This is a genomic window from Salinirubellus salinus, from assembly GCF_025231485.1.
GTDB lineage: Archaea > Halobacteriota > Halobacteria > Halobacteriales > Haloarculaceae > Salinirubellus > Salinirubellus salinus.
On the sequence record NZ_CP104003.1, the window covers coordinates 1,583,622 to 1,638,686 of the forward strand.

The following is a 55,065-nucleotide window of genomic DNA, read 5'->3' on the forward strand; positions in this document are numbered from 1 at the left end:
GGTCTCCGGTTCGACGTGGCAGCCCTCGTCCTGCTGGCGTCCCTCGCGGCGACCCGCCCACGGCACGAGTGGCTCCCGCAGAGCCGGCGTGACCTCGCCGGCATCGCCGTCGCCGGGGCGTTCCTCATCGCGCTGAACAACGGCCTCCTGTTCGTCGGGCAGGGGCCGACCACGCCCGCGGCGGCGTCGGTGATGTACGGCCTGAATCCCATCCTCGCGCCGGTGTTCGCGTGGGCGCTGCTGGGCCAGCGACTCTCGAAGGTGGGCGCGCTCGGCATCGGCGTCGCCCTCGCTGGCGTCGTGATAATCGTCCAGCCCTCCCCCGAGGCGTTCGCGGGCGGTGACGAGGTCGTGGGACAGCTGCTCGTCCTCGGCGCGGCCGCCGCGGTGGCGCTCGGGAGCGTCTCGCTCCGTCGCGTCGAACCCAGCCTGAACAGCCTCCCCGTCACCGCGTGGGCGATGGCGCTCGGCGCGGTCCTCCTCCACGGGGCGAGCGCGGCGATGGGTGAGGCGACCGGGCCGTTGCTGGCGGTGGACACGCTGACCGTCCTCAGCGTCCTCTCCATCGCTCTCCCCTCGACCGCGCTCGCCTACCCCATCTACTTCGGTCTCATCCGCCGCGTGGGACCGGTCCGGGCGAACCTCGTCGCCTACGCGATGCCGGTGTTCGCGGCCTTGACCGGATTCGTGCTCCTCCGTTCGCCCATCGACGCGACCACCGTCGTCGGCTTCTTCGTCGTCTTCGCCGGGTTCGCGCTGGTCGAACGGCGCGTCATCCGCGAGGAGCTCAAGCAGGTGTTCGAGACGGAGTCCGGACCCGCCTCGACGGTCGCCGACGGCGGAGGCGACGACCATTCGGACGCGCCTTGTGACGACTGACGGGGTCGCCGTCGTGACAACCGGCGTCGACTGACGAGGTCGCCGTCGTGACAACCGGCGTCGACTGACGAGGTCGCCGTCGTGACAACCGGCGTCGACTGACGAGGTCGCCGTCGTGACAACCGGCGACGACCGAGCGGAGAGCGTGAGAAGGTCGCGGTCCGTCTGCGTCTACCGGTTCCGGCCGAGCTCGTCGTGGCTGGTGACCCAGTCCGACGCCGAGATGGCCGAGGCCAGCGAGAGCTCGCCGGCGAGCACCGTCGCCGCGGCGATCTCCGCGAACTTCATGACGTTGCCGCCGCCCGCGCAGTCGAGCATCTCGAGACACTCGCGCTGGGTCGGCAGGTTCGTCCCGCCCCCGTACGTGGCGACGATGAGCGAGGGGATGGTGACCGAGACGTGCAGGGAGTTGTCGTTGAGCAGCGTCGTGTTGACCATCGCCGCGGAGGACTCCGCGACGTTCGCCTCGTCCTGCCCGGTGGCGATGAACAGCGACGCCAGCCCGTTCGCCGGGTGCGCGCCGTTGGTGTTCGCGCCAGAGAAGAACGACCCGAGCGTGGCCACCTGCGCGTGGTGGTGGATGCTGGACGGTTCGACGCCGAGGTGGTGCAGCATCGTCTCCTCCGAGAGCGTGACCTCGGCGGTGACGCGCTTGCCACGCGTCTGCAGGTCGTTGATTTTGGAGGCCTTCTTGTCCGTGGCGAAGTTACCCTCGAGGTAGAAGTTCTCGACGTAGCCGTCATACTCGGAGAGGATCCAGTTACACGCGGCGAACGTCGCCTTGCCGACCATGTTCTGCCCGGCGGCGTCGCCGGTGGTGAAGTCGAAGCGGAAGTGCGCGTGGTTGTTGGTGAGGTAGTCCTCGATGCGGACGAGCTTCCCGGTCGAGGTGGTCGCCTCGGCCTTCTCCTTGATGGTATCGAAGTGCTCGAACACCCAGTCACGGAAGTCACGGGCGTTGCGGGCGTCCTCGAAGACGAACACCGGCGCCCGGTTCATGTTGTCGTCGACGACCGTGGTCTTCGCGCCGCCCGAGAGGTTGATGGCCTTCATCCCACGGCTGTAGGAGGCCACGAGGGTGCCCTCGGTGGTCGCCAGCGGGATAGGGTACTCGCCCTGTGCGTGCTCGCCGTCGACCTTCACCGGGCCGGCGACGCCGATGGGCATCTGTGCGACGCCGACGAAGTTCTCGACGTTCCCCTCGGTGACCTCGGGGTCGATGGAGTACGAGCCGACGTGTTCCAGCGTCGCGCCCGTCTCCTCCTCGATGTACTCGTGGCGCATCCTGATGGCGTCCTCGGAGTAGTTGTTCTCGCTGTCCCGCGGGATGCCACCGACCATCTCCTCGCTGCGGATGGTGTCGGTCACGTCGAGGGTCAGGTCGCCGAACGGGGCCGCGGTGAAGTCGATCTCGATGTTGTGTTTCCCCTTCGTCACCGTCACGTCGTCCATCACGACGGTGACCGTACGGCCGACGGGGAAGTTGATGTAGCTCTCCTCGTCGACGTCGTCGAGTTCGTAGACCTTCTCGTCGGCCGTGACGAGGCGGATGTCCTCGACAGGGACACGCTCGCCATCGACGACGACGCGCGAGACGCCCGTCACCTTCGCGTCCTGGAGGCGATTCTTTATCTCGAACTGCGCCCCACCGTCGCTGTCTTTCAGGCTCCCGTAGGTGTAGAGCCGCTGTAAGATACGGTCCGGGATGTCCAGGGAGATGAAACCGCCGGAGCCCACGAGGTTCGCGTAGATTCGCTTCAGCACGCCGCTGTCCGGTGTCGGAATGACCATCGCTCTGTCCGGTACACCGACCACCGACGAATAAAGGTTGTGTAGGGGGAGTACGGGGGTTGAAAGGCTCCTGTCCGGCGTTCACATGGGGCTGGTCCGCTCAGTCGTCACGGCGTCGCAGGCGGCCTCGCACGAACGGGTCGGCCGGGAACACCCCGATGTCCACCCGCTCTACCTCCACCACCTCGAATGCGTCGTGTGCGGTGAACAGGCCCGCGGTGTCGCGGGTGACGTGACAGCCGCCGGCGAACCGCTTCCACACCGGTTCGACGAGCGCCTGTGCCCACGCCGTCCGTCCGTGGTCACGGACGTGTTCGAGGAAGCGGAACTCACCACCCGGCTTCAGGACGCGAGCCACCTCGTCGAGTGCCGCCTCCGGCTCCGGGATGGTACAGAAGACGATACCGGCGACGACGGCGTCCATGCTCCCGTCCTCGTAGGGGAGCGCTTCGGCGCCGGTCTGACGGAGGTCGACGTCGAGGCCGACTCTCGCGGCCCGACGGCGTGCCCGCCTGAGCATGTGTGAGTCCGGTTCGATAGCGTGCAGGCGGATATGCTCGCACCCGGCGAAGTACGGGAAGTTCGCGCCCGTCCCGCTCCCGAGGTCCAGCACCTCGCCCGAGACATCCGTGAGGTACTCGCGGTGCGGCGGGAACAGGCGCCGCTCGGCGGCCTGCATGAACGGGTCGTACATCCGGGCGAACACGCGGTCGTAGACCCCCAGCAGGGCCATCAGAGCGCACCTCGGGCCGCCATCTCGCGGAGTTCGGCCGCTCGTTCGCGGATGGCCTCGCGTTCCTCGTCCTCCTTCTTGTCCCAGTGTGAGTAGACCAGCCCCATCCGGCCCGTCGAGCGCAGGCGCTCCTCGTTGCGACCCAGGAACTCCCAGTAGAGCGTGTTGAACGGGCAGGCACCCTCGCCCGTCGTCTTGGTCTTGTAGTACCGGCAGTCGGCGCAGTGGTCGCTCATCCTGTCGACGTAGTTCGCCGACGAGGCATAGGGTTTCGTGGCGAACACGCCCATCCCGAACGACCCCATCTCGACGACGTTCGGCGTCGTCACCCAGTGGTAGGCGTCGACGTAGGCCGCGTGGAACCACTCGTTCAGCTGCTGCGGCTCCACCCCGTAGATCAGCGCGAAGTTCGAGAGTACCATCAGCCGCTCGATGTGGTGGCTGTACCCCCGCTTCCGGACGCCGTCGACGACCGTCGACAGGCAGTTCATCTCCGTCTCGCCCGTCCAGAACGCCTTGGGCAGGTCCTCGCTCGCGTCGAGCTGGTTCGCCTCGGCGAGGTCCGGCATCGACACCCGGTAGACCTGTCGCAAGAACTCGCGCCACCCCAGTACCTGCCGCACGAACCCCTCCAGCGAGTTCAGCGGGACGTCGGGGTCCTCGTGGGCGGCCTCGACGACCGTCTCGACGACCTCGCCCGGGTGCAGGAGGCCGAGGTTGATGGCCGCCCCCAGCAGCGCGTGGTTCATCGCCCACTCCTCGCCCACCATCGCGTCCTGGTAGGGGCCGAACTCGACGAGCCGGTGCTCGCAGAAGTGGTCGAGCGCCTCGAGCGCCTGCTCACGGGTCACCGGCCAGAAGAACGGTTCGGGGTCTGCCCACGCGCCCCCGAGCGGGTCCGTGTCGTAGCTCCCGTCGAACGTCTCGGCGACCCACTCGGCCACCGCTTCGGTGGTCCCGTCCGGCTCGAACCGTGGCGGGTCGGGCGCCTCGTAGTCGCTGCCGGGGAACTGCTGGTTCTCGTCGTCGTAGTTCCACTCGCCGCCGAGCGGTTCCCCGTCGACCATCAGGTAGCCCGTCTCGCGGCGCATCATCCGGTAGAAGTGCTCCTGTCGGTACGGCGGGTCGCCGGCCCACTCGTCGAACCGGTCGTTCGAGCAGAGGTAGAGGTCGTTCTCGACCACGTCGAGCGTGCCGCCACGCGCTTCGACCAGCCCGCGGAGCGAGTCGGCCGCCCCGTGGGAGGCCGGTTCCATCGCGACCAGCTCGTCGTCCGGGTGCTCGTCGAAGTACGCGTCCAGTCCCTCGCCGAACGTCTCGGCCTCGTAGTAGGCCACCTCCCGGCCCCGCTCGCGGAGTTCGTCGCGGAAGTGCCGCATCGCCGAGAACAGCATCGTCAGTTTGTGCGGGTGGTAGGCGTGCCGGCGGGCGAACGCGCGCGCCTCTATCAGGAGGACCCGCTCGTCCTCGCGTCGCGCAAGTGGCCCGTGGGTGTGCGAGAGCTGGTCGCCGAGGACCCAGACGGTCATACGCACTGTACGTCCGCGGGGCGTATCAAGCCCCCCGCGCCGGCGGGCGTGGCCGGTTCCTCACCGGACAGCCGTTCGGACGCGAGCGGCGGCCTACTCGTCGTTTGGACGGGGTTGTCAGAAGCCATCTTAGGGTCGGTTGGGGAGGGAGACGTACACATGGCACAGCGAGACGACCTCGCGGAGGCGACGCGGCGGACGGTGCTGAAGACGACGGCGGCGGCGCTGGGCGTCGGTGCCGCGACCGGCACCGCGAGCGCCCACGAGTGGAACACCACGCAGTCGGGAGACGGCAACCCTAACCGGAAGCCCGAGCAGGTGGGGAGGTCGACGGGCAACGTCGAGGACGTGGGCTACCACAGCGTCGGTGGTCGGGGGTCGGAATCGGGGCGAAACGGACAGGCCCGGACCCCCCACTACGGGGCGTTCACCGAGATCCGGACGCACGGCGACTACGCCTACGTCGGGATGTTCTCCTCGCGAGGCGACAGCGAGGGCCGCGGGATGGCCATCGTCGACATCGGGGACTACAACCGGGCCGAGAGCGAGGCCGAGGTCGAGGACGCCGAGATGCGCGTCGTCTCCTTCTTCCGGAACACGAACGCCGCGACGGCGATGATGGACCTGAAGGTGTCCGACGACGGCGAGTTCGTCTTCCTCGGCACCCAGCCCATCACGGCGCTGTTCGACGAGACGCCCACCTCGCCGGGCTACGACCTGAACGACAGCAGTACCTCGGGACCGAACACCGGGGGCGTGCTCGCCGTCGACGTCTCGGACCCGTTCGACCCGACGCTCGTCGACGCGGCGGAGACGTTCACCACGGGTATCCACAACCTCTTCCACCACCGCATCGGCGGCTCTGAGTACGTCTTCGCCTGCAAGGACATCGAACTCGACGGCACGGCCGGGGTCTACGTCTTCGAGTTCGACCGTAGGGCGAGCCAGCTCTCGCTCGTGAACCGCTGGACCGCGACCGGCGGCAACAACGCACGGGGCGAACTCACGCCGACGGGCGGGATGGACTTCTACTGTCACGACGTCGAGGTGCAGAACGACCCCCGCACGGGCCGGCCCACCGTCTACGTCGCCTACTGGAACGCCGGCGTCCGGGTGCTCGACGCGACGGACCCGACGGCGATGGAAGAGATCGGTCACTTCCCGATGCGGCAGGCCCACTTCGTCACGCCCGCCCCGGCCCTCGTCGACGGCAAGCGCGTCCTCGTCGCCAGCCACGAGGAACCCGGGAGCGACACCGACGGTTCGACCTCGGGTGAGCCGGTCGAGGGCAAGACCAACCCCTACAGCACCGGGACGGTGTTCGTCGCGGACGCCGACGGTATCTACGACCACGTCCTCGACACCGGTGAGAAGACGGGGGAGCCGACCGTCACCGAGATCGGCGAACTCGACAACTGGACGTGGCAGGACGCCGCGGAGCTGGCCGGGACGGACGACGTCGAGTTCGCCAACTTCGAACTCTCGCCGCACAACTCCGAGATAGCGGAGCACGCCGACGGGTCGTTCTGGGTCCACCAGGCCCACTACCACGGCGGGATCCGCTTCCTGCAGATCCAACCCGGGAGCGACGACGGCGTGACGGGACCCTCGGGCGAGCGCGACGTGAGCGGCGTCGACTGGACCCTGTCCGACGAGGGCTGGACGCGACCGGACTACGGCGTCCCCGACGAGTCCACCATGCAGGGACTCAGCGGCGTGACCCCGAACGTCTGGGGCGCGGTGGAGTCGAACGGGGTCACCTTCGGCTCCGACATCAACCAGGGCGTCCTCGCGGCCCGGAACACGGACGTCCCGCTGGGTGGCGGCCCGGCCGTCGTCGAGGTCGTCGCCGCCGACGACGGGTTCGCGTTCACCGGCGGCGGGACGGACCAGATCGACCTCGAACTCGCGCACCTCGCGCGCTACGACTCGGTCGAGGTGCGCGACCGACTCGCCCCCGGGTGGCGCGTGGTCGGCGGCGACGGCCACTCCACGACCGTCGCCGGCGGGTCGACGTTCGTCGAGTTCGACGCCGAGGTGAGCGAGGGCGACAGCCGCACCTACTTCGCCGAGGCACCGAGCGAGAGCGGGTCCTCGCAGTTCGGTCCCGTCGAGGTCAGCACCGACGGCGGCGACACGTGGCAGGCCGTCCCCGGCACCGTCCGGTCGAACTACGTGGCGGGTACGGGCGTCGCGCTCGGGACGGCCGCCGGTGCCGTCGGCCTCCTCGGCAGCCAGCGCGAACGACTCCGCGAGCGAGTCTCACGGTGGCTCGGACGCGAGGAGTGACCCACGAATCGGCGGAACGGCCCGTACCGGCACCGTTCGCCGGTACGATATCCGTCCCCACGTTCACACGACTCGCGCCTCACTTTTGACCCTGCACACCCTAGTATCAGGTCGGACATGACCGACAAAATCGACCGACGCAAGTTCCTCGCCGCGGCCGGCGCGACGGCCGCCACGGTGGGGCTGGCCGGCTGTTCGAGCGGTGGCAACGGCAACGGCGACGGCGACGGCGGCGGCGACGAGACCCCGGAGCCGACCGACAGCCCGACGCCGACCGCCAGCGGTGGTGGCGGTGGCGGGGCCGAGGTCTCGGACGAACAACAGTCCCGCGTCGACGAGTTCGTCACCTCGGACAACTACGACGGGACCATCGTCGACGCCACGGGCCAGGACGAGGTCGTGGTCGACGTCGGCGCGGAAGGCAACGGCGGCGCGTTCGCGTTCGACCCGCCGGCGGTCGCCATCTCGGCCGGCACCACCGTCTCGTTCCAGTGGACCGGCGAGGGCGGCCTCCACAACGTCGTGTCGGTCGAGGACTCGGACTTCGACTTCGACAGCGGCGACCCGAAGGAGACCGGCGACCCGTTCGAGCAGTCGTTCGACGACACCGGCGTCGGCCTCTACCAGTGTGAGCCCCACGCCAGTCTGAACATGTTCGGCGCCGTCGTCGTCCTCGAGTAGGACTCGGCGCGCGAACTGACCGACTTTTTGCCGGGCGGCCCCTACCGCATCACTGTGGAGAACGTCACGGACCGGACGAGCAACCCGTTCGGGATGCGGATACCGGGCGGCGCGGTGTACGGCTACGGCGACGTGAACGCGGACTTCCACGTCGTCGGCGACGGTCCCCTGTGCCACGGTGGACTCACGACGGGCGTGCCGTTCACGGACTCCGTCGCCGGCGTCCGCCTCCAGCGTGTCCTCGCGGCCGTCGGCCTCGCCGCGGAACCGTACGCCGAGCGTCCGCGCCTGTCGAACGCCTACCTCTCGTACCTCCACCCGACCGTCGACGCGAGCGCGGTGGCCGGCGACCCCGAGCGGTTCCTCGACGCCGAGTTGCGGGCCATCAACGCCCACATCCTCCTCGTCGTGGGAGACCGCCCACTCGAGTACGCGCTCCGGGAGCACACGAGCCGGTGGAACGACCTGCCACACGACGCGAGCGCCCTGCACGCCACGGAGGTCCGGGGCCGCGGCTTCCTCGTCGTCCCCGTCGCCGACCCGGACGAGTGGACCGCGAGCGACGAGCGGACGCTCACCGAGACGCTGTCGCGGCTGCTGGACTCGGACTACCGGCAGACGAAGGGTGTGGCGACGACCGTAGGGTGAGGCCGGACTGGCAGGCGGACTCGACCGTGGGGTGAGGGCTGTCGCGGGGCGTGACGGTGTACCCCGTACCGCGATTCGCCGGGCCGTTCGGCTCGATAGAGACGAGTACGGCACCGACGGGCTGCTCGACTCGACACCCCACGACAACGGAGACGGACGGGCCTACGCTGCGTCCTCCACGAGCGGCGAGGGGCCGAGGATCTCGAGGTCGTACGTCTCGAGGTACCGGCCCAGCCGCTCCTGCATCTCCTCGGTCGGTGGGTCGGCCGGGGGCGCGCCGTAGCCCTCGATGTCGAGGCCGATGTCGGCGAAGAACTGTTCCTTGCCGCCCTCGCGAACGTCCAGCCAGCGAGAGCCGTCCTCGTCGACGCGGAAGGCGTGCGGGACGCCGTGTGGGGCGAACACGGTGTCGCCCGGTCCCGCGACCAGGTCCTCGCCGTCGACGTGGAAGGTCACCTGCCCCTCGACGACGTAGAACAGTTCGTCGTCCGAGTGGTGGACGTGGAGCGGGGTCGCCATGCCCGCGTTCGCGCGCTGCTCGACGAGGCCGAACGAGCCGTTGGTCTCGGCGGCCGTCGCCTTCAGGATGGCGAGCCCGTTGAAGATGTTGTAGGTCTCGCCCTCGTCGGCGTGGCGGATCATCGGCTTCGCGGTCTGTGTCTTCGACATGACGCCGTTCTGGATGAGCGGGGCAGAGCAAAGCCGTAATTCACCGGTTTCGGACGTTCCGCCCGCCGAGTGGTGGGCGTCGAGTCGGCTCAGGTCCGGTCGACGAACTCGACGATGTGCTCGGCGATGGCCTCACCGGCGTCCTCCTGCAGGAAGTGCATCGCCCCTTCGACCCAGACGTCCGGCTGGTCGCTGGCCGTCGGGATGAGGTCACGGAGCGGGTCCCGGTTCCCGCGGGTGATTGGGTCCGAGTCGGCGAACAGGACGAAGGCGGGCTTCTCCCACTCCTGTAGCTCCTTCGCCGCGCGCTGGGTGTGCTCGGCGCCGTCGCCGCCGCCCTTCCGCGGGACCATGTCGGGGAACTCGCGGGCGCCAGCCTTCGCCGCCTCGGTGTGGAAGGGCGCCTCGTAGGCTGCCAGTTCCGCGTCCGAGAGCTCCGTCGCGGTGGCGTTCTGGATGAGCATCCCGATGGGGAGTTCCTCGACCCGTTCGACGAACGAGCGGAACTCCTCCCACGCCTCGGGCATCTCCTGTCGGCCGGAGGGGACGCCGGTGTTCATCGGGACGAGGCGGGCGAACCGCTCCTCGTTGGCGGTGGCGTACGGGAGTCCGAGGATGCCACCCCAGTCCTGACAGACGAGGGTGACGTTCGAGAGGTCGAGCTGCTCGACGAACGAGTCGAGCGCCCGGTAGTGCAGCTCGTAGTCGTACGCCTCGCGGGAGTCGTACTTGTCCGAGCGGCCGAACCCGAGGAGGTCGGGGACGACGACGCGGCCACGCTCGCTGAGACCGGGGATCATCTTCCGGTAGAGGAACCCCCACGTCGGCTCGCCGTGGAGACAGAGGAACGTCTCGTCGCCCGCCCCCTCGCCCTCGACGTCCACGTAGGCCATCTGCGGCGTCTCGTCGCGGCCCACGTCCACCTCGAGGAACTGGGGGTCGTAGTCGTAGTCCGGCACGTCGGCGAATCGCTCCTCGGGGGTGGTGAGCAGTGACATCCGTGGCGGTCAGTCCGCCGGGGGCCTGAAAACTGTTTGGCCCTCGTACACCACTGCTTTACGATGGTAGGCCCTACACGGCTGACGTTTCCACGGGTAACGACTTTACCCCCCACCCCGTACGGCTTCCCATGCGAACCGAGTTCGTCCTGCGTGGGACGCTGGCCGACGCCGTCGACGCCGGTGCCGAGGCCGTCTCGCTCGAACGCGACGTCGCCGGCGAGACGGTGGGCGCCGCCGTCGAGACGCTGACCGACGCCTATCCGGCGCTCGAACCACTCGTCCTGGACTCGAAGGGGAGACTCCGGGCACACCTCGCGCTCCGGCGCGACGGCGAAGACGTCCGGGACGGAGCGTGGCTGGCGACGCCGCTGGCTGCCGGCGAGCGACTGGAACTGGAACCTGGCACGAAGGGGGGCTGTTGATGCGGGTCGACGAGTACGACCCACGCCTGCCGTTCGCGATGGGCCACGTCACCCTCGGGAACTTCGCGTTCGAGGGGCTGAACAACTGCTACGTCCTCGGGCTGGAACCGGACGCGACGACCACGCTGGTGGACACCGGCGACGCCTACCCCGCCACCGAGGCGGAACTCCGTGACGGCCTCGCCGACCTCGGTCTCGAGTTCGCGGACGTCGAGCGCGTCTTCCTCACCCACTGGCACGAGGACCACACCGGCCTCGCCGGCACGGTACAGGAAGAGAGCGGCGCGAGCGTCCACGTCCACGAGGCAGACGCCCCGCTCGTGTCGGGCGACGAGGACGCGCGAGCCGCGATGCGCGAGCGGATGGAGAGCATGCTCGCCCGCTGGGGGATGCCCGATGCCTCGCGCGAGGAACTGCTGGGGTTCATGGACGGCACAGAGGCCAGCGGCGACCCGCCCGAGGTGACGCCGTTCGCCGGCGGCGAGCGATTCGACCTCGGGTCGGTCACGCTCGAACCGGTCCCTCTACCCGGTCACGCCGCTGGCCTCTCCGGCTTCACCCTCGAGAGCGACCGGGGGACGGAACTGTTCAGCGGCGACGCACTCCTGCCGTACTACACCCCGAACGTGGGCGGCGCCGACGTGCGCGTCGAGGGGGCGCTGGCGGCCTACCTCGAGACCCTGACCGGCATCGTCGAGGCCGACTACGCACGGGCGTGGCCCGGCCACCGCGGCGCCATCGTCGACCCGGCCGGTCGCGCCGCCGACATCGTCGCCCACCACCGCCACCGGACCGAGCGCGTCGTGGACGTCCTCCGTGACGGGCCGGCCGACCCGTGGACCGTCTCCGCGGAACTGTTCGGCGACCTCTCCTCGATACACATCCTGCACGGCCCGGGGGAGTCGCACGCCCACCTCGAACACCTCGAGTCGGCGGGCGTCGTCGCCGGCAGCGGCACGCCACGCGAGTACGAACTGGTCGAGCCCGAGCCGGATCTCGACGCGCTCTTCCCGGACGTGGGCTACGCGCCCGAGGAACTGGTCGCCGACGACTGACGACCGGCGGAAGCGATTCGGTGGAGGACGAGAGAGGAACGAGCCGAGCGGAGGGAGCGGGGCCGACCGCGGTCAGTCGCTGACGGCGTTCTGCAGCCGGACGAGCAGTTCGACGCGGAGGTACTGGCTGGCGGTGAACAGCGCGACGCTCCCGACGAACGCCAGCGTGGCGACGCTGTTGACCGAGAGCCACTCGACACCCGTGGCGGCGAACGGGCTCCGTCCCATCGTCTGGACGTAGGCCTCCACGAGTTCGACCCCGCCGAGACCGATGGAGGTGAACAGGAGCGTGAGGAGGATACCCATCCCGCCGGTACCGATACCGAGCAGTGAGGCCACCTCTTCGACGTTCAGCAGGGTGTCGGCCTGCCGCTCGGTCATCCGTCCCTCGAGCCTGACCCGGAGGACGCCCACGGTCGTCAGCACGATGCCGCCGACCAGCACGACGGTCCCGCCGACGAGGCCGAGCACGACCACCTTCGGCGCGCCCGTGACCGGGAGGAGTGCCCGCACGTCGGCGGGGAACACCGCCATCAGCGGGAGGAGGAGCGCCAGCCCGAACAGGAGGACGCTCTGCCACCTGAGTTTGGTGTGGATCGGCTGCTTGAACAGGCCGTGACGCGTCGCTCGGAGCCGGTCGTAGTGTGATTCACCCAGCAGGGCGGCCGTCACGGAGTCGGGATAATCGTCGTCTCTCATCTACGGGTCACGCTCGTGGTCCACCCTTCGATTACGAATTTCCGGACAAATACCTTCTGTTGGATACAGCATCTGCGTGGTCGCTCCGACCCTCGGCGGATGCCCGGCGGGACGTGTCCAGTCGGTCTGGTGACGGGGATCGGCGGTCCGCTGTCGCTGGACGGAGCACGGGCGTGACGGGAGTGAGCCGAGCGCCGCGAGGCGAACTACGTCACGCCTGCGAACGAGCGTAGCGAGAGAGCGGGCGTGACGGGATTCGAACCCGCGATCGAGAGGTTAGGAACCTCTCGCCCTGTCCACTAGGCCACACGCCCTGCCGGTGGTACGCCGAACCGTGAAAAACCGTTTTCGCTCCGTCTGGTCTCCGGGAGGGTCCTCGACGGCGCGGCCGCCGGCCATCGACGGGTGACGCCTCGGCAGGCGAGTGCCCTCGCTCGAGGGGACAGATAACGGGAGAGAAGCCGGCGGTGGCCGTCCGTTCAGTTGCTCTTCTCGGTCTCGGCGTCGGCGATGTCGGCCGTCTCCGACTCGGTGTCGGTCGACTCCGTGGCCGGCTCGCTCTCGACGTCGGCCTCCGAGGCCTCCTTGTCCTTGCCCTTGCGCATCTCCTCGAGTTCCTGTTCGACCTCCTCGCGGCCCTTCTGGAACTCACCCATCGCCTCACCCGTCGAGCGAGCGAGCTTGGGGATCTTGTTCGCGCCGAACAGCAACACGGCGATGAGCAGTATCACCAGCAGCTCCGGCCCACCGGGGATGCCAGGGAACAGGGGAACGAGTGCTCCGTTCATCTCTACCGTTCGTAACGTACATTCGATTATAGGCTTTTTCCTCCGGTCTCGGCCGTGACCGCCGGACGTGAGGGTCCTCGCCGCCGGCTGTGGGGAGCGTGGTCGTCGAAGGAGTAGTCGTGCCGGCGGACCGCGCCGGTCGCGTTACGAGGACTCCGGTTCGGCGTCGCGCGTGCGGGTCTCGTCGCTCTCGGCCTCCTCGCCCGCATCGCGGCCCTTGCGCATCTCCTCGAGTTCGCTCTCGACCTCCTCGCGGCCCTTCTTGAACTCGCCGAGCGCCTCCCCGGAGGACCGGGCGAGCTGCGGGATCTTGTTGGCGCCGAACAGCAACACGGCGATGAGCAGTATGACGAGTAGTTCCGGTCCACCGGGGATACCCGGGAACAGCGGAACGATGGTTTCGAACATCTACTCCGACCTGAGGAGTGTCCACTTGTAGGCCTTTCGCAGCGGATGACTGTCCGACTCTGCCGCAACCTTCTTGCGAACCATCCCGGGCTGGAGAGTGTCCGGCTCCGACCACACGAGCCAGGACGACGACGGCGCTGCCGTCACCCCTACTTTTCACGCTCGGCGCCCACCGGAAGGTATGAGCGACACCGGGACCGAGCGCGAGACCGACACGGGCAACGGCGGCCACTACTACCGTCCCGAGGCCGACCACGCGTTTCCCGAGGAGAAGGTCAACCGCGTCATCGAGCACATCGAGACCGACGAGGAGGTGACCGCCTACCTCGAGGCGCAGAACGTCAACCCCGTCCAGCGCAAGGGGTACAACGACCACGGCACCAAGCACATCGAGATCGTCAGCAACCGCGCGCTCTGTCTCTACGACCTGCTGAAACGGGGTGGCTGCGAGTTCAACGGCGCCGCCCAACAGGGGCTCGAGGAGGCCGACGAAGCCGTCATCGTCTACCTCGCGGCGAAGATACACGATATCGGCCACGTCGTCCACCGCGACGAGCACGCCTACTACTCCATCCCGCTGGCGGCCGACCTCCTCGACCGACTGCTCCCCGAGATGGGCTACGACACCGCCGAGACCGTCCGCCTGAAAGGGGAGGTACTCCACGCCATCCTCTGTCACCACACGGAGGAGGACCCGCTGACGAAGGAGGCCGGGGTCGTCCGCGTCGCGGACGCCCTCGACATGGAGCGCGGCCGCTCGCGCATCCCCTACGAGAAGGGTGGCCGTGGCATCAACACGCTCTCCTCACAGGCCATCCGCAACGTCTCGCTCCACCCCGGCGAGGACCGACCCGTCCGCGTCGAGATCGAGATGACCGACGCCGTCGGCGTCTACCAGGTGGACGAGCTATTGAAGTCGAAACTCCACAAGTCGATGCTGGAAGAGGAGGTACGCATCGTCGCGCTGAACGTGAGCCAGAGCGACGGGGAGCGGTTGGTGGAGCGTATCGAACTGTAGAACCAATCGTTTCCGCTCGGGTGCACCTCCGGCGCACCGCTCGCGCAACACTTTGGATTCAAAAGGCGGCGCTCGCTTCGCTCGCGCCGGGTAGGTGTGCCAGCCTCTCCGCAACCGCGTCCAGCACAGCCCTGCCACCCCGAACCCCGCTACCACACCCCGACCCGTTCCGGGAAAGCCGAACCTAAATACGGCACCCCCGCACCTGTCGCCAATGGGTTCGCTGTCCCTCTTGCGTGACCGGGAGTTCCTCGCGCTGTCGGGGACGGCGTTCGCCCGCGCGCAAGCCTACTCCACCATCGCCATCGCGCTGGCACTCTACGCCGAGCAGTTCGGCACCACGTCGACGGTCGAGGGACTGTTCGGGACGGCGTTCGCGCTCGCCCAGCTGGTCATCGTCCTCCCGCTGGGCCGCAAGATCGACACCGGGAACGCCAAGCGCTACCTGCTGGCGGGACTGGTGCTCAACGTCCTCGTGTTCGTCGGCTTCGTCTTCGTCGGCAGCGTCGAACACGTCATCCTCGTCCGCGTGGTGCAGGGCCTCGGTGCGAGCCTGCTCTGGATAACGGGGAGCACGGTCGTCGGCGAGATATCCCCCGACGGCGAACGCGGCCAGTGGCTCGGGACCTACAACCAGGTGGGCGCGTTCTCCTCACTCGCGGGCGACCTCGTCGGTGGCGCGCTGCTCGCGCTCTACGGATTCACGCTCACCTACGCCGTCCTCGCCGCCGTCACCGTCGGCGCCGCGTTGCTCGTCCTCCTCGCCCTCCGGGAGAATCCCGGCGGCCGCACGGACCCCGAGGAGGCAACCGGCGTCGAGACCATCCGGAACCTGCTGGGTCGCCGTGCCATCCGGGCGCTGGTGACCTTCCGTCTCGGCCTCTCGTTCGGGAAGATGTGCGTCATCCTCTTCCTCCCCATCTACGCCCGCACGGCGTTCGGGATGAACCCCTTCCTCGTCGGCGGCATCCTCGCCGGCGGCAAGGTGACGAAGGGGCTGACCCAGGGCTACGTCGGCACCCTCACGGACCGCCTCGGCGGGAAACACCGCTTCGTCGCGGCCGGCGCACTCCTCTACGCCGTCGGCACGGCGCTCATCCCGCTCGCGGAGGTCGGTGACCGCTTCTTCCCAGCCGTCACGCTGACGCTCCCGCCCGGCATCGCGACCGGGACGGTGACGCTCGTCCCCGCGTTCTTCGTCCTGTTCGGCGCCTACGGCGTCTGTGGGGTCGCCGACAGCATCCGCCTGCCCGCGAGCATGGCGCTGTTCGTCGAGGAGGGTGAGGAGTTCGACGCCGTCGCCGGCAGCATGAGCCTGCGCTCCATCGCGTGGAAGGTCGGACAGGTCACCGGCCCGGTCACGGTAGGGGCGGTCTGGGACGCCACCGACGTGACGACGGCGTTCGTCACCGCCGCGGCGTTCATCGCCGTCGCCACCGGCGTCTTCGTCCTGCTCTACCGCGGGGTCACGGCGCCGGACGTGGTACCCACGCCGGGGGACTGACCCGCCCGTGACCACCGTCGGCGCTACCGCTGGCGAGTCGCTCCCACACGCCACGGTGCCACCGACTACCCCTTCGTGAAGCCCGTCCCCCGGAGGTCGACCGTCTCGTCCTCGTCGACCCGTGCCTCGCAGTCGAAGATGGCACGGACCGTGTTCACCGTCTGGTCGTCGTGCATCCCCGGTTCGAGCGTGAACACGCCGAGCAGTCCGCCCGAGCGGATACGCGAGGTGAACACGTGGAGGAACCGGAACACCGTCTGCACGTCTGCGTACATCAGCAGCGTCGACACCGAGACGAGCCCCACCCGGATGCGGTCGCCGCTGCCGGCCTGCTCGAACCGCTGGGCCAGTTTCGCGAAGCCGAGACTCATCCCGGTGAGGTCGCCCGGCGACCCCAGCCGTTCGACCGGGAGGCCCTCGGGGACCGGCATCGAACTCCCGCTGGCGTCGACGATTCCCAGCCTGACGGTGGTGTCGACGCCACGCTCGCCGAACCAGTCGACGGCGCTGGCCGCGCCGTCGTTCGTCGAGATGAACACCACCGTCTCGGAGCCGGAGATGTCGTCCAGCACGTCGAGGGCCGCCTCGCGGCCCGCGCCGACGGGCCCCGTGACGAGCAGACTGCTCCCGTCGTCGAACCGGACCGTCGAGTCGGCCAGCCCCTCGACCACGTACGTCATCGGCCGTCCTCCCTCCCCCCGGGCCGCCGGTCGTCACCGTCCTCGTCGCGGTTCTCGATGTCACGGACCATCGCCACGAAGTCGCCACTCCCCATGTCGGGGAGCGTCTCGTCGAGCCGGGCACGGAGGCCGTCGATACGTTCGGTCAGGTCGGCGTACTCCTCGCTCGTCTCCAGTTGCTCGACGGACTTCGCCGACTCCAGCGCCGCCCGTTTCTCCACACACGCGTAGAACTCCTGTTCCAGTCCCGCGAACGACGAGCGTGAGACGAGCCGGTCGACCGTCTCCACCAGTTCCTCGCGGTCGACGGGCTTCGTGAGGTAGTCGTCGAACCCCATCGTGATGATGTCGAAGTCGGGCTCGACCGCCGTCACCATCGCCACGCGGGGTTCGAACCCACGCTCGCGGATGGCCGCCAGCACGTCGTCACCCGACATCCCCGGCATCAGCCGGTCGAGCAACACGACGTCGACGTCCTCGTCGAGTTGCTCCAGTGCACTCTCACCGTTCTGCGCGGTGCGGACCTCGAAGCGGTCACCCAACCACCGGGCGTAGATCTCGATGAGTGGTGCCTCGTCCTCTACGACGAGCACCGTCGGAGGGTCCGCCTCAGCCATTTCGTCACATCATTGATTGGGTCAGGGGATAGGTATTGTGTTCGAGTCGAAGCGGGAGCGGCCAGGCCGAATCAGCGCTCGTCGTCGTCGTCGCTCTCCAGGCGCACGTCGTACGTCTCCCTGTCTTCGTACAAGGAGGGAATCCCAGCCTGAAGGCCTGGAGGGAATTCGACACCTACTGAACTAACTACGCCTCGTCGCTCGGTTGGGACTCCAACGTGCGTTGGGCCTTCAGCAACATCCCTTTCCACGTAAACCCGTAGTGGTCTTTCGTCTCTTTCAACGACTCGTACTGCTCCTCGTTATCGAACTCGATCTTTACGTACTTCGTCATACATGATGTTACATATTAGTTATGTTTAGGTGTGTCTGATTCGTACAGGGTACTGTGTCGGCAACCGCGAACAAGACGCTGGAAGCCACGCTCGCCCCACCCACGCGGTGCAAAGAGCAACGCCTCCAGCAAACCCTCACCGAGTACCGAGAGGCACTCCACGAGGCGTTCGACAACGGTTGCACGACGATGAGCGCCACGAACGACGTGGTGACACCGTACAACTTGCCGTATCAAGCGAAAGACGCCCTCAAATCCTACGTCCCCAAACTCCACAACACGTACAACGCCAACGAGTTAGACGGCGAACACCCTCTCCGATTCGTGAACCGAGCCGGGAAGTTCGACCTTGACACCGAGCGTGAGCACGAAATCTGCTGGAACGTTCCGCAACCCGGTCGCGGAACCAACTTCTGGATACCACTCCGACTGAACCCAGACCAGCAAGAATTGTGGGGGGAACTGCTCGATGACGAGTCGAGTACCAAAGTAGGCGAACTTCGCTTGCAGAGACACCGGAAGACGTGGACGCTCCACGTTACCGTCGAATACGAAATCAAGGACACCTCTGAACTCCCCGAGAATCCGACTCGGGTTGGATTCGATATTGGCGAGTCGATGTTGGTCACGGGCTGTGCCCTCCAACACGACACTCCCACCAAACCACTGTTAATCAACGGGAAGGAAGCCAAACGACTCCGCAAAGAGATGTTCACGACCCTGAAACGTCTTCAAGAAAGAGACGCTTCCGAGTGGCGTATCGAAGAACGCTTCTCGTACCACCAGAACCGACTCACGGACATCATCGAGAAAGCATCTCGTGAGTCCGTGGAGTACGCTCGCCAATTCGAGAATCCTGTTATCGTGATGGAAGACTTAGCGTTCATTCGAGTGTCGTTGGACTACGGGAAGTACATGAATCGACGCCTGCACTCGTGGGCGTTCGCTCGCTTGCAGGGCCGTATCGAGGACAAGGCCCGAGACGCCGGAATCCCAGTCCGGTACGTCCACCCGCAGTACACCTCGAAGACGTGCCACTCGTGCAAACGCATCGGGTATCGGCCTCGGCAAGCCGAGTTTAGGTGCAAGAACCCAGCGTGCCGCGTATCGACGTTCCAAGCGGATATTAACGCGAGTGCGAATATTGCACGTCGCGTAGACCCGTGGGGAGAGAGTCTGCCAGTGAAACAGGTAGGCGATGACTCGCCTCGGGATGGGAGCCGTTGTGACACGGCCACAGTCCACCGTGAGACGAGCGCACCAGCGCAAATGAACCTCACGACGCATCAGGACTGAAATCTTCAGGCGCTCGGCCTGAGTCCCCGTGTCGGGGAAGCCCCGTCGTTTATAACGGGGAGGGATGTCACATATGCGGGTCCGCGTGCGGCCCACACACGAACCGCGCCCACCCCGCTCGTTGGCACTCATCTGAACCTGGACGTGCTCCCGAGTCTGTCGATCACACACTGCGGACGGTATCAGACGCGAAACCGTGCACGAACGGCTGGCTCCGATCGTGTCATTGCGCGCGCGGAGAGTTCACCGAGCGACGAGCAGAACGAGTCCATCGGAAGTGCGCCGGCCGGGACTGAGCGAACGCGCAGCGTTCGCGAGGATCGGGCGGCGCACGACCGCTATAGAGTGCGCCGGCCGGGATTCGAACCAGAATCAGACGTGCTCGCTCGTCCCTCGCGGCGCGCGACTGATAGGGTTCAAATCTCTCTCTGGCGCAGAAACGTCTCTCACGTTTGTTCGAGACGGTATGCGCCGGCCGGGATTTGAACCCGGGCCATGAGCTTGGAAGGCTCAGGTCCTGCCACTAGACCACCGGCGCTCACTCGCTCACTCCGTTCGCTCGTTCACGCCGGGGTTCGCGAATCCGTGGGATTCGCTCACCACCGGCGCTCGTCTCCCAGACGGAGAACCGAACACCCGGAGCGTACTCCCGCCTACCCCCGCCCCAAGTATGTGCGTTTCCCTTCTACGTTCGCACCCGCGCGTAACAGTTCCCACTGGAGACCACGCTCGACACGACGGTCAGCCCGGCCCGTTCGAGGTCCGCATCGAACTCAGCCGGGTCGTAGATGTGGTAGAACCGTCCGACCGTCTTGCCGTCCGGGAGCGTCCAGTCGACGGTCGTGTCGAACCCCGCGTCGTGGTCGACGAACCGATCGTGTTCGGTGCTCCACGCGCTGACGAGCGCCCGGCCGTCGGGCGCGAGCACACGACCGAGTTCACGGAGGCTCCGGACGCGCAACGCGCGGGTCGGGAGGTGATGGAGCGTCGCGACGTACACCGCGAGATCCACGCTGTCGTCGGCGAGCGGGAGGGTGGCGGCGTCACCGACGACCGGGTCGAACGCGGCCGCCCAGCCCCGCTCGCGGGCCCGCGCTCGCGCCAGCGCGACCAGCGAGCGACTGGCGTCGACTCCCACCACGCGAGTGACGTGCTCGGCCAGCAGTTCGCTGTGGCGACCGTTGCCGCACCCGACGTCGAGTCCGGTGGCGGCGCCGTCGCTGGCGTCCTCGACGAAGTCGACGACCTCGGGCCACGCGTACTCGCGGGTGGCCGCGAACCCCTCTGCGATCTCCTCGTAGGTGGCCCTGACCCCCGAGCGGGTGGGGTCGGCCGGTGAATTCCCCGCCATCAGCCGACGAACTGGAGGCCACTGAACAGGAGGAACACGGTGTAGGTGATGGCGAGCATCACCGTGGCGTGTTTCGCACCGTCCTTGATGCTCCCGTTGCCCATCTGGCCGCCGACCAGTCCGGAGAGGGTGGACTGGATGAGCGCCGCGTGGAAGAACGTCAGGCGGTACGACTCGGTCCCCTCGTTGCTCACCTGCAGGAACCCGGTCGCCCCTGTCTCGGGGAGGTTCGAGGCGTCCGGCAGGTTCGGGATGAGCACCGTGTCGATGGCGGCGATGACGACCACGAACACGATGAACGCGACGTAGATGACGACGAGGTAGGTGAGCATCTCCTGTCTGCGCTGGCGTTTCAACTGTCGGTCCGACCGGGCCTGTTCCGCGGCGATGCGCACGACCGGTGCGATCTCGTTCGACGCCCGCATCGCGTTGTTGATGAGGGTCACCGTCCGGGTCACGGAGGGTGTCTCGACGCGTTGCTGGAACCGGGCGAGCGCCTGTTCGACCGTCGCCCCCCACTGGATGTCGCGCCAGATGCGCTCTGCCTCCTCGTCCAGCTCGCCGATGTCGGTCCGCCGGACCCGGTCGAGCGACGAGACGATGGAGACGCCGGCCTCGTTGAGGCTGGCGAGCCGTTCGAGCAGGTCGGGGAGGCTCCCCTCCAGCCGTTCGAGTCGGCGCCGACTCACCTCGTAGACGACGGCGTAGGTGGCGAGGACGAACAGCGTCGCGTGGACGAGCACGTCGTCGAACACCCGGAGGTCGAACCCGGCGCCGAAGACACCGGGGAGCCGCAGCAGTACGTACCCGACGGCGAGCGGCACGGTGACGAACAGTATCAGTTCCGGCCGGACGACGAGTTCATCGATGGGGGAGGTGAGGCTCCGCCGGACCTGTTCGACGCGCTTGAACCACGCGAGCCGACGCCGGTTGGCCGCGTCGTCCGTCCCGTCGAACGCCACGGTCGAGAGGCCACCGTCGGCCGCCACCGCCGCCGAGGTCGTCGGCTCCAGCGAGAGCCGGTCCGCACGGACGTTCGTCCCACCGGCGTCGAGCCCGTCGCCGGTGTCGCGGGTCGCCTTCAGCGGCTGGGTCACCTCCGCGAGGTACGCCACGAACACCACGTTCGTCGCGGGCAGGACGGCGTACGTGATGAGCTGGACGAGCACGAGCGTGTCCCCGCTCGTGATACCGATGACGAACAGGATGGTGATGAGGAACAGCATCCCGGCGACGACCACCGTGACGTACACCTCGGCGGCCGTCGCCAGCAACTCGAGTATCTCCTCCTGCTGCTCTTCGGCCTGCTCGCGGTACCGCCGGTACTCCTGCCCGAGGAACTCGGCGAAGTTGCGGCCGGACTGGAGTACCGACGAGAGGTTCTGCATGAAGTTCCGCAGGTTCTCGCTCGGCGTCCGCCGCGAGGTCTGTCGCACCGCCGTCACCACGTCCGTGCCGAACAGGTCCATGTCGCGGACGCCGACGGCCATCTCCTCGGCGCCGGCCCCGAACACGCCTTCGTTGCGGGCGAGTGACTCCATCACGTCCGGGATGGACATCCCGCCGCGCGCGAGAGCGTAGATGAACGCCACCATCCGCGGCATCGAGGCGTCGATCTGCCGGCGACGGGTGTCCGCCTGGAACGACGGGAGTTGCCACCGGACGAAGTAGACGACGAAGAACGAGAGGACGCCGAGCAACAGGGCCGTCCCGCCGAGGATGGCGGCCTGCTTGGCCGCCAGCGTGAGGAACCCCTCCGGGACGGGGTCGGCGAACCCCGACGGCACCCGGTTCGAGAACCCCTCGACCCCGAGGACCTGGATGAGGAACGCGCCGACGTACGCCCCCACCACCGCGCCGACGAACCCGCCGACGGTGCCGTAGAGGTACGTCTTCGCGGCGTAGATGCGGTACGGCGTCCCGATACCCGCACTCCGGAGCGCACGCTGGCGTCGGTCGTCGGCGCTCGCCTCCGCGTCACCGAACAGGCGGTAGGCGACGCTCGTGACGGCGATCTCGACGGTCCGACTCGCGGGTTCCAGCGCGAGCACCGCGACGAGCGCCAGCGCCAGTCCCAGCGGGACGAACTCGAGGACCATCAGTCGAGTCCGGCCCCCGCTTCGGCCTCCGAACCGACCCCGTCGTCACTCCCCGACTCCATCCCGGCGAGCGGCCCGTCGGCCGCCGCCTTCGCCCGCTCCATCACGCCCTCCGGGTCCGCGTAGTAGCGGTTGATCATCGCCGTGAACTGCCGGTACTGCGTGATGTCCTGCTGGCTGAGGAAGTCGAGGAACCGCTTGCGCCGGCGGAACTCCTTCAGCAACTCGGTCTGTGACCAGCCACGCTCCTCGCGGATCTCGTCCAGCAGGTTCCGGTTGCCCTCCCGGACCGTGTCGTCGGCCGCCCGCCACTCGAACGCGGTGGCGTAGTCGAGTTCGCCCGTCCGCTGGTCGATGCCCTCGATCTCGGCGATGGCGTCGGCCCGTCGGACCCGCTCGCCCTCGAACCGCGCGAGCGTCTGGACGCAGAGCACGTCCAGCGACTGGACCATCGGCCGCGGGACGTTGATGGGTTCGTTCTCGAGGCGGTTGATGACCGTCTGCACGGAGTCGGCGTGCATCGTCGACAGCGTGGTGTGGCCGGTGTTCATCGCCTGGAACAGCGTGATGGCCTCCTTCCCGCGCACCTCGCCGACGAGGATGTACTCCGGCCGGTGGCGCAGTGCCGACCTGAGGAGGTCGTACATCGTCACGTCGGCCGCCTCGTCCAGTCGCTCGCGGGTGACCGCGGAGAGCCAGTTGTCGTGGTAGAGCGAGAGTTCCCGCGTGTCCTCGATGGAGATGAGCTTCGAGCGCGGGGGGATGAACATCGAGATGGCGTTCATCGACGTGGTCTTGCCCGAGGCGGTACCGCCGGCGAAGATGATGTTCTTGTTGTGCTCGATGGCCATCCAGAGGTAGGCCATCTGTTCGAGGTTGTAGGTGCCGAAGTCCAGCAGGTCGATGGGGGTGAACGGCTCCGCGGAGTACTTCCGGATGGTGAACGCCGACCCGCGGGGGGTCACCTCCTCACCGAGCGCGAGTTCGGCGCGCGAGCCGTCCTGCAGGGTCGTCTCGACGACCGGGTTCCCGACCGAGATGTGCCGGCCGGACTGCTGGGCGAGTTTGATGACGAACGAGTCGAGTTCCTCCTCCTCGTCGAACTGGACGCTGGTCTCGATGTCCTGGTACTCGTCGTGGTAGGCGTACAGCGGCAGCGAGTAGCCGTCGCAAGAGATGTCCTCGATGTTCGGGTCGTGCATCAGCGCGTCTATCTTCCCGAACCCGCGGAACCGGCGGTTGAGGTAGTAGAACAGCGTGTAGAACGTGGCGGTGTCGATGCGGACGCCGTACTCCTGGAGCCGGTCGCGCAACTCCTCCTTCAGCGTCTGCTCCGGGTCACCGTCGAGCCCCTGCTTGAACAGCAGCGGGTCGCGGATGTCGTCGTAGAGCGTCTCGAGCAACTCCGCGTCGAACTCGGAGAGCGAGGGTTCGACCACGTCGTAGTAGTGCTCGTTCTCCTCGTCGTCGTAGGTGATGGAGGCGTACGCGAACGGCGCGTTCAGCCAGTACCGGTCCACCTCCTCGTGTCCCGTCGGGACGTCGGACTCGACGAGCGGGGCGTCCTCGAGTGGCGCGTACGGCCGGAGTTCGACGCTCGACCCGGTGAGCATCTCGACGAACCGGGAGAGCCGGTCGACGAGTCTCGACCGCTCGTCGTCGCCCCCGGTGGTCGCATCCCCGTCCCCCGCCGCCCCGCCGTCGTCCGGCGTTCGTGGTTCCTGTTCGGACATCGTGGTCAGCCGTCACCGCCGACGGTCGTTGGCTTCCTTACCGACTGCCGACGTATAAATGTCCCTCCGAGTTCGGCCGAAGCGACCGGACACGGGGCCGCTACCGCCCGAGCCTACCGACGCCCGCTCACTCCGGGGTCGCCGCGGCGTCCGTCTCCTCGGGGTCGTCGGGTGCCCGCTCGACGACCAGCAGGAGGTACCCCAGCGCCAGCAGGAAGAACACGCCGATGGGGACGGTCAGACCGACGTAACTGGAGACCACCAGGACCGAGGCCAGCCCGAGGACCAGTCCGGTCGCCAGCAGGAGGACCGCCATCAGGCGGACGGGGTCGATGGCCAACCTCGCCTCGAGTCGCTCGTCGAGGGCGTAGTAGCCGACGCTCAGCACCAGCGCCAGCACGAACACGCCGGCACCGACGAGCCAGACGGTGTAGGCCCGCTGGACCGCTCCGGACTCCCGTGCGACGGCCCGCAGGACCGTCTGGAACGGCTGTTCACCCTCGAGCGAGAGGTTCAGCGTGAACTGGAAGAGGAACAGCGGGAACCGGAGCACGACCAGCGTGACGGGGCCGGCCTGCGCGAACGACACCGACCACGGTAGCAGGGCCGAGAGCCACGCCGAGAGGACGGCGAACTCGCCGGCGTACTCCGAACGAACCCAGACCATACCGGGTGGCCGCGAGCGCCGCGCCTAAAGCTATCGACTACCGGGCGGGACCCCGCATCGTCCGTCGCGGTCGTCACGTTCAAGCACGAGCGTCACCAAGTGAAAGTTACACAAGGGTATGAGGCGTGACTACTTCACCCTCGACGTCTCCAACGTCGACGGGGAGGCCGAGACGGCTCCGGTCGTCCGTATCGACTTCGACGGCCCGAGCGAACAGCTCACCGACCGACTCACCGACGACGCCGGGGACCTTCTCACGGCCGAGGAACTGGACGTCGCCTACCGACTCCACGGCCCGGTCAACGACGAGGACACCACGGGCGTCGTCGCGGTCACCAACCGCGTCACCGGGGAGTTCATCCTCGAACTCAACGCCGACGCGCGCGACGTCGTCCGGTTCGTCGACGCCGCCCGTGCCTACGGGAAGACGACGGACACCGACACCCGTTACGTCGTCGAGGTGGCCGTCGACGGCGACCCGCTCGGCGAGTACGAGAAGTCCACCTTGCTGGTCTACGACCCCGAGGGCGGTCTCCTCCGACAGCACAGCCTCATCCCCAGCGGCGTCGAACTCTGAGCCGGCCACGACGCTTCTCGCGGACACCCGCACCGTCCAGCGACCGCTGATACCTAAGTACCCGCCCGACGGAGTCCGCGTATGGAACTGTTCGGGACCGCGGGTATCCGCGGTGACGTGCGTGAACGGGTGACGCCGGGGCTGGCGCTGCAGGTGGGGCGAGCAGCAGCAGCCGACGCGGCGGCGGCCGGGGACCACGAGTTCGTCGTCGGCCGCGACGGCCGGACCACCGGGTCGGCGCTGGCGGCCGCCGTCGAGGCGGGCCTCACCGCGGGTGGCGCCCGCGTCGTCCGCGTCGGGCAGGTGCCGACGCCGGCGCTCGCCTACGCGTCGCGTGGCCGACGCGGCGTGATGGTCACGGCGAGCCACAACCCACCGACGGACAACGGCCTGAAACTGTTCGTCGACGGCGAGGAGTACGACCGGGACGCCGAACGTCGCGTGGAGGCCGCAGTCGAGCGTGACGACCCGCCCGCCGAGTGGGTCGACTGGGCCGGCAGCGAGCGGTCGTCGGTGCTCCCCGAGTACCGGGAGCGCGTCGTCGAGTACGCGAGTGGCGTCGGTGCGCCGCTCGATGGCCTCCGCGTGGCCGTCGACTGCGGCAACGGGATGGCCTCGCGGGCCACGCCGCAGGTGTTGCGGGCGCTCGGCGCGGACGTGGTCGCGCTGAACGCCAACGTCGACGGCCACTTCCCCGGCCGGGAGTCGAAACCGACACCCGAGAGCCTGCGTGACCTCCGGGCGTTCGTCCGGGAGGGTCGCGCCGACCTCGGCTTCGGGGCCGACGGCGACGCCGACCGCATCGTCGTCGTCGACGCCGAGGGCGAGGTGGTCCACGAGGACACCGTCGTCGCCATCCTCGCGGAGTCGTACGTGCGCGCGAGCGAGGCGAGCGACCCAGTCGTGGTGACGACGCCGAACGCCTCGGGCCGCATCGACGACCGGGTGGAGGCGGCGGGCGGCCGCGTCGAACGGGTTCGCCTCGGGGCGCTCCACGAGGGGATCGCCGCGGCCCGCGAGGCTGGCGAGGAGGGGACCGAGGTTGCGTTCGCGGCCGAGCCGTGGAAGCACGTCCACACGCAGTTCGGGCCGTGGATCGACGGCGTCGCGAGCGCCGCCGTGTTCGCGCGACTCGTCGCCGCGTCCGGGCTGGACGGCCTGCGCGAACCGATCGTCGAGCGGCCCTACCGGAAGGTGAGTGTCGAGTGTCCGGACGACGCGAAGGCGGCGGTGATGGCCGACCTCGGCGAGCGTCTCCCCGCCGCGTTCCCCGAGGCGAGCGTGGCGACGGAGTACGGGGTCCGCCTGACGTTCCCGGACGCCTCCTGGGTGCTGGTCAGGCCCTCCGGTACCGAACCGTACGTGCGGGTGTACGCCGAGGCAGACGAGGTGGACGCGCTGGTGAGCTCGACGACGGAGACGGTACGGGCGGCGGTCGAGTCAGCCGACTGACCCAAACGCCCGGAAACCGGTGGCATCGGTGTCTTTATGCCCGAATCGTGTGCAACGGACACCTAGATGCGCCTCAATAGACGGCGGTTCGTCACGGGCATGGGTACAGGGGCTGGAATCGCGCTCGCGGGCTGTGTCGGCGGGCCGCAGGACTCCGGCGGGGACGACACGCCGACGGACGACGGTAACGGCGACGGCGGCGACGACGAGGAGAGCACGCCGACCGCCACGCCGATGGACCCGGTCAACGTCGGGATGGTGTACGCGACCGGTGGCCTCGGCGACGGGTCGTTCAACGACCAGGCGCAGACCGGTATCATCCAGGCCGAGGAGGAACTCGGCATCCAGTACTCCGAGGCCCAGCCCTCGGAGGTCTCGGAGTTCGCCAACCTGCAACAGCAGTTCGCCTCCTCGGAGGACCCCACCTACGAGCTGGTCTCGTGCATCGGGTTCCTGCAGACCTCCGCGCTCGCGCAGAACGCGGCGGACTACCCCGACCAGAACTTCATGATCGTCGACAGCGTCCCGACGACCGAGGACGGCGAGCAGTTCGGCAACGTCGCCTCCTACGTCTTCGCCGAGCAGGAGGGGTCGTACCTCGTCGGCCAGCTCGCGGGCCTGCTGACGACGCAGTCGTTCTCCGCGGGGGCCGGGTCCACGCAGTCCGACTCCACGAACGTGGGGTTCGTCGGCGGCGTCGAGTCACCGCTCATCCGGCGGTTCGAGGCGGGCTACATCGCGGGCGTGCAGGCCGCGAACGACGACGTGGACGTCCAGACGAGCTACGTCGGCGACTTCAACGACCCGGCCGGCGGCCGCGAGGCCGCGCTGGCGATGTACAACTCCGGCGCGGACATCGTCTACCACGCCGCGGGGAACACGGGCACCGGCGTCTTCCAGGCCGCACAGGACCAGAGTCGCTTCGCCATCGGTGTCGACTCCGATCAGTCGCTCACGCGCTCGTCCTACGCGGACGTCATCGTCGCGTCGATGGTCAAGCGCGTCGATACCGCCGTCTTCGAGGGTGTCTCTTCGGTCGTGAACGACGAGTTCGCCGGCGGCACGACGCAGGCGCTCGGTCTCGCAGAGGACGGCGTCGGCATCGTCTACGGCGACCAGATCGGCGGCGACGTCCCGGATGACGTCGTGAGCCAGATCGAGGAGTCCCGGCAGGCCATCGTCGACGGCGACGTCGAGGTCCCGACGGACCCGTCGAACGTCTGAGACGGCCCGACAACTCGAATCGAGTCGACAGGAAAACCCGGCTAAAACACCGATTTTAAGCGTCCACCCCCCGAGCCACGCGTAATGACCGACGCCGTCCACCTCGACGGAATCACCAAGCGGTTCCCCGGGGTCGTGGCGAACGACGACGTGGACCTCCGTGTCGAACGCGGTACGGTCCACGCGCTCCTGGGTGAGAACGGGGCGGGCAAGACCACCCTGATGAACGTGCTCTACGGGCTCTACGAACCGACGAGCGGCCGCGTCCTCGTCGACGAGGTCGAACGGCAGTTCGACTCCCCCCGCGACGCCATCGACGCCGGAGTCGGGATGATACACCAGCACTTCATGCTGGTCGACCCGATGACCGTCGCCGAGAACGTCACACTGGGCAACGAACCGTCGAAGGCCCTCGGCCTCTCCGTCGACCGCGAGGGCGCCCGCGAGCAGGTCCGCGAGCTCTCCGACCGCTACGGCTTCGACGTCGACCCGGACGCCCGCATCGAGGACGTCTCGGTGGGCGTCCAGCAGCGCGTCGAGATCCTGAAGGCGCTCTACCGGGGTGCGGACGTGCTCATCCTCGACGAGCCGACCGCGGTGCTCACTCCGCAGGAGGTCGAGGAGCTGTTCGGCGTCCTCGAGGAGTTGACCGAGCAGGGCAAGACTATCATCTTCATCACGCACAAGTTGGGCGAGGCGATGACCGCCGCGGACGACGTGACCGTGCTCCGCGACGGGAAGAACGTCGGGAGCGTGAAGGCCGACGAGACCACCCGCGAGGAACTGGCCCGGATGATGGTCGGCCGCGAGGTGCTGCTCGAACTCGAGCGCGCCGAGGCGGACCCCGGCGCCGAGGTACTGACCGTGGAGGGGCTGACGGTTCAGGACGAGCGTGGCGTCGTCGCCGTCGACGACGTCTCGCTCACCGTCCGGGCTGGCGAGGTGTTCGGCATCGCCGGCGTCGACGGCAACGGCCAGTCCGAGCTCGTGGAGGCGGTGACGGGCCTCCGGAAGCCGGACGAGGGGCGCGTCACCTTCGACGGGGAGGACGTGACCGACTGGTCGCGCGGCCGCCGCATCCGCGAGGGGATGGCGTTCGTCCCCGAGGACCGACAGGAGCGGGGACTGGTGATGGAGTTCGACCTCGTCGAGAACGGCGTCCTCGGCAGTCAGCACGACGCCCCCTACGCGAAGGGCGGCCGCCTCGACTGGGACGCCATCGAGGGGCACGCCGGCGACGTGGTCGAGGAGTACGACGTCCGTCCGGCGAACGTGCGGGCGAAAGCAGAGGCACTCTCGGGCGGGAACCAGCAGAAGTTCGTCGTCGGCCGGGAGTTCGCCCGCGACCCGTCGCTGCTCGTGGCGATGCACCCCACCCGCGGCGTCGACATCGGCTCGACGGAGTTCATCCGCGAGGAACTGCTCCGACTGCGGTCGGAGGGGGTCGGCGTGCTGCTGGTCTCCTCGAAGTTGGAGGAGGCACAGGGACTGGCCGACCGCCTCGCCGTGATGTACGAGGGCGACCTGATGGCCGTCGTCGACCCGGACGAGGTGACGGAGTCCGACCTCGGCCTGCTGATGGCCGGTGAGTACCCCGACTGGATGGACGAGCGGTCGCCACCCGACGTCGGACCGGACGCCGTCTCGGAGACCGGTGCGGAGCGCGGGGTCGCGACCGATGGGGAGGGCGGTCGATGAGCGGGGACGACTCGACCGTCGACGACCTCCGGACGCGGGTGCGAGCGGGACTGATCCGGCTCGGGCAGGCGTCGGCCACCGAACGCATCGCGCTCTCGCTCGCCGCGCTCGCGCTCTCCATCGCCGTCGGGACGCTGCTCATCCTCGTCGCCGGTCGGGCCACCACGTGTCAGACCGCGGCGTTCACGCTGACCCACCCGACTCCGTTCGGCCTCCCGCGGCTGTTCTCGATGGGGTTCTGTTTCGATCCGGTGCAGGTGTTCGACCGGCTGTTCCTCGGTGCGCTCGGCGATCCGATACAGGAGGACTGGCAGCTGCTGACCGTCGGCTTCGACCCGTTCGTGTTCTACTTCGACCTGAACCCGTTCGCGGCGGACTACTCGCCGCTGAACGCGCAGATGGCGGTCACGCTCCGCCAGACGACCGTGCTCGTGTTCACTGGGCTCTCGGTCGCCATCGCGTTCAAGGCCGGCATCTTCAACATCGGGTCGCAGGGCCAGCTCGTCGTCGGGGGCCTCGCAACCGCGGTCACCCTGCTCGCCGCGGAGGGCGCTGTGACCGGCGCGCTCGGGCAGGGGCTGGGTGCCGTGCTCGTCCTGGTCCCGCTCGGCGTGCTCGTGGGTGCGCTGGTCGGGGGGTTCTACGGCGCCATCCCCGGCGCACTGAAGGCCTACGCCGAGGCGAACGAGGTCATCACGACCATCATGCTAAACTTCGTCGCCACGGGCGTCGTCTTCTTCCTCGTCTCGAACTACTTCCGCAACCCCGATTCGCAGGCCGTCGAGACCGCGCCGCTCGGGTCGGCCTCGACGTTCCCGCCGCTGCTGTTCGAGGCGCGCGACGACTTCTCGCTCGTCGCGCTCCTGTTCGGCGTCGCGCTGATGGGGGCGCTCTACTACCTGCTCGAGTACACCTCGTTCGGCTACGATGTCCGGACATCGGGCATCCAGCCCGAGGCCGCGGAGTACGGCGGCGTCGACGCCAAGCGGACCATCGTCTCCAGCATGACCATCTCGGGCGCGCTCGCCGGTATCGGCGGTGCCGTCTACGTGATGATGATCCTCGGCAAGTACCAGACCGGCGTGCCCGCGTTCGGGTTCGACGGCATCACCGTCTCCATCCTCGCGGGTAACAACCCGCTGGGCGTCGGCTTCGCCGCGTTCCTCTTCGGGACACTGAAATCCGGGTCGACGGTGGTCCAGTTCGCCACCGACGTCCCGCCACAGCTCGTGGCAGTCCTGCGTGGCCTCATCATCCTATTCGTGGCGATGCCGGAGTTCTTCCGGATGATCGGCCGGCGGCTCGCGTCCGTCGGCGGCCGTCGACAGGACTCGGGAGTGGCCGTCGCGACAGACGGGAGCGGCGTGACAGCCGGGGGCGAGCCGGGCGGGCCCGGAGGTGAGGCCGATGAGTAACGTCGACGCCGACACCCTCCGCGAGCGGGTCGTGGACGGCCTGACCGGGATGGACCGCCGTCGCGCCATCGGCGTGACCGTCGGTGCCGCGGTGTTCGTCGCGCTCGTCCTGCTCGGCTTGCTCGCGCCAGACACCATCGCGGGCGACATCCTGGACATCGTCCTGACGGAGTCGGCGTGGGGCGCGGCCCTCCGCCTCTCCGCACCCATCGCGCTGGCCGCGCTCGGCGGTATCTACGCCGAGAAGAGCGGCGTCATCAACATCGGGCTGGAGGGACTGCTCATCATCTCGGCGTTCACCGCGGTCTGGATCACGGACGTCGTCGCCACCGGGACGGACCTTGGCGGCCTGAGCGTCCTGTTCGGCTTCTTCGCTGGCGTCGTCGCCAGCGCGCTGCTCTCGCTCGTGTTCGCGGTGGTCTGCATCGAGTTCCGTGCGGACCAGATCATCGCCGGCCTCGCCATCTGGCTGGTGGCGCTCGGCCTCGCGCCGTTCGCGTCCCAGCTGTTCTACGGCGGCCCCAACACCTCCTCGGTGGGGACGGTGCCGACGCTCCCGGACGTGCTCGGCTTCCTGCCCCGCGGGAGCGAACTCCCACAGTGGGTGAACCCGCCGGCACTCGGCGTCGGTCCCCTCGACACGCTACTCGACGTCGTGCTGTTCGTGCTCACGCGCCCGCTCCTGTTCGCCGCCGACGTGCTCCTGTCGTCGTCGCTCTCCGTCTACCTCATGTTCGCGATGGTCGTGCTGTCGTGGTACGGCCTGTTCCGCACCCGGTTCGGTCGCTGGGTCCGGGCCAGTGGGGAGAACCCGCGCGCGCTCGACACCGCCGGCGTCGACGTCTCGCGGGTGCGCTACGCGGCCGTCCTCGTCTCCGGGGTCCTCTCGGGGATGGGCGGGGCCGCGCTCTCGCTCGGCCTCGGGCAGTTCACCGGCAACGGCCCGACGATGGTCAACGGCAAGGGGTTCATCGCCATCGTCGCGTACCTGTTCGGGAACTACAACCCGGTCGGCGCGTTCCTCTCGACCTTCCTGTTCGCCGGACTCGACGCCCTGCAGTTGACGCTGCAGACTCGCGGGACAGGCATCCCGGACTCGCTAGTGCGCATCATCCCGTTCGTCACGGTCATCGTGGTGCTGGCGCTCGTCGGGAAGACCCGCATCCCGGAGGCCGCGGGCGAGCACTACGAGTCCGGCGAGGAGTGAGTCGCCCAGCGTAGCGAGGCGACTGGACCGCGGGCGGGCGAAGCCCGCGATACGTGCCCGACCGTGGCGGGTGAGGACTGGTCGGGACAGCTATTTGCCGGCCGTCGGCGAACCGCCGGCATGGACCACTCCGCCGACGAACTCGTCGCCGCGGCCCGCGAGGCACTCGCGAATGCCTACGTCCCCTACTCGGAGTACGAGGTGGGTGCGGCCCTCCTCGCCGGGGACGGCACCGTCTACACGGGGGCGAACATCGAGAACGCGAACTACTCGAACAGCCTCCACGCGGAGGAGGTGGCCGTCTCGCGGGCGTGGATGGACGGCGCCCGCGAGTTCGTCGCCATCGCCGTCTCCTCGGGCGTCAGGGACGGCGTCACCCCGTGTGGGATGTGCCGCCAGACGCTCGCCGAACTCTGCCCCGGCGACATGCCCGTCTACTGCGACGAGGGCGAGTCGGTGACCGAGTACAGCCTCGGTGAACTCATCCCGGCTACCATCTCGCGGGAGACGCTCGGGAAGTGAGCGGTCGGCGGCGGGAGTCGCGGACGACGCGACGGCGGGGTTTTTCCCCGACCACGACGCACTCCCGCCATGGACTCCGAGGACCCGAACGACGAGGTACAGTACCACCTCGGGGTGGGCCCGAACGACGTGGCCGGTCCCGTGCTGTTGCCGGGCGACCCGGAGCGCGTCCCCAAGATCGCCGAGGCGTGGGACGACAGCGAGCAGGTCGCCAGTCACCGCGAGTACCGGACGATGCGTGGTACCTACGAGGGCGCCCCCCTGACCTGCACGTCGACGGGGATCGGCTCGCCGTCGGCGGCCATCGCCGTCGAGGAACTCGCCCGCGTCGGGGCGGACACCTTCCTCCGGGTCGGCTCCTGTGGAGTCATCCAGCCCGGCATCGACGTGGGTGACCTCGTCATCACCACCGGCGCCGTGCGACAGGAGGGGACCAGCGGCGAGTACGTCCGCGAGGACTACCCCGCGGCCGCGAGTCACGAGGTCGTGAGCGCGCTCGTCGCCGCCGCCGAGGAACTCGGCTACGACTACCACCTCGGGGTCACCTGCTCGACCGACTCGTTCTACGCGGGCCAGTCCCGACCGGGCTTCGGCGGGTACCAGCGCCCCGACAGCGAGGCACGCATCGCCGAGTTACGGGAGGCGGGCGTGGTCAACTTCGAGATGGAGACGGCCGCCATCTGCACGCTCGCGGGGCTCTACGACCTCCGCGCGGGCGCGGTGTGTACGGTCTACGCGAACCGCGAGACGGGCGAGTTCGAACCGACGGGCGAGCGTCGCGCCGGGAGGTGTGCGAGTCGCGCGAGCGCCATCCTCGCGGAGATGGACGCCGAGGTGGAGGAGAGTGGCGCGAAGGCGTGGCACGCGGGACTCTCGCTGGATCGGTAACGCACCTCGGGAACGCACGTTTCGGCGCGGGACGAACCCCCGGCGTGACCGAGCGTCTCTACACCGACCACCCCGACATCTACGACGCCATCCAGTCGGAGTCGGACTACGACCGAGACGCGGCGTTCGTCGAGCGGGCGTGCGACCGGCACGGGACCGACGGCCGACGGGAGCCGATTCGTCCGCGTCGCCCACCACGTCCCGACCGGGGACGGCCGACTCGACTGCCGGTCGGTGACGTTCCCGCCCGACGGGGAGTGCCTCGTCTCCTCGCGACGGATGACGCCGTTCGACGACGAAGACGGCCCGGCTCTCGGTCGTCGTCGACGGCGCGACGGTGTACGACGGCGGCGACGTCGCGGGCGACGGCGTGACCACCACCGGCTGGGTCGGCGACGAGATACGCGCCGGCGACGCCCTCGCGGTAACGAGTGCCGGCTGGGTCGCCGGCGAGGAGTTCGCCGTCTACTACGAGTGGGACGGCAAGTCGTTCGTCCTGACCGGGGACTGAAAGCGGAGACAGCGGGGCCCGGTACGCCAGTTACTCGACGTCGATTCGGAGCGCCTGCGGTCGCCCCTCGCCAATGATGGGGAGCGTGACCTCGAGGACGTCGTCCTCGTACGTCGCGGTGATGCCGTCCGGGTCGATCTCCTTCGGGAAGGAGAGCCGTCGGGTGACGACACGTCGGCGGTCGTCCGTGTTCACCTCGGCCGCGATGTTGAGGTGGCCTTCGGTCCAGTCGACGTCGATGGCCTCGCGCTCGGCCTCGGGGAGTTCGGCGACGACGACGTAGGTGTCGTCTTCGCGGTACAGTTCCACCTCGTGTTGGGGGTGGTGAGTCGTCATGGAGTAGTCACCGGGGAGAGGTACGCAGACGGGGGTGAAACCGGGCCACCGTGTGTCCCGCGAGTTGGGAATCGGCGGAAGGGGGAGTGTGGGTCGACGACGCGACCGATGCCCTCGTATCGACCAGCCACGGTGCGAACGAGAACGACGGGCAGCGTACGAAGAGGCAGCTCTGTCGAAACCCCCTGGTGCCAGACACGGATGGCGTGCTGAACAGAGAGGGTGAGTTCAGCACACCAGCTTCGCGTGTTTCAGCTAGTCCTCATCGAATCAAGTGCTGGGCGTGTGTCCGGGACAACTACTCGATTTCTAGCTTACCACCTCCGCCACCCCTCTCACCGTCGTTCTCGTCCCACTCGATCTCGAATTCGATACTTCGCTCAGTCATGTTGCCAGCCGGGCCTTCGCGCTCAGCTTTGACTTCGAATGTCGGTCGGGCAGGGGGATTCAGCGTCACAGACTCGGAGCCTGCTTTCAGGGTGATCGCATCTCCACGTTCGAGATTATCCGCGACTTTTCGAAGGTACGCTGCGATCTCTTCTCGACTCTGGTCGCTCTCTGATTTGAACAGGACTTCTTCAGGCATACAGGAGATAGTACACGGCCTGCATCAATAAATGCGGCAGTCCAACTGACCGATTTGATTGAATAGGCAGATATTCTGTGCGAGATGCGTGCCCTGTATTCAGCACGACTGCTGAAACCTATCACGGTCAGAGCGCTTCAACGGAGCCGAAGAGACACGGACCGAGTTTGAAGTGGTACCGTCGCGGTGACGGTGCTCTACCACCAGCACACCCACCCGCCGCGAGCGCTAGAGCGGTGCCTTTTTCATGAACGTTTTTTGCGCGAGCGGGTCGGTTCGCCGACCCCGAGCGCAAAAAGGTTCTACTGGAACGTCCGGGACACGTCCCGGTCGTCGTAGGTCTCGCTCTCGTGCTGTTCGAACCGGCGCTCGATCTCCTCGTAGCGCTGGCGGGTCTCGTCGGTCACGGAGGGGTTGACCTCCTCCAGTGCCTGCTCGAAGTGCTCCCGCGTGATGCGGACGTTGCCGACGCTGGAACCGATGTCCTCGGGGTCGACGCTCGTGATGAGTTCGCGCGAGGCGTTCATCGCGGCCTCGCGGCAGACGGCCTCGATGTCGGCGCCGACGTAGCCCTCCATGTCGGTGGCGAGGTCGTCGAGGTCGATGTCGTCGGCCAGCGGCTTCTCGCGGGTGTGGACCTCGAGGATGGCACGCCGGGCGTCCTCGTCCGGGACGGGGACGTGGACGTGACGGTCCAGCCGGCCCGGTCGCAGGAGTGCGGCGTCGATGAGGTCCGGGCGGTTCGTCGTGGCGATGACGACGACGTCCTCCAGCTCCTCCAGGCCGTCGAGTTCCGTCAGGAGCTGTGAGACGACGCGCTCGCCGACGCCCGAGTCGCCCATGCGCTGGCCGCGCTCGCCCGCGATGGAGTCGATCTCGTCGAAGAAGATGACGGTAGGCGCGTTGGCACGGGCCTTCTCGAACACCTCACGGACGCCCTTCTCGGACTCACCGACGTACTTGTTCAGCAGTTCGGGCCCCTTGATGGAGATGAAGTTCGACTGGGCCTCGTTGGCGACGGCCTTCGCGAGCAGGGTCTTCCCGGTGCCCGGCGGGCCGTAGAGCAGGACGCCGCGTGCGGCGGCCATGTCCAGTTGCTCGAACACTTCGGGGTACTCGAGCGGCCACTGGATGGTCTCGCGGAGCCGCTCCTTGGTCGATTCGAGGCCGCCGACCTGCTCCCAGGTGACGTCCGGCACCTCGACGAACACCTCGCGGAGCGCCGAGGGCGTGATGCCCTTCAGCGCCTCCTTGAAGTCTGTCTCGGTGACGGTCATCGACTCGAGTACGTCGGCGTCGATCTGGTCCTGTTCGAGGTCGAGCTGCGGGCGGATGCGCCGCAGCGAGTTCATCGCGCCCTCCTTCGCCAGCGACTCGAGGTCCGCACCCACGAACCCGTGGGTGGACTCGGCGTACTGCTGGAGGTTCACGTCGTCGGCCAGCGGCATCCCGCGGGTGTGGACCTGGAGGATCTCGAGGCGGCCGTCGGCGTCCGGGACGCCGATCTCTATCTCGCGGTCGAAGCGGCCACCACGTCGCAGCGCGGGGTCGAGCGCGTCGAGGCGGTTCGTCGCGCCGATGACGACCACGTCGCTGCGCTCGTCCATGCCGTCCATCAGCGAGAGCAACTGGGCGACGACGCGGCGTTCGACGTCACCGCTCGTCTCGCCACGTTTCGGGGCGATGGAGTCGATCTCGTCGATGAAGACGATGGCCGGGGCGTTCTCCTCGGCCTCCTCGAACACCTCGCGGAGCTGTTCCTCGCTCTCGCCGTAGTACTTCGACATGATCTCCGGGCCGGAGATGTCCGTGAAGTACGCGTCTATCTCGTTGGCGACGGCCTTCGCCATCAGGGTCTTCCCGGTGCCCGGCGGGCCGTGCAGGAGCACCCCCTTCGGCGGCTCGATGCCGAGCTGCTGGAACAGTTCGGGGTGGCGCATCGGGAGTTCGATCATCTCCCGGACCTTGTCGAGTTCGTCGTCCAGCCCACCGATGTCCTCGTAGGCGACGGACGGTCCCTCGCCAGTGGCCGGACGGCCACCCGTGATCTGCTCGGCGGGCTTCTCGCTGACCTCGACCTCCGTCCCGTCGGTGACGACGACGGTGCCCTGCGGGTTGGTGTTGGCTATCTTGAGCGGAATCTGCTGGCCACTCATCGAGGAGAGCGGGCCGAGACCGAGCGAGAACGGCACCTGCTGGCCCTTCGTGACGGCCTGCCCGCTCAGTTTGTCACGGATGTGGGGACCGACGTTCCCGCGGATGCGGAGGTTCTGCGGGAGCGCGACGGTGATGGACTTCGCGGGCTTGACGTCGGCGGCCTCGACCTCCACCTTGTCGTCGATGCCGACGTTGGCCTCCTGTCGGAGCCGACCGTCGACGCGGACGACGCCCGCGCCCTCGTCCTCGGGGTAGCCGGGCCAGACGCGGGCCACCGCACGGCCTCCGCTGCGCCCGTCGATGACGATGTAGTCACCGTTCTCCAGTTCCATCTCGCGCATCGCGGCGCGGTCTATCGCGGCCAGTCCACGGCCGGCGTCTTTCTGTTTCAGGGGTTTGACGGTGAGTTTCATGCGTCTACCTCGACGTCGACGTCCGTGTCGCCGTCCTCCGGTACCTCGACCGTGAGGACGCCGTTGTTGATAGAGGCTCTGGCGCCCGCGGGGACCTCGAACTCGTACTGGTCGTCGCCCGCGACGACGATGACCGTCCCGTCGACCACGTCGACGGTGGCCTCACCGGGGCCGAAGTCCGCGGCCAGCACCGTCCCGTCCGCGTAGTCGTAGCGCCGGCCGAACACCGACCCGTCGACGAACCGCTGTTGGTCGTTCATACTAACCCCAAGTTAGGCGTTTGAGTATTTGAACCTTTCGTCGACAAATCGCCCGACGTGAACGGGGTGCCAGAATCAACGGTGTGATTGCGGTTCAGGCCGTCGGGGACCGCGGGCCGGCCCCGGATTGCCGGCCGAAGCGTCACCCGAAGCGGTATCCCGGCGGGGGTGGAGGTGGGGGTATGGAGACGGTCACACACGACGAACGGGAGACGGCGTACCGACGAGTTGGCGACCCCGAGGTCCTGTACGTCCACGGCAGCGGGGCCAGTCACAACGTCTGGGCGAACCAGTACGGCCGGGGGCGGGCCTCGGTGGCGCTCGATCTGAGCGGGCACGGCCGGAGCGAGGACGTGGACACGCCGTCCGGGATGGAGACGATGGACGCCTACGCCGACGACGTGGTCGCCGTCGCCGAGCGGACGGGCGCGGACGTGCTCTGCGGGAACTCACTGGGCGGCGCCGTCGCCCAGCACGTCGCGCTGGAGCGTGACCTCGACCTGTCGGGACTGGTCCTCGTCGGGACGGGACCGACCCTCGCGGTGGACGAGGGGCTCGACTCGCTGCTGGCCAGCGAGTTCGAGAAGGCTATCGACGTGCTCCACCGGCCGGACCTCCTGTTCCACGACCCGGACCCCGAGGACGTCGAACGGTCGAAGGAGGCGATGCGCGAGTGTGGACAGGCGGTCACGCTCCGCGACTTCCGGAGCTGTGACACCTTCGACAGCCGTGACCGGCTGGGCGAGGTGGACGTGCCGACGCTCGTCGTCCACGGCGAACACGACGGGATGACGCCGCCGGAACTGCACGCGGAGCTGGCCGACGGGATCCCGGACGCGACGCTCGTGGAGATCGCCGACGCGGCACACCTCCCGTTCGTCGAGCGGCCCACGGCGTTCGACGACGCCGTCGACGCGTTCCTCGACGGCCGCTGAACCGCCGAGCGGCGCCCGCGGCTCCAGCACGTCGACCCGGTAGTCGTGGCGCTCGCGGCGTCGCTCGACGGCCTGGTCGTCCACCCCGAGGACGCCATCGACGCAGGCGGTGTCGTGCTCCAGCAGGGGACGACGGAGTCGTTCGTCAGCCGCCTCGGGCGTCGGCGGGCGACGGTCGGGACGGGGGAGCCGGACCTCCGTTCTGGACGGCTCGGTCGGCCCGTGTCACCACGGTGATATCGCGGCATCGGGCCGGAACGTCCCTCATCTCGAATAGCCGGAGATAGCCGGACATCACCGGGCTTTTATTATTCAGTGGCCGTCAGGTACGAATCCATGTCCCCACCCGAGGCGCGCATCGTCGGCCCGGCGGGCGAGGCGGCGATAGCCGCCGCCGAAGAGTGCCTCGGCGGCCGCCTCCGGACGGTCGTCGTCTACGACGAGGCCGACTACGAGGTCAGGTACGTCTCGGACGTGGTGCGTGCTCAGCTCGGCGAGGCGGGAGTCCGTGAGACGGCAGCCCAGCTCCACGGCTACGTCCACCTGGACTTCGTCGAGCGTGACCTCTTCGCTGACCTGACGCCGACGGCCGGCGACGTGCGGACCACCATCACCCGGCTCGACCGGGTCACGTTCGTCCGGTACCTCGTCGAGGACGCCGGCGTGTTCCTCTCGGTCGCTCCCGACGCCGACCTGACTGCGCTCTGCGCGGCGATGGACGAAGCGGTGGAAGGAGCGCGCGATGACACTGGAGACGCCTAACGCCACGCTTATCGACGGCCCGGCCGGAGTCTGCCTGTGCCGACACGCGTAGAGTCCACCGACCCGGACGGGGTCGACTTCGGCTGGGTGATGCAGACCACGTTCGTCCTGACCGTCACCGTCGGGGCCGTCGTCGTCACGGCGGTCGCCGTGTTCTGGGGCGTCGACCTGCCGACGTGGGGCGCCCGCGCCAGTTTCGCCATCCGCGTGGGTGCGGTGGTGTGGCTGTTCACGGCCACGTTCGTCTACCTCTACGCACGTCGTCGGGCCGAGGAGGGGAAGGGGACCGGGGACGGGAGCGAGGGGACGACTCAGTCCGAGGCCGACGGCGGCCACTCCGAGACGTAGCGGAAGGGGACGCCCGCTCGCTCGGCGGTCACCGCGTCGCGTTCGCCGTCTCCGACGAAGACGGCCGTCGCGGGGTCGACCCCGAGCGCCCGACAGGTCGCCAGCAACGGTTCCGGGTCCGGTTTCTCCGTCGCCACGGAGTCCCGGCCGACGACGGCGTCACCGACGACCTGCCCGGTCAGGTCGTGCGTCGTGAGCGCCTCCCGGGCGGCACGCTCGGCGTTCAGCGTACACACCCCGACCGGTCCCTCGGGGACGGTGTCCGCGCAGGGGAGTCGCGCCGACTCGCGTGCCCCCTCGGTCTCGTGGCCCGCGATGCACTCGTTGACCGCCACGCGGTGGCCCGTCTCCTTCCCGAGTTCCCAGAGCCCCCACAGGTCGTGGCCGTCGGTGGTCACGCCCCGGTCAGCGAGGAGGCTCGCGACGTCGCGCTGGACCACAGCCCAGTCGACCGCCAGATCCACGAGCGTCCCGTCGAGGTCGAAGACGACCGCCTCGTACTCCATCAGCGGCCGTCGCCCAGCAGTTCGCGGGCGATGATCTTCTTCTGTATCTCCGTGGTCCCCTCGTAGATCTCGGTGATCTTCGCGTCGCGGTACATCCGCTCGACGGGGAAGTCGGTGGTGTAGCCGTAGCCGCCGTGGATCTGGATGGCCTCGTTGGTCACCTCCATGGCGTTGCGCGAGGCGTGGAGTTTCGCCATCGAGGCGGCCCGCGCTGGCGGTCGCCCCGAGTCGAGTTCGCGCCCCGCGTCGTAGGTCAGCAGGCGCGCGGCCTGCGTCCCGGTCGCCATGTCGGCCAGTTTGTGCCGGATGGTCTGGAACTCCGAGATGGGCTGGTCGAACTGCTCACGGTCCTGCGCGTACGATTTCGCCTCGTCGAGCGCCGACTGCGCGAGGCCGACCGCCTGCGCAGCGATGGCGACCCGCCCGCCGGTGAGCGAGTGCAGCGCGGCCGACAGCCCACGGCCCTCCTCCGTGAGGCGGTTCTCCTCGGGGACGCGCAGGCCGTCGAACATCAGCGTGGTGGTGTCGCTGGCCCGCAGGCCGAGTTTGGCCTCCTTCTTCCCCACCTCGACGCCCGACTGGTCCTTCTCGAAGAGGAACTGCGTGATGCTGCTGGGGTCCTCGGGGTCGGTCTTGGCGAAGACGACCCCGACCTCGCCACGCTCGCCGTTCGTGATCCACTGTTTCTTCCCGTCGATGACGTACTCGTCGCCCTCCTCGCGCGCGACCGTGGACATCCCCGCGGGGTTCGACCCGGCCTCGGGTTCAGAGAGACAGAACATCCCGACGGGCCGGCCGGTGGCCATCTCGGTGAGGTACCGCTCGTGGTGGGCCTCGGAGCCGAACTCGCGGATGCAGGAGGCCGCGAGCATGTGGACGCTCGCGGCGGTGGCGACGGCGAGCATGCCGTACGCGAGTTCCTCGTTGACGATGGCGTAGGTCAGGCCGTCGGCGTCGTAGCCCCCGTACGCCTCGGGGATGGTGAGCGAGAGCAGGTCGAGTTCGCCCAGTCGGTCCCAGATGCCCTCCGGGAACGTCTCCGTCTCGTCTGCCTCGGCGGCGACGGGACGTATCTCCTCGACGGCCAGTTCGCGGACCGTCTCCCTGACCGCCTCCTGTTCGGGCGTGAGTTCCATACCGTGGCGTGGGACGGGGGAGGCAAAAACTGCGTGGGAAGGGAGGCGTGAGCGAGCGCCAGCGAGCGAACGCCTCCATCGGCGAACGGCGAGCGGAGGGAGCCGTGGGCCGGAACGCGCGAGCCTGCGGCACCTCGACGACCCACACGCGCGACCCCGTCAGACGGCCACAGCCCGGTTCAGGCCTGCCGGACACCGTCCGGCGTCGTCCGCCCCGTGAGTTGCGGCCGGAACTCGAACCGCGCACCCCCGTCGGCTCCCTCGGTGAGCGAGACGGACCAGCCGTGGGCCGTGGCGATGTGTTCGACGACGACGAGCCCCCACCCGACGCCGTCGTCGGCGGTGGTGTAGCCCCGTCTGAACACCCGTTCGCGCTCGTCGGGCGGGACCCCGTGGCCGTCGTCCTCGACGTAGAACCCGCCACTCTGGAGCGGGCCGACGGTCACGCGGACGGCCTCGCCACCGTGGTCGACGGCGTTCGACAGGAGGTTCGCGAGCAGCTGGTGGAGCCGGTCCGGCGCGGCGTCGACGGTGCCGTCCTCGACCCCGAGCGTCCCGCCGGACGCGCCGAGTTCCGCCCAGACCGAGTCGGCGGCCGCGGCCAGTTCGACGGGTTCGGTCTCCTCGACGGCCGACCCGTGCCGGGAGAGTTCGAGCATGTCGGCGATGAGCGTCTCCATCCGGTCGAGCCCCACCGCCGCCCGGTCGAAGTCCGCGTCCCGACCGGTCTCGCGTGCCAGCGCGAGGCTCCCGGCGACGACGTTCAGTGGGCCGCGCAGGTCGTGGCTGAGGACCCCCGCGAACTCCTCGAGCCGGCGGTTCTGCGTCTCCAGTTCGCGCTGGCGGCGGCGCGCCGTCGTCACGTCCCGGGCGGCGACCAGTCCGGCAGGCTCCCCGTCGACCGGGATGCTCCGGTCGGTGGCCTCCAGTTCGCGGACCGTCCCGTCGGCGGTGAGGACGCGGAACTCGAACTCGGGGTCGAGGTACTCGCCGGCGATGCGGGCGGCGACCCGACGCTCGAACCGCCGGCGGTCGTCCGGGTGGACGAAACACCACGGCTCGCTCCCGACCAGTGCCTCCCGGTCCCTGCCGGCGAGGTCGCAGGCCCGGTCGTTCGCGTAGAGCACCGACTCGCGGTAGAGCAGGATGGCGTCGCGACTCCCCTCGACCATCGCGCGGAACCGCTCCTCGCTCTCCTCCAGCGCCCGACGCGACCGGGCCGTCTCGATGGCGTTGTGCACCCGACGGGCGAGCACCCGGAAGTGGTCCAGACCCTCCCCCTTCCGGAGGTAGTCGGTGACCCCAGCGGCGATGGCGCGCCCGGCAACCGCCTCGCTCCCGCGGGCCGTGTAGAGGACGAACGGGACGTCCTCGCCCGCCGCCCGGATGGCCTCGAGGAACTCGATACCGTCCGTATCCGGCATCTCGTAGTCGCTCACCACGCAGTCCACCCCACCGATGGCGAGCCGTTCGACGCCCTCGGCGGCGGCCCCGACCGTCTCCACCCGCAGGTCGTCGTGGCGTCCGAGCGCCCGCGCCACCACCCGCGACATCGCAGCGTCGTCGTCGACGTACAGGACCGTCGCCTCACCCGTCATAGCGTCGGGAAGGTCCCGTCAGCTATATAACACGGGCCCACCCCTCACGCCTCGACTGATAGGACTTCGTGAGTGTCTCGGCCGCGTCTCAGTCGCGCAGGAACGCGACCACCGTGTCTGGGTCGGCGTCGAACCCGCCCGCCTGCGCGGCCGTCGGTGACCCGCCACCGCCACCTCCGAACTCGTCGGTCACCCTGTCGGCCACGTCGCCGGCGTCCACCACGCCGTCAGTGGCCACCGCGAGGCTCCCGTCGCCCACGAGCGCTACGACGTTCGCGGCGTCACCGGCGAGTGACCGGGCCTGTTCCATCAGCGCGTTCGCGTCCAGTGCGACGTGGCCGACGAGCCACTCGGCGCCGTCGCGTGCCACCGTCTCCGAGCGCAGCGCCGCCACGCGGGCCGCGACGAGGCGTGACTCGAGGTCCGCCACCTCCGTCTCGAGTGCCTCGCGCCGCTCGCGCGCACGCTCGACGGCCTCGGGCAGGTCCGTCACCGCCACGCCGAGGCCGCGGGCCGCGTCGTAGGCCGCCCGCCGCTCGGACGCTCGCCGCTCGATGCCCGCCGGGCCGACGGCGAACTCGACGCGGGTCCGTCCCTCGCCGGGGTTCGACCGCCCGAGGACCGTCACCGGGCCGATCTCGCGGGTGTTCGCGACGTGCGTGCCGCCACAGGCCGCCCGATCCCACGGGTCGTCGCCCCCGGTCGCCGGACCGATCTCGACCACCCGGACGCTGTCGGCGCCGGCGACACCCTCCTCGGTCTTGGTGTTGAAAGCCACCGACGCGTCGGCGAGGGCGTCCTCCCGGGGGACCGCGCCCCACGTCACCTCGCGACCCTCCCAGACCACGCGATTGACGAGCCGCTCCAGCTCCACCAGCGCCGCGTCGTCCACCTCGCTCGACGTCTCGAAGTCCACCCTGACCTTCTCCCGGGCCGGGTCGGGGGTGGCGTGGTCCCGGTCGGGGTCGGCCTCGATACCGAACCCGGCGTATCCGAGGTCGTCGAACAGGCGCCGGCCCGCCCCGTAGAGCGCGTGGCTGGCGGTGTGAGCGCGCTGGCAGTACCGGCGGAACTCGGGGTCGACCCGGCAGGCCACCTCGCGCCCCTCGGCGACCGGTTCGGCGAGCGTGTGGACCACCTCGCCGTCACGCGACTGTACGTCGAGGACCTCGACACCGGCGACGGTACCGCGGTCGGCTGGCTGGCCACCACCTTCCGGGTAAAAGTACGTCTCCGAGAGGACGACCGACTCGCCGCCCGACTCGACGCGGGCGTCGAAATCGAGCGTGTACGGTTCGGCGGAGGCTCGCGACTCCATCGACATGGTCGGGGTGACGAGCGCCTGGAGAAAAGGGTTACCGCCGGGAACCGTCGTCGGGCCTCACGCTTCCTCGGCCAGCTGGACGCTCAGTCGCTCCTCGAGCGCGCTGATGAGCGACCCGCCGATGCCGGCCCGGTTCGCCCGGCCCTGCTCGACGGCGAGGATGTCGGCCTCGTCGACGCCCATCTCGCCGGCGAGTTCGTCCGCCTGCAGCCCCGCCTCCTGCCGGGCCGCCTCCAGTCGCTCGCCGTAGCCACGGACGAGGTACGGGAGCGGGTCGTCGTCGTAGTCGGTACCGTGTTCCTCCCAGTGCTTGGAGTCACCCTTCTGGGCGTCGCTGAGCTTCGCGATGTTCTGGGCGGCGCGCTTCTTCCGGTTCGGTTCGCTCTCGTCGCGGCTCCCGCTGCTCCGCGAGCGCTCCTCCTCGTCGCCGTGCCGCGCACACTCCGCACAGACCTGGAGTTTCGCGCCGGCGACGTTCGCCGTCCGCAGGTCGCGTCCCTCCGCGCCGCAGAGTTCGCAGGCACCGCCGGAGTCGCCACCGATACCCCCGGTCGAGTACTTCGCCATGCCACGCAAGAGTCGGTACTGACACTTCAACCCCGCGTTCGTCCGAGAAACCGCACCCGCGCCGGGAGCGAGGTCTAGTCGGCCCTGTCAGATGCCAGCCGTGAACGGCTCGAACTCGTCGATACGCGCGGCGAGCGTGCCCTTCAACTGCGCCACCTCGTCGAGGTCGGTCCAGTCGATCACCTCGACGGGCGTGTGCATGTAGCGGTTCGGCAGCCCGATGTCGAGCGTCGGCGTACCGCCACGTGAGGTGTAGAACGCGACGGCGTCCGTCCCGCCGGGGCCGCCCGAGGCGGCGAGCTGGACGTCGATGCCCTCGTCGCCGGCGACCTGCCGACCTGCCGCGACCAGTTGCGGGTGGTTCTGGGTGCCGCGGGCGATGACCGGGCCGCCCCCGAGGTCGTGCGGCGTCGTCTTGTCCTGCGGCGCGCCGGGGTAGTCGAGCGCGTGACACACGTCCGTCGCGATCATCACGTCCGGGTCGAGGTCGAACCCGACCATCGTCGCCCCGCGCAGGCCGACCTCCTCCTGCACCGTCGAGACGGCGTAGACGGTGGCCTCGGCGCCAGCCTCCACCGCTCGGCGGAACCCCTCGGCGGCGGCCCACGTCCCGGTCCGGTTGTCCATCCCGCGGGCGGCCACCCGGTCGCCCTCAAGTTCCTGCACGTCCGAACTGAAGGTGATCGGGTCACCCACCTCGACGAGTTCCTCGGCGGCCTCGCCGTCCGCAGCGCCAACGTCGACGAACATGTCGGTCACCTCGGGCTGTTTCCCGTTCTCGTCGTCCGGGTCCCGGAGGTGGATGGCGTCCTGCCCGACGACGCCGGGGAGCGGGCCGTCGCTCGTGTGGACGGTGACGTGCTGGCCCCGCGTCACCGTCTTGTCGGCCCCGCCGATACGAGAGAGCTTGAGGAAGCCCTCCTCGGTCACGTCGCGGACCATCAGCCCGATCTCGTCGCCGTGGCCGGCCAGCGCCACCTCGGTGTCGCTGTCGCCGCCCTCGTAGACGGCGACGGCGTTGCCGTAGGCGTCGGTGTGGACCTCGTCGGCGTACGGTTCGACGTACTCGAGCCACACCTTCTGGCCCGGCGCCTCGAACCCCGACGGCGATGGCGTCGTCAACAGGTCGTAGAGGAACTGTCGTTGCGCGTCGTCCATATCTCGGTTCACGGTTGCGACGCCTTTCAATACCGCGGAATGCCCGCCCCTCGGCGCCCGAACCGATAAGCCCCCGGCCGTCGACTGCCCGGATATGGAACTCACCCTGCTGAAACTGAACGTGGACGGGTCGACGTTCACCGCGAACGCCCCCTTCTCGGGGGAGGACAGCGATGCCGACGCGACCGACGAGACCGACGTCACGGTCGGCGAGGACGTGCGCGAGGGCGACGAGGAGGGCCGGGGCAAGGCACCGTTCGTCGCCGCCGTCGTCGGTCTCCTGTTCCTGCTCGGGGCAGCCGTCGTCGCCCGGCGCTACCTCGCGGAGGACGGCCTCGACGGCGCCGACGTGGAGATAACGGAGGCGGTGGCGGGCGAACTCGGCGAGGAGTAGCCGCCCGCACACGCCGCACAGACCCGGCGGGTGGTGTAGCCCTCCTCGGGGGTGAACGTCGTCACCCGGGTCGTCCCGGCCGACCCGCCGCGGGAACCACACGACGAACAGGTCCCGGTATCGACCACGCCACGGCGACTCACCACGAGCGGCAACAGCCCAACGGTGATGCAGACGAACACCAGCAGCGCCGAGGCGGTCGCCACGGCCCGAGCGTGCGATCTCATACCACAGACGAGTGAGTCGCACCACCAAATAATTGCGTGCTAGTACTAAACAGTAATAAAAGACTAACAGTCGGGAGTGGTCAGCCGACCAGCGCCGCGACCAGGTCCCGCACCGCCGCGAGTTCGTCGTCGTTGACCGTGTGGCCCATCCCCTCGTAGATGCGCTCGTCCACCTCGCAGCCGAGCGACTCGAACACTTGCCGGGTCTCGTGGACGCGCTCCTCCGGGATGTGCGGGTCGCGGTCGGAGCAGCCGAGGAAGACGGGGGTGCCGTCCATCTCGCCCTCGTACGCGTCCTCGTCGATATCGCTCCCGATGAGGCCACCAGAGAGCGCCGCGACCCCGCCGTAGCGCTGGGGGTTTCGAGCGGCGAACTCGGTGGCGAGACAGCCACCCTGCGAGAACCCCATCAGGACCGTCCGCTCGGCCGGGACGCCGGCGTCCCGCAGGTCCTCGAGGATGGCCGCGAGTACCCCGAGCCCGGACGAGCGGCCGGGCTCGTTCTGCTCGACGGGTGCGAGGAACGAGTTGGGGTACCAGGTGCGGGCGGCCGCCTGCGGGGCGACGTAGACGACGTCCTCGATACCGATGTCGCTCGACATCGCGAGGATGCTCTGGGCGGTGGCGCCGCGGCCGTGGACCATCACCACGGCCGCCTCGGCCTCCGCGGGTGGTACGCCAGCCATCGGTCGGTCCTGCCCAGCGTGTGGGTCGTCCCCGGCGTGGCCGAGGCTCATCGGCCCACCCGGGTGCGGACGGTGGGCGCGCGGTCCGGATGGCGGTGGGCGTCGGTGTTTCGGGTCACTGTCCGACGTAGGGCGCGCCGCCGGATGAACGTTCGCGGGCACGGCCGTCAGCGGGTGACACCGGCGTCACTGGGAGACGGAAGGGCTTTGCACACGCCTCCGCTATTCGTGGTGTGAGTCTCTTTCGCGTGGTCCGTGCGGTCGCCGACGCCTCCGGCGAGGGCGCCGTCGACTGGCGTGCCGTCTCGGAGGCTGCCAAGGCCGCCACCAGTCCGGGGTCGCTCGCGCTGACCGACGAGCAGCGGGCGGGGTACGCCCGCGACGTCGAGGACGCCCGTGACCGGGTCCGGACGGTCACGGGCATCGGCTTCGACCTCCCCGAGACCGTCGAGGTACAGCACCGCCACCACTGGATCGACGCCAACGTCGCCACGTTCGAACGAGTGATGGAGCCCCTCGCCGACGAGGTCGGTCCGCTCCCCGGTCTCGCGCGGTCGATGAACAGCGGGACGATGGCCATCTCACTGGCCTTCCTCGCGAACAACGTCCTCGGGCAGTACGACCCCCTCCTGCTGGCGGAGGGTGAGCCACACAAGCTCTACTTCGTGCACCCGAACATCGAGAAGGTGGCCCGGAGCTTGCGGGTCGACGCGCCCCGGTTTCGCCGCTGGATCGCCTTCCACGAGGTGACCCACGCGGCCGAGTTCGGTGCGGCGCCGTGGCTCCCCGGCAGACTGGAGGCCGCGATGCAGGAGGCCATCGAGGGACTCGGCGAGGGCAAACTGGACCGCGAGGCGATGCGCGAACTCGACACCACCATGACCGCCGTGGAGGGCTACGCCGAACTCGTGATGGACCGCGCGTTCGACGGCGAGTACGCCGACCTCCGCGCGAAGCTCGAGGCACGACGCCGTGGCCGCGGCCCCATCGCCCGCCTGATGCGCCGGTTCCTCGGCCTCGGCATGAAGCGCCAGCAGTACGAGCGCGGCAAGGCCTTCTTCGACGCCGTCGCCGACGCGCGCGGCGTCGAGGCCGCGAGCGTCGTCTGGTCGGACCCGGAGTTCCTGCCGACGAGCGAGGAACTGGACGACCCGTCGCGGTGGCTGGCGCGGGTCCCGGTGTAGACGCGACGACACCGTTCTCGGCGTGCTCGACCGCCGAGCGACGGCCCCAGCCCTCGTCGGCGGCTCCCGGTTCCGTATCGCCACATACGGTTCATGTCGCTGTGACCTCCGGACCGAGCGAAACGGGGGTTTCATGCCCGAGGGTCTCTCACTCCCGCGCATGAGCCTCGAACTCGAGCACGAGTGCCCCGAGTGCGGCGAGACGCGCACGTTCTGGAAGGTGGCCAGCATGGAGGTCCACCTCGGGACCAAGATGAAGTGGGACTGCCCGGAGTGCGACTACGGCTTCGTCCAGATCGACGGCAACGTCGACTCCTCTGCGGTCTGACCCCCGCATCGGACCTTCCTCACGTGGTGACAGCGGCACCCCTCGCCGCTTCGCCCAGGCCTACCCCTCGGCCAGTCCAACGACCCCCGATGACCGACCAGATGCGCGCGGTCGAAGTTGCAGCGGCCGGCGAACCGTTCGAACTCGTCGAGCGTCCCGTCCCGGAACCCGACGAGGACGAGGTCAGAGTGGCGGTCGAGGCCTGCGGAATCTGTCACAGCGACGCCTTCGTCAAGGAGGGGACCTACCCGGGCGTCTCGTACCCCCGGACCCCCGGCCACGAGATCGCAGGGCGCGTGGACGCCGTCGGCGCGGACGTCGACCACTGGGACGAGGGCGACCGCGTCGGCGTCGGCTGGCACGGCGGGCACTGCTTCACCTGCGATGCCTGTCGCCGTGGCGACTTCCAGGGGTGTGAGAACGCCGGTATCACCGGCCTCACGTTCGACGGCGGCTACGCGGAGTACGCGACGGTCCCCGCCGAAGCGGTCGGCGCCATCCCCGAGGGGCTCGACGCCGTGGACGCGGCCCCGCTACTCTGTGCCGGCATCACGACGTTCAACGCGCTGCGGAACACCGACGCCCGCCCGGGTGACCTCGTCGCGGTACAGGGCGTGGGGGGCCTCGGTCACCTCGCCATTCAGTACGCCCACGCGGCCGGGTTCGAGACGGTGGCGCTCTCACGCTCTCCGGACAAGGAGGAGCTGGCCCTCGACCTCGGCGCCGACCACTTCGTCGACACGAGCGAGACGGATGCCGGCGAGGCACTGCAGTCGATGGGTGGCGCGCGGGTGGTGCTGGCCACCGCTCCCGCGGCGGACGCCATCGCCAGCGCGGTCGGTGGGCTGGGCCGCGACGGTGAGGTCGTGGTCGTCGGCGTCCCGGGCGACGAAGTACCCGTCGACGCCGGCCACCTCGTCGGGACCCGCGGCGCCGTGAAGGGGTGGTCCTCCGGCCACGCGAAGGACTGGGAGGATACCCTCGAGTTCAGCGACCTCCGGGACGTGACCCCCGAGGTCGAGACCTATCCGCTGGCGGAGGTCGACGTGGCGTACGACCGGATGATGCAGAACGAAGCGCGGTTCCGGGTCGTCCTGGAGCCGTAACGCGACCCGTCGGCTCGGGCCGATTCTCCCGACTCTCCCCCGCTCGTGAGCGCTGGGCCCCCGAGCAGGGGCGCTCGTACTCGACTGATAAATCGCATGGCGCGATAGGAAATCGGCGTCTCCGGCGAGTCGGTCGCTCGGAGTAGACCGGCGCGAGCGTGCCGCTCGCGTCCGAAACCGTGGGCCGGGCGATTCGGTCCGACTCCGTCGACCAGCCCAACGGCTACGCGGGCGTGTCGAGAGCCGAGGCGGTCGAGTCTGCCGTCGTCTCCGTCGTGTTGTCGGTTGTCGAGGGACTCGTCTCCGGAGTCTTCCCCGCACTCGCGCAGAGGACCGTCACGGTGTAGTCGATGGTCCCGTGGAAACCACCGTCCGTCCCGTCGACCACGACGGTCAGGTCGACTTCGTGGTGACTCCGCCCCGACCGCTGCCCGCAGTCGACGGTACCGCTCACCAGCCCCGTCCGCCGGGGTGCTACGTGCGTCGTGCTCACGGCGGACACGTCTGGCGACGTCCCGTCCGGGACCCTCGCCGTCACGCGCAGCGTCGTGTCGCCGAAGCGGTTGTAGACGCCGAACAGTGCGACGCGCTGGTTCTCGACCGTGACCGGTTCCTCGCGGGGACTCCACTCGGCGGGCCAGTCGGGTCGCGTCCCCTGCGAGCCGGGGTCGGCGAGGCCGACGAACGCGTCCTCGTGGTCGACGACGGCCACCGACACCCCACGGTCTAGCTCCGCCGCGCTGAACCCGCCGGTCCCGAACGCCAGCGCGAGCGCCGCGAACGTCGCCACCAGGAGCCAGACGCGCCGGTCCATCTACTCACCTCGCAGTTCGGGTGGTCGTTCGTGGCCGCCGAGCAGGCTCTCGTGCTGGTAGTAGTAGTTCGCGGCCGCGCTCACGAGGAACGCGACGACGGCGAAGATGCCCACTCCGACGCCCGAGAGCGCACCGAACGGTGTCACGCCGAGCGCGACGGCCACGAGCACGGCCAGCGACACCCCACCGAGCGCGAGGTAGTACTCGCTCCACGGGATGTCCGCGCCGGGGACGACCTCGAGGTAGATATCGAGTTCGTCCGCGCGGTCGGTCAGTTCGACCTCTCGGCGCTCTACCTCCACGACGCCCGTCTCCTCCAGTTCGGGGACGTGCGTCTGCTGGAGCGCGTTGTACACCCGGCGGCGCTGTTTCGAGGTCACCTCCTCGACCGACACCTCGTTCTCCCACGCGGCGACCTGCGTCGCGAGGTTCCCCACGTCCACCGCCCCCTCGCGGTGCTTGAGGTGGTGGAGGGCGAACCGGCGCCGCCGGTTGCGCAGGATGTGGAACAGCTCGTCACGGTCGATCCCGTCCGGTTCCTCCGGCTGACTGTCCGGCTTCGGGCCGACCGACTGTGATTTCGTCGTACTCAATCTACTCTCCCCCCTTTCGGGCCGCGTCAGACAATCATTGTCTGACTTACACCTTGAATCTACGGTTGGCTTTCACGGGGCAAAGAAAGTAACAAACGATTATCACTCGCATAACGGACAGTAAGTCGGTCCTTGTGGGGGATTCAGGGTCGCGTTGTGGTGCCGATTCGGGTATCACAACCGGGGCATGAGGCCCCAGCACTCGGGCTCAATCGGGGGCAGTGGGCCCCTCAATCTGCTCATGTAAACGGGGGTAGGGTGGAATGGATGGGATGTCGCGTGCCTCCCGGCGTGGGAGGTGTGGGATGCAACCAAGGTGAAATCGACAATGGTGAAACGACGCAAGGTTCTGATCGGTGCGGGAGCATTGTTCGCTGGAAGTTCGGCTGCGGTTGGGACGGGCGCTCTGTCTCAGGCGTCTGTCGACAGAGGGATTAGTGGCCGTATCGCGAACGACACGAACGGCTACGTCAGCCTCAAGAAGGGATTCGACAACGGTGATCACGTCAGCTTCGGCGAGGGGGGCGAGCTGTCGCTCAACTTCGGCAACCTAGGTGCCGACGGGGCTGGCCTGAATGCCGACTCAATCAACTACTTCGACTCGGTCTTCCGCGTGGAGATCAACGACGACGACGAGGGGCCCACTGGGGAGTACCAGAGCGAAGACGGTGAACCGACAATGAACGAGCCAGAGAACTACTACTTCTGGGTCACCGAGAACCTCGGACAGTACAACGATAACATCGACTTCTATCGCGCGGGGGGACGACAGAGCTCTATCGTCGGACCAGAGAACGCTCAGCAGCCGAACTCAGACAACGCGGGCTTCTGGGTCGGAGTCTGTATCGATCTCGACGACGAGGGCTTCGATGCTGGGGATGCGTTCGATATAGAGGACGCCTTCACGGTCCACGTCTCTGACAAGCCACCCGAGACCGATAGCTGACCCATCCAGAAAGAGTCGGGAGCATCGCCGCAGTTTTTAATATATGAGTAGTGATACTAGACATCAAGTAGACGACGCTCGTGTCTTAGACAATACGAGGACTTCCTGATGGGCGGAACAGAGCGTATCGGGAGCATGTTGGAGACTGGGGGACTCATGCTCGTCGCCGTGCTATTCGTTGGTCAGCTATTCGGCGTCCCGTTCGGAATCGGCTTCGTCGAGACCGGGAGCATGGCGCCCACGTTACAGCCAGGTGATGGGTTCGTAGCCCTCCCCCCCGCGCTGCTCGGGGGCGTCGACAGTGGGGATGTGGTGACGTTCCGGGCCGAAGTGATAGAAGACGGACGCCTCACGACACACCGGGTCGTGAGCGAACGCTCAGGAGGGTATATTACTGGTGGTGATGCAAACCCGTTTACCGACCAGCAGGCTGGTGAACCGCTCGTAAGTCGGCAGGAGATAGCTGCAGAGGCTGTCCAGATAGGTGGGAGTGTATTGGTGATTCCGTTCGTCGGTAGGGTCGCCGCCGAGTCCACATCTTTATTGTTGTCTGTCGGTCGTCCGCTCGGTCTGAGTGACCAACAGGTCGCCGTGTTCATCCTCGTCGCTGCCATCGCCGCGTACTTTCTTGACGAGTCCGAGGCCACGGGCGAGAAGCGGACTGACCGCTCGACCGGACGCGCGACTGGCTTCTCCGGCCTCCTGCTCGTCGGCGGTGCAGTCGCGCTCGTGCTCGCTACGGCCACGATGAGTATGACAGCTGCGACCGGCGCGATTGCCCTCCCGTACGACAGCGTGGCCCCGGCAGAGGCAGGACAGGGCGGCATCCCGGCCGGCACGACGGCAAACGCCTCGGTGGAGCTCCAGAACGGCGGGCTCGTCCCGATGACGGCCGTACTCAGCACGTCGAACCCGAACGTCGAACTCGCACAGGAGCGCGTCTCACTATCCCCGCGCGGGAACGCGTCCGTGAACGTGAGCATCACCGCTCCGAGCGAACCCGGGAGTTACGAGGTGACCGTCGAGCGAAAGCAGTACCTCGCGATCCTCCCCGTCGGTGTGCTCGGCGAACTCTCCGCGGTGAGCCACTGGCTCGCGGTCGCGGCCGTGGACCTCCTGCTCGCACTCGGCGTGGCTGCTATCGGTGCGAAGCTCGTCGGTGGGGGGCGGCTCCGACTGCGGCCGACGCGCTCGCTCCCGGTCGAAGTGGGGACCGCTCGCTGGGTTCGGTCGTTCTATCGGGACCGATGAGTGTCTCCACGACCACAGAGTCATATAGCTCGACTTACAACTCCGTGCCATGACCGGGGGGTTGCGGGCACGGGCACTACTGAACAGCCAGTTCGAACTCGTCGTCGCCGTCCTCGTCGTCCTCGCCGCCGTCGGCGGGTTCCTCGCCTACGGCGCGTACGCGCAGCCGAACACGACGACGGAGACGAACGAGGTGACCGTCTGGGCGCCGAACGGCACGTTCACGCACGGGTCGACGGTCACCGACAACGAGAGCAAGCTCGCGGGGGTGTTCGAGCCCGGCCAGTCGGTGGCGAACCGAAGCGTCTACTACGGGTCGATAATGCCCGAACTGTCTGGCGAGTTCGGGTTCCAGTACGCGGCCGAGTCGGGGGAACTGAACGCCACCATCGAGCGGACGCTGGTGATACGGAGCGTCGGGCAGGCCCGCGAGGGGAGTACGGAGTACTGGCGCGAGACCGAGCGGCTCGGCCGCGGGAGTGCGACCCTCTCGCCCGACGAGGCCGCGCGCGTCCCGTACGCGGTGAACGTGAGCGCGGCGCGGGAACGGGCCGACACGATACACGAGCGGCTGGGCGACCCCGGCCAGACGCGGGTGAGCGTCAACGTCACGGTCGCGCTCTCGGGGACCGCGGGCGGGGAGGAGGTGGACCGGACGCTGGAGTACGCGCTCCCGCTCGCCCTCGAGGGGCAGGTCTACCGCGTCGGGCCGGTGACCGAGGTCGCACCCGTCACCCGCACCGAACGCGTGACCGTCACGCAAGAGCCCGGTCCGCTCGGTGCCTACGGGGGACCGGGACTCCTCGCGCTGTCGCTCGTGGGGCTGGTCGGGCTCGCCTACGCGCGGTACGACGGTCGACTCGGACTCGACGAAGCGGAGCGGACGTGGCTGGCCTACCGCGACGACCGAAGTGACTTCGACGAGTGGATCTCCACCATCCGTCTGCCCGAGGAGGCCCGCGAACTCCCGGTCGCGGAGGCCGACGCGCTCTCGGACCTCGTGGACTTCGCCATCGACACGGACAACTCGGTGCTGGAGGCACCCGGCAGCGGGAGTTACCACG

57 protein-coding genes and 2 tRNA genes (2 of these 59 running past the window's edge) are annotated in these 55,065 nt (G+C 68.6%); 29 read left to right on the forward strand and 30 right to left on the reverse strand.

The window, feature by feature from the left end:
* A protein-coding gene (locus N0B31_RS08780; protein WP_260643490.1) for a DMT family transporter crosses the window boundary here: on the forward strand, nt 1–879 show its 3' portion. The gene continues 153 nt to the left of window position 1, outside the view; 879 of the gene's 1,032 nt are visible here — the last part of the coding sequence; the start codon falls outside the window, past its left edge; its stop codon occupies nt 877–879.
* 171 nt (nt 880–1,050) lie between these two features.
* Here the strand turns inward: N0B31_RS08780 and N0B31_RS08785 are convergent, their stop codons facing one another.
* The 3 genes from N0B31_RS08785 to N0B31_RS08795 form a co-directional block, all read right to left on the reverse strand.
* Nucleotides 1,051–2,670 carry a hydroxymethylglutaryl-CoA reductase gene (locus N0B31_RS08785; protein WP_260643491.1) on the reverse strand — a complete coding sequence of 540 codons (1,620 nt, stop codon included), beginning with the start codon at nt 2,668–2,670 and terminating at the stop codon, nt 1,051–1,053.
* Between the two features lie 100 nt (nt 2,671–2,770).
* Nucleotides 2,771–3,403, reverse strand: coding sequence for a class I SAM-dependent methyltransferase (locus tag N0B31_RS08790; RefSeq protein WP_260643492.1), 633 nt, complete (start codon nt 3,401–3,403; stop codon nt 2,771–2,773).
* The gene (locus N0B31_RS08795) at nt 3,403–4,932 is read right to left on the reverse strand and encodes a cryptochrome/photolyase family protein (protein WP_260643493.1); all 1,530 of its coding nucleotides are present in this window, start codon (nt 4,930–4,932) and stop codon (nt 3,403–3,405) included. Before N0B31_RS08795 ends, N0B31_RS08790 begins: the two co-directional genes overlap by 1 nt.
* 159 nt (nt 4,933–5,091) lie before the next feature.
* Between N0B31_RS08795 and N0B31_RS08800 the strand changes: the two genes are divergently transcribed.
* The 3 genes from N0B31_RS08800 (at nt 5,092) to N0B31_RS08810 (ending at nt 8,550) form a co-directional block, all read left to right on the forward strand.
* Nucleotides 5,092–7,221: an LVIVD repeat-containing protein gene (locus N0B31_RS08800; RefSeq protein WP_260643494.1), complete on the forward strand. Its 2,130-nt coding sequence runs from the start codon at nt 5,092–5,094 to the stop codon at nt 7,219–7,221.
* Between the two features lie 117 nt (nt 7,222–7,338).
* On the forward strand, nt 7,339–7,902 hold the full coding sequence (locus N0B31_RS08805; RefSeq protein WP_260643495.1) for a halocyanin domain-containing protein: 564 nt from the start codon (nt 7,339–7,341) through the stop codon (nt 7,900–7,902).
* A gap of 54 nt (nt 7,903–7,956) precedes the next feature.
* Nucleotides 7,957–8,550 carry a uracil-DNA glycosylase family protein gene (locus tag N0B31_RS08810; protein ID WP_260643496.1) on the forward strand — a complete coding sequence of 198 codons (594 nt, stop codon included), beginning with the start codon at nt 7,957–7,959 and terminating at the stop codon, nt 8,548–8,550.
* 162 nt (nt 8,551–8,712) lie between these two features.
* On the opposite strand, the gene N0B31_RS08815 is transcribed toward N0B31_RS08810, so the two are convergent.
* Nucleotides 8,713–9,219, reverse strand: a complete 507-nt coding sequence (locus tag N0B31_RS08815) for a quercetin 2,3-dioxygenase (protein WP_260643497.1) — start codon at nt 9,217–9,219, stop codon at nt 8,713–8,715.
* Between the two features lie 89 nt (nt 9,220–9,308).
* Entirely contained in the window at nt 9,309–10,217 is a 909-nt protein-coding gene (locus N0B31_RS08820; protein ID WP_260643498.1) for a haloalkane dehalogenase, read from the reverse strand.
* Between the two features lie 131 nt (nt 10,218–10,348).
* Between N0B31_RS08820 and N0B31_RS08825 the strand changes: the two genes are divergently transcribed.
* Entirely contained in the window at nt 10,349–10,642 is a 294-nt protein-coding gene (locus N0B31_RS08825) for a MoaD/ThiS family protein (protein WP_260643499.1), read from the forward strand.
* 38 nt (nt 10,643–10,680) lie between these two features.
* Complete coding sequence (locus N0B31_RS08830; protein ID WP_260643970.1) at nt 10,681–11,697, forward strand: MBL fold metallo-hydrolase; 1,017 nt, start codon at nt 10,681–10,683, stop codon at nt 11,695–11,697.
* A 72-nt stretch (nt 11,698–11,769) separates the two neighbouring features.
* Here the strand turns inward: N0B31_RS08830 and N0B31_RS08835 are convergent, their stop codons facing one another.
* The 4 genes from N0B31_RS08835 to tatA (N0B31_RS08850) form a co-directional block, all read right to left on the reverse strand.
* Nucleotides 11,770–12,396 (reverse strand): hypothetical protein, encoded by a 627-nt coding sequence (locus tag N0B31_RS08835; RefSeq protein ID WP_260643500.1) that lies wholly within the window; start codon nt 12,394–12,396, stop codon nt 11,770–11,772.
* Between the two features lie 241 nt (nt 12,397–12,637).
* A tRNA-Arg gene (locus N0B31_RS08840) sits at nt 12,638–12,710 on the reverse strand.
* 165 nt (nt 12,711–12,875) lie between these two features.
* On the reverse strand, nt 12,876–13,184 hold the full coding sequence (gene tatA / locus N0B31_RS08845) for a twin-arginine translocase TatA/TatE family subunit (RefSeq protein WP_260643501.1): 309 nt from the start codon (nt 13,182–13,184) through the stop codon (nt 12,876–12,878).
* A 144-nt stretch (nt 13,185–13,328) separates the two neighbouring features.
* Nucleotides 13,329–13,592: a twin-arginine translocase TatA/TatE family subunit gene (tatA, locus tag N0B31_RS08850; RefSeq protein ID WP_260643502.1), complete on the reverse strand. Its 264-nt coding sequence runs from the start codon at nt 13,590–13,592 to the stop codon at nt 13,329–13,331.
* Between the two features lie 181 nt (nt 13,593–13,773).
* Here tatA (N0B31_RS08850) and N0B31_RS08855 point away from each other — a divergent pair, with 181 nt between their 5' ends.
* Nucleotides 13,774–14,610, forward strand: coding sequence for an HD domain-containing protein (locus N0B31_RS08855; RefSeq protein WP_260643503.1), 837 nt, complete (start codon nt 13,774–13,776; stop codon nt 14,608–14,610).
* 214 nt (nt 14,611–14,824) lie between these two features.
* Entirely contained in the window at nt 14,825–16,114 is a 1,290-nt protein-coding gene (locus N0B31_RS08860) for an MFS transporter (protein WP_260643504.1), read from the forward strand.
* Between the two features lie 65 nt (nt 16,115–16,179).
* Here N0B31_RS08860 and N0B31_RS08865 read toward each other — a convergent pair whose 3' ends face one another.
* The 3 genes from N0B31_RS08865 to N0B31_RS08875 all read right to left on the reverse strand — a co-directional run bounded on the left by N0B31_RS08865 (nt 16,180) and on the right by N0B31_RS08875 (nt 17,745).
* Nucleotides 16,180–16,794 (reverse strand): DUF7504 family protein, encoded by a 615-nt coding sequence (locus N0B31_RS08865; RefSeq protein ID WP_260643505.1) that lies wholly within the window; start codon nt 16,792–16,794, stop codon nt 16,180–16,182.
* Complete coding sequence (locus tag N0B31_RS08870; RefSeq protein WP_260643506.1) at nt 16,791–17,411, reverse strand: response regulator; 621 nt, start codon at nt 17,409–17,411, stop codon at nt 16,791–16,793. The genes N0B31_RS08865 and N0B31_RS08870 overlap by 4 nt, the downstream gene beginning before the upstream one ends.
* 187 nt (nt 17,412–17,598) lie before the next feature.
* Nucleotides 17,599–17,745: a hypothetical protein gene (locus N0B31_RS08875; protein WP_260643507.1), complete on the reverse strand. Its 147-nt coding sequence runs from the start codon at nt 17,743–17,745 to the stop codon at nt 17,599–17,601.
* A 54-nt stretch (nt 17,746–17,799) separates the two neighbouring features.
* Here N0B31_RS08875 and N0B31_RS08880 point away from each other — a divergent pair, with 54 nt between their 5' ends.
* Entirely contained in the window at nt 17,800–19,041 is a 1,242-nt protein-coding gene (locus N0B31_RS08880) for an RNA-guided endonuclease TnpB family protein (protein WP_260643508.1), read from the forward strand.
* A 467-nt stretch (nt 19,042–19,508) separates the two neighbouring features.
* Here N0B31_RS08880 and N0B31_RS08885 read toward each other — a convergent pair.
* The 5 genes from N0B31_RS08885 to N0B31_RS08905 form a co-directional block, all read right to left on the reverse strand.
* Nucleotides 19,509–19,579 (reverse strand) — tRNA-Gly (locus tag N0B31_RS08885).
* Between the two features lie 147 nt (nt 19,580–19,726).
* Complete coding sequence (locus N0B31_RS08890; protein WP_260643509.1) at nt 19,727–20,392, reverse strand: class I SAM-dependent methyltransferase; 666 nt, start codon at nt 20,390–20,392, stop codon at nt 19,727–19,729.
* On the reverse strand, nt 20,392–22,491 hold the full coding sequence (locus N0B31_RS08895; RefSeq protein ID WP_260643510.1) for a type II secretion system F family protein: 2,100 nt from the start codon (nt 22,489–22,491) through the stop codon (nt 20,392–20,394). The genes N0B31_RS08890 and N0B31_RS08895 overlap by 1 nt, the downstream gene beginning before the upstream one ends.
* Entirely contained in the window at nt 22,491–24,224 is a 1,734-nt protein-coding gene (locus tag N0B31_RS08900) for a type II/IV secretion system ATPase subunit (protein WP_260643511.1), read from the reverse strand. Before N0B31_RS08900 ends, N0B31_RS08895 begins: the two co-directional genes overlap by 1 nt.
* A gap of 127 nt (nt 24,225–24,351) precedes the next feature.
* The gene (locus N0B31_RS08905) at nt 24,352–24,891 is read right to left on the reverse strand and encodes a DUF7549 family protein (RefSeq protein WP_260643512.1); all 540 of its coding nucleotides are present in this window, start codon (nt 24,889–24,891) and stop codon (nt 24,352–24,354) included.
* Between the two features lie 118 nt (nt 24,892–25,009).
* Here N0B31_RS08905 and N0B31_RS08910 point away from each other — a divergent pair, with 118 nt between their 5' ends.
* The 9 genes from N0B31_RS08910 to N0B31_RS08950 all read left to right on the forward strand — a co-directional run bounded on the left by N0B31_RS08910 (nt 25,010) and on the right by N0B31_RS08950 (nt 34,385).
* Entirely contained in the window at nt 25,010–25,468 is a 459-nt protein-coding gene (locus N0B31_RS08910; protein WP_260643513.1) for a DUF5793 family protein, read from the forward strand.
* Nucleotides 25,469–25,549: 81 nt separating this feature from the next.
* Complete coding sequence (locus N0B31_RS08915) at nt 25,550–26,920, forward strand: phosphohexomutase domain-containing protein (RefSeq protein WP_260643514.1); 1,371 nt, start codon at nt 25,550–25,552, stop codon at nt 26,918–26,920.
* A gap of 66 nt (nt 26,921–26,986) precedes the next feature.
* Nucleotides 26,987–28,144 (forward strand): BMP family lipoprotein, encoded by a 1,158-nt coding sequence (locus tag N0B31_RS08920; RefSeq protein ID WP_260643515.1) that lies wholly within the window; start codon nt 26,987–26,989, stop codon nt 28,142–28,144.
* An 84-nt stretch (nt 28,145–28,228) separates the two neighbouring features.
* Complete coding sequence (locus N0B31_RS08925) at nt 28,229–29,842, forward strand: ABC transporter ATP-binding protein (RefSeq protein WP_260643516.1); 1,614 nt, start codon at nt 28,229–28,231, stop codon at nt 29,840–29,842.
* The gene (locus N0B31_RS08930; RefSeq protein ID WP_260643517.1) at nt 29,839–31,257 is read left to right on the forward strand and encodes an ABC transporter permease; all 1,419 of its coding nucleotides are present in this window, start codon (nt 29,839–29,841) and stop codon (nt 31,255–31,257) included. The genes N0B31_RS08925 and N0B31_RS08930 overlap by 4 nt, the downstream gene beginning before the upstream one ends.
* Complete coding sequence (locus N0B31_RS08935; protein ID WP_380627424.1) at nt 31,250–32,464, forward strand: ABC transporter permease; 1,215 nt, start codon at nt 31,250–31,252, stop codon at nt 32,462–32,464. Before N0B31_RS08930 ends, N0B31_RS08935 begins: the two co-directional genes overlap by 8 nt.
* Before the next feature lie 120 nt (nt 32,465–32,584).
* A complete protein-coding gene (cdd, locus tag N0B31_RS08940) occupies nt 32,585–32,986 on the forward strand; it encodes a cytidine deaminase (RefSeq protein WP_260643518.1) in 402 nt (133 codons plus the stop codon).
* Nucleotides 32,987–33,055: 69 nt separating this feature from the next.
* Nucleotides 33,056–33,874, forward strand: a complete 819-nt coding sequence (locus N0B31_RS08945) for a nucleoside phosphorylase (protein WP_260643519.1) — start codon at nt 33,056–33,058, stop codon at nt 33,872–33,874.
* Nucleotides 33,875–34,211: 337 nt separating this feature from the next.
* Entirely contained in the window at nt 34,212–34,385 is a 174-nt protein-coding gene (locus tag N0B31_RS08950; RefSeq protein WP_260643520.1) for a hypothetical protein, read from the forward strand.
* Nucleotides 34,386–34,415: 30 nt separating this feature from the next.
* Here the strand turns inward: N0B31_RS08950 and N0B31_RS08955 are convergent, their stop codons facing one another.
* The 4 genes from N0B31_RS08955 to N0B31_RS08970 form a co-directional block, all read right to left on the reverse strand.
* Nucleotides 34,416–34,721, reverse strand: coding sequence for an Hsp20/alpha crystallin family protein (locus N0B31_RS08955; RefSeq protein ID WP_260643521.1), 306 nt, complete (start codon nt 34,719–34,721; stop codon nt 34,416–34,418).
* Between the two features lie 298 nt (nt 34,722–35,019).
* Nucleotides 35,020–35,307, reverse strand: a complete 288-nt coding sequence (locus tag N0B31_RS08960; RefSeq protein ID WP_260643522.1) for an amphi-Trp domain-containing protein — start codon at nt 35,305–35,307, stop codon at nt 35,020–35,022.
* 302 nt (nt 35,308–35,609) lie between these two features.
* Nucleotides 35,610–37,877 (reverse strand): CDC48 family AAA ATPase, encoded by a 2,268-nt coding sequence (locus N0B31_RS08965; RefSeq protein ID WP_260643523.1) that lies wholly within the window; start codon nt 37,875–37,877, stop codon nt 35,610–35,612.
* A complete protein-coding gene (locus N0B31_RS08970) occupies nt 37,874–38,137 on the reverse strand; it encodes a DUF7127 family protein (RefSeq protein ID WP_260643524.1) in 264 nt (87 codons plus the stop codon). Before N0B31_RS08970 ends, N0B31_RS08965 begins: the two co-directional genes overlap by 4 nt.
* Nucleotides 38,138–38,319: 182 nt before the next feature.
* Between N0B31_RS08970 and N0B31_RS08975 the strand changes: the two genes are divergently transcribed.
* From N0B31_RS08975 to N0B31_RS08990, 4 genes are all read left to right on the forward strand, one after another.
* On the forward strand, nt 38,320–39,072 hold the full coding sequence (locus N0B31_RS08975; protein ID WP_260643525.1) for an alpha/beta fold hydrolase: 753 nt from the start codon (nt 38,320–38,322) through the stop codon (nt 39,070–39,072).
* A gap of 45 nt (nt 39,073–39,117) precedes the next feature.
* Nucleotides 39,118–39,309 carry a hypothetical protein gene (locus tag N0B31_RS08980; RefSeq protein ID WP_260643526.1) on the forward strand — a complete coding sequence of 64 codons (192 nt, stop codon included), beginning with the start codon at nt 39,118–39,120 and terminating at the stop codon, nt 39,307–39,309.
* A gap of 99 nt (nt 39,310–39,408) precedes the next feature.
* On the forward strand, nt 39,409–39,834 hold the full coding sequence (locus tag N0B31_RS08985) for a DUF7522 family protein (RefSeq protein WP_260643527.1): 426 nt from the start codon (nt 39,409–39,411) through the stop codon (nt 39,832–39,834).
* 36 nt (nt 39,835–39,870) lie between these two features.
* The gene (locus tag N0B31_RS08990; protein WP_260643528.1) at nt 39,871–40,182 is read left to right on the forward strand and encodes a DUF5822 domain-containing protein; all 312 of its coding nucleotides are present in this window, start codon (nt 39,871–39,873) and stop codon (nt 40,180–40,182) included.
* Here N0B31_RS08990 and N0B31_RS08995 read toward each other — a convergent pair.
* The 6 genes from N0B31_RS08995 to N0B31_RS09020 form a co-directional block, all read right to left on the reverse strand.
* Nucleotides 40,146–40,688, reverse strand: coding sequence for an HAD family hydrolase (locus tag N0B31_RS08995; protein ID WP_260643529.1), 543 nt, complete (start codon nt 40,686–40,688; stop codon nt 40,146–40,148). The genes N0B31_RS08990 and N0B31_RS08995 overlap by 37 nt on opposite strands.
* Nucleotides 40,688–41,824, reverse strand: coding sequence for an acyl-CoA dehydrogenase family protein (locus N0B31_RS09000; protein ID WP_260643530.1), 1,137 nt, complete (start codon nt 41,822–41,824; stop codon nt 40,688–40,690). Before N0B31_RS09000 ends, N0B31_RS08995 begins: the two co-directional genes overlap by 1 nt.
* Nucleotides 41,825–42,003: 179 nt before the next feature.
* Nucleotides 42,004–43,422, reverse strand: a complete 1,419-nt coding sequence (locus N0B31_RS09005; RefSeq protein ID WP_260643531.1) for an ATP-binding response regulator — start codon at nt 43,420–43,422, stop codon at nt 42,004–42,006.
* Nucleotides 43,423–43,510: 88 nt separating this feature from the next.
* Complete coding sequence (locus N0B31_RS09010; RefSeq protein WP_260643972.1) at nt 43,511–44,740, reverse strand: alanine--tRNA ligase-related protein; 1,230 nt, start codon at nt 44,738–44,740, stop codon at nt 43,511–43,513.
* A 63-nt stretch (nt 44,741–44,803) separates the two neighbouring features.
* Entirely contained in the window at nt 44,804–45,313 is a 510-nt protein-coding gene (locus N0B31_RS09015) for a helix-turn-helix domain-containing protein (protein WP_260643532.1), read from the reverse strand.
* An 87-nt stretch (nt 45,314–45,400) separates the two neighbouring features.
* Nucleotides 45,401–46,471, reverse strand: coding sequence for a zinc-binding metallopeptidase family protein (locus N0B31_RS09020; protein ID WP_260643533.1), 1,071 nt, complete (start codon nt 46,469–46,471; stop codon nt 45,401–45,403).
* A gap of 94 nt (nt 46,472–46,565) precedes the next feature.
* Here N0B31_RS09020 and N0B31_RS09025 point away from each other — a divergent pair, with 94 nt between their 5' ends.
* On the forward strand, nt 46,566–46,865 hold the full coding sequence (locus tag N0B31_RS09025; protein ID WP_260643534.1) for a hypothetical protein: 300 nt from the start codon (nt 46,566–46,568) through the stop codon (nt 46,863–46,865).
* A gap of 307 nt (nt 46,866–47,172) precedes the next feature.
* Here the strand turns inward: N0B31_RS09025 and N0B31_RS09030 are convergent, their stop codons facing one another.
* Complete coding sequence (locus N0B31_RS09030; RefSeq protein ID WP_368389222.1) at nt 47,173–47,829, reverse strand: alpha/beta hydrolase; 657 nt, start codon at nt 47,827–47,829, stop codon at nt 47,173–47,175.
* Between the two features lie 182 nt (nt 47,830–48,011).
* On the opposite strand from N0B31_RS09030, the gene N0B31_RS09035 reads away from it, so the two are divergent.
* The 3 genes from N0B31_RS09035 (at nt 48,012) to N0B31_RS09045 (ending at nt 50,396) form a co-directional block, all read left to right on the forward strand.
* Nucleotides 48,012–48,962, forward strand: a complete 951-nt coding sequence (locus N0B31_RS09035; RefSeq protein WP_260643535.1) for a zinc-dependent metalloprotease — start codon at nt 48,012–48,014, stop codon at nt 48,960–48,962.
* A gap of 160 nt (nt 48,963–49,122) precedes the next feature.
* Nucleotides 49,123–49,290 carry a DUF7838 family putative zinc beta-ribbon protein gene (locus N0B31_RS09040; RefSeq protein ID WP_260643536.1) on the forward strand — a complete coding sequence of 56 codons (168 nt, stop codon included), beginning with the start codon at nt 49,123–49,125 and terminating at the stop codon, nt 49,288–49,290.
* An 89-nt stretch (nt 49,291–49,379) separates the two neighbouring features.
* Nucleotides 49,380–50,396: an alcohol dehydrogenase gene (locus N0B31_RS09045; protein ID WP_260643537.1), complete on the forward strand. Its 1,017-nt coding sequence runs from the start codon at nt 49,380–49,382 to the stop codon at nt 50,394–50,396.
* 223 nt (nt 50,397–50,619) lie between these two features.
* Here the strand turns inward: N0B31_RS09045 and N0B31_RS09050 are convergent, their stop codons facing one another.
* Nucleotides 50,620–51,210, reverse strand: coding sequence for a hypothetical protein (locus N0B31_RS09050; protein WP_260643538.1), 591 nt, complete (start codon nt 51,208–51,210; stop codon nt 50,620–50,622).
* Entirely contained in the window at nt 51,211–51,804 is a 594-nt protein-coding gene (locus N0B31_RS09055) for a DUF7344 domain-containing protein (protein ID WP_260643539.1), read from the reverse strand. It lies immediately after the preceding gene.
* A 328-nt stretch (nt 51,805–52,132) separates the two neighbouring features.
* Here N0B31_RS09055 and N0B31_RS09060 point away from each other — a divergent pair, with 328 nt between their 5' ends.
* The 3 genes from N0B31_RS09060 to N0B31_RS09070 form a co-directional block, all read left to right on the forward strand.
* Nucleotides 52,133–52,750, forward strand: a complete 618-nt coding sequence (locus N0B31_RS09060) for a hypothetical protein (RefSeq protein ID WP_260643540.1) — start codon at nt 52,133–52,135, stop codon at nt 52,748–52,750.
* A gap of 108 nt (nt 52,751–52,858) precedes the next feature.
* Complete coding sequence (locus N0B31_RS09065; RefSeq protein WP_260643541.1) at nt 52,859–54,001, forward strand: S24/S26 family peptidase; 1,143 nt, start codon at nt 52,859–52,861, stop codon at nt 53,999–54,001.
* A 49-nt stretch (nt 54,002–54,050) separates the two neighbouring features.
* Nucleotides 54,051–55,065 carry the 5' portion of a DUF5305 family protein gene (locus N0B31_RS09070; protein ID WP_260643542.1) on the forward strand. Its footprint extends 437 nt past the window's final position, so only the first 1,015 of its 1,452 coding nucleotides appear in the window; it begins with the start codon at nt 54,051–54,053; its stop codon lies off the right edge, out of view.

Bases quoted from the DNA above. Each gene is read 5' to 3' on its own strand.
- N0B31_RS08835 (WP_260643500.1), bottom strand. From the start codon at position 12,396: ATGAGAGACGACGATTATCCCGACTCCGTGACGGCCGCCCTGCTGGGT.
- N0B31_RS09045 (WP_260643537.1), top strand. From the start codon at position 49,380: ATGACCGACCAGATGCGCGCGGTCGAAGTTGCAGCGGCCGGCGAACCG.
- N0B31_RS08785 (WP_260643491.1), bottom strand. From the start codon at position 2,670: ATGGTCATTCCGACACCGGACAGCGGCGTGCTGAAGCGAATCTACGCG.
- N0B31_RS08910 (WP_260643513.1), top strand. From the start codon at position 25,010: ATGAGGCGTGACTACTTCACCCTCGACGTCTCCAACGTCGACGGGGAG.
- N0B31_RS08920 (WP_260643515.1), top strand. From the start codon at position 26,987: ATGCGCCTCAATAGACGGCGGTTCGTCACGGGCATGGGTACAGGGGCT.
- N0B31_RS08875 (WP_260643507.1), bottom strand. From the start codon at position 17,745: ATGACGAAGTACGTAAAGATCGAGTTCGATAACGAGGAGCAGTACGAG.
- N0B31_RS08795 (WP_260643493.1), bottom strand. From the start codon at position 4,932: ATGACCGTCTGGGTCCTCGGCGACCAGCTCTCGCACACCCACGGGCCA.
- N0B31_RS08960 (WP_260643522.1), bottom strand. From the start codon at position 35,307: ATGCCTGAAGAAGTCCTGTTCAAATCAGAGAGCGACCAGAGTCGAGAA.
- N0B31_RS08945 (WP_260643519.1), top strand. From the start codon at position 33,056: ATGGACTCCGAGGACCCGAACGACGAGGTACAGTACCACCTCGGGGTG.
- N0B31_RS08820 (WP_260643498.1), bottom strand. From the start codon at position 10,217: ATGTCACTGCTCACCACCCCCGAGGAGCGATTCGCCGACGTGCCGGAC.
- N0B31_RS08865 (WP_260643505.1), bottom strand. From the start codon at position 16,794: ATGACGTACGTGGTCGAGGGGCTGGCCGACTCGACGGTCCGGTTCGAC.
- N0B31_RS08895 (WP_260643510.1), bottom strand. From the start codon at position 22,491: ATGGTCCTCGAGTTCGTCCCGCTGGGACTGGCGCTGGCGCTCGTCGCG.
- N0B31_RS08860 (WP_260643504.1), top strand. From the start codon at position 14,825: ATGGGTTCGCTGTCCCTCTTGCGTGACCGGGAGTTCCTCGCGCTGTCG.
- N0B31_RS08815 (WP_260643497.1), bottom strand. From the start codon at position 9,219: ATGTCGAAGACACAGACCGCGAAGCCGATGATCCGCCACGCCGACGAG.
- N0B31_RS08870 (WP_260643506.1), bottom strand. From the start codon at position 17,411: ATGGCTGAGGCGGACCCTCCGACGGTGCTCGTCGTAGAGGACGAGGCA.
- N0B31_RS09005 (WP_260643531.1), bottom strand. From the start codon at position 43,422: ATGACGGGTGAGGCGACGGTCCTGTACGTCGACGACGACGCTGCGATG.
- N0B31_RS09010 (WP_260643972.1), bottom strand. From the start codon at position 44,740: ATGGAGTCGCGAGCCTCCGCCGAACCGTACACGCTCGATTTCGACGCC.
- N0B31_RS08925 (WP_260643516.1), top strand. From the start codon at position 28,229: ATGACCGACGCCGTCCACCTCGACGGAATCACCAAGCGGTTCCCCGGG.
- N0B31_RS09000 (WP_260643530.1), bottom strand. From the start codon at position 41,824: ATGGAACTCACGCCCGAACAGGAGGCGGTCAGGGAGACGGTCCGCGAA.
- N0B31_RS08830 (WP_260643970.1), top strand. From the start codon at position 10,681: ATGGGCCACGTCACCCTCGGGAACTTCGCGTTCGAGGGGCTGAACAAC.
- tatA (WP_260643502.1), bottom strand. From the start codon at position 13,592: ATGTTCGAAACCATCGTTCCGCTGTTCCCGGGTATCCCCGGTGGACCG.
- N0B31_RS08800 (WP_260643494.1), top strand. From the start codon at position 5,092: ATGGCACAGCGAGACGACCTCGCGGAGGCGACGCGGCGGACGGTGCTG.
- N0B31_RS09050 (WP_260643538.1), bottom strand. From the start codon at position 51,210: ATGGACCGGCGCGTCTGGCTCCTGGTGGCGACGTTCGCGGCGCTCGCG.
- N0B31_RS08935 (WP_380627424.1), top strand. From the start codon at position 31,250: ATGAGTAACGTCGACGCCGACACCCTCCGCGAGCGGGTCGTGGACGGC.
- N0B31_RS08890 (WP_260643509.1), bottom strand. From the start codon at position 20,392: ATGGCGGGGAATTCACCGGCCGACCCCACCCGCTCGGGGGTCAGGGCC.
- N0B31_RS08975 (WP_260643525.1), top strand. From the start codon at position 38,320: ATGGAGACGGTCACACACGACGAACGGGAGACGGCGTACCGACGAGTT.
- N0B31_RS08805 (WP_260643495.1), top strand. From the start codon at position 7,339: ATGACCGACAAAATCGACCGACGCAAGTTCCTCGCCGCGGCCGGCGCG.
- N0B31_RS08825 (WP_260643499.1), top strand. From the start codon at position 10,349: ATGCGAACCGAGTTCGTCCTGCGTGGGACGCTGGCCGACGCCGTCGAC.
- N0B31_RS08900 (WP_260643511.1), bottom strand. From the start codon at position 24,224: ATGTCCGAACAGGAACCACGAACGCCGGACGACGGCGGGGCGGCGGGG.
- N0B31_RS09030 (WP_368389222.1), bottom strand. From the start codon at position 47,829: ATGAGCCTCGGCCACGCCGGGGACGACCCACACGCTGGGCAGGACCGA.
- N0B31_RS08985 (WP_260643527.1), top strand. From the start codon at position 39,409: ATGTCCCCACCCGAGGCGCGCATCGTCGGCCCGGCGGGCGAGGCGGCG.
- N0B31_RS08790 (WP_260643492.1), bottom strand. From the start codon at position 3,403: ATGGCCCTGCTGGGGGTCTACGACCGCGTGTTCGCCCGGATGTACGAC.
- N0B31_RS08915 (WP_260643514.1), top strand. From the start codon at position 25,550: ATGGAACTGTTCGGGACCGCGGGTATCCGCGGTGACGTGCGTGAACGG.
- N0B31_RS08965 (WP_260643523.1), bottom strand. From the start codon at position 37,877: ATGAAACTCACCGTCAAACCCCTGAAACAGAAAGACGCCGGCCGTGGA.
- N0B31_RS09065 (WP_260643541.1), top strand. From the start codon at position 52,859: ATGGGCGGAACAGAGCGTATCGGGAGCATGTTGGAGACTGGGGGACTC.
- N0B31_RS09025 (WP_260643534.1), top strand. From the start codon at position 46,566: ATGGAACTCACCCTGCTGAAACTGAACGTGGACGGGTCGACGTTCACC.
- tatA (WP_260643501.1), bottom strand. From the start codon at position 13,184: ATGAACGGAGCACTCGTTCCCCTGTTCCCTGGCATCCCCGGTGGGCCG.
- N0B31_RS09015 (WP_260643532.1), bottom strand. From the start codon at position 45,313: ATGGCGAAGTACTCGACCGGGGGTATCGGTGGCGACTCCGGCGGTGCC.
- N0B31_RS09060 (WP_260643540.1), top strand. From the start codon at position 52,133: ATGGTGAAACGACGCAAGGTTCTGATCGGTGCGGGAGCATTGTTCGCT.
- N0B31_RS08995 (WP_260643529.1), bottom strand. From the start codon at position 40,688: ATGGAGTACGAGGCGGTCGTCTTCGACCTCGACGGGACGCTCGTGGAT.
- N0B31_RS08905 (WP_260643512.1), bottom strand. From the start codon at position 24,891: ATGGTCTGGGTTCGTTCGGAGTACGCCGGCGAGTTCGCCGTCCTCTCG.
- N0B31_RS09020 (WP_260643533.1), bottom strand. From the start codon at position 46,471: ATGGACGACGCGCAACGACAGTTCCTCTACGACCTGTTGACGACGCCA.
- N0B31_RS08970 (WP_260643524.1), bottom strand. From the start codon at position 38,137: ATGAACGACCAACAGCGGTTCGTCGACGGGTCGGTGTTCGGCCGGCGC.
- N0B31_RS09040 (WP_260643536.1), top strand. From the start codon at position 49,123: ATGAGCCTCGAACTCGAGCACGAGTGCCCCGAGTGCGGCGAGACGCGC.
- N0B31_RS08855 (WP_260643503.1), top strand. From the start codon at position 13,774: ATGAGCGACACCGGGACCGAGCGCGAGACCGACACGGGCAACGGCGGC.
- N0B31_RS08955 (WP_260643521.1), bottom strand. From the start codon at position 34,721: ATGACGACTCACCACCCCCAACACGAGGTGGAACTGTACCGCGAAGAC.
- N0B31_RS08930 (WP_260643517.1), top strand. From the start codon at position 29,839: ATGAGCGGGGACGACTCGACCGTCGACGACCTCCGGACGCGGGTGCGA.
- cdd (WP_260643518.1), top strand. From the start codon at position 32,585: ATGGACCACTCCGCCGACGAACTCGTCGCCGCGGCCCGCGAGGCACTC.